The sequence below is a fragment of the Vibrio sp. LB10LO1 genome (assembly GCF_010092875.1).
GTDB classification, from domain to species: Bacteria; Pseudomonadota; Gammaproteobacteria; order Enterobacterales; family Vibrionaceae; genus Vibrio; species Vibrio campbellii.
The window spans coordinates 1-57,338 of the sequence record NZ_JAADJW010000008.1 but is presented as its reverse complement, the minus strand read 5'-3'; the positions used below and the strand labels follow the sequence as shown (position 1 = coordinate 57,338).

Annotated in this window: 54 protein-coding genes (1 of these 54 running past the window's edge); 21 read left to right on the top strand and 33 right to left on the bottom strand. The window is 46.2% G+C overall.

Annotation, left to right across the window (positions count from 1 at the left end):
- The 7 genes from GXP65_RS07810 to GXP65_RS07780 all read right to left on the bottom strand — a co-directional run.
- On the bottom strand, positions 1 to 2,091 hold the 5' portion of the coding sequence (locus GXP65_RS07810) for a GH92 family glycosyl hydrolase (protein ID WP_162092468.1). It extends 366 nt beyond the left edge of the window; only the first 2,091 of its 2,457 coding nucleotides appear in the window; the start codon lies at positions 2,089 to 2,091; the stop codon falls past the left edge of the window.
- 72 nt (positions 2,092 to 2,163) lie between these two features.
- Entirely contained in the window at positions 2,164 to 4,869 is a 2,706-nt protein-coding gene (locus tag GXP65_RS07805) for a GH92 family glycosyl hydrolase (RefSeq protein WP_162092467.1), read from the bottom strand.
- Between the two features lie 47 nt (positions 4,870 to 4,916).
- Positions 4,917 to 7,337, bottom strand: coding sequence for a GH92 family glycosyl hydrolase (locus GXP65_RS07800; protein WP_162092466.1), 2,421 nt, complete (start codon positions 7,335 to 7,337; stop codon positions 4,917 to 4,919).
- Between the two features lie 134 nt (positions 7,338 to 7,471).
- Positions 7,472 to 10,303: a GH92 family glycosyl hydrolase gene (locus GXP65_RS07795; RefSeq protein WP_162092465.1), complete on the bottom strand. Its 2,832-nt coding sequence runs from the start codon at positions 10,301 to 10,303 to the stop codon at positions 7,472 to 7,474.
- A 121-nt stretch (positions 10,304 to 10,424) separates the two neighbouring features.
- Positions 10,425 to 11,825 carry a fructose-specific PTS transporter subunit EIIC gene (locus tag GXP65_RS07790; RefSeq protein ID WP_005453038.1) on the bottom strand — a complete coding sequence of 467 codons (1,401 nt, stop codon included), beginning with the start codon at positions 11,823 to 11,825 and terminating at the stop codon, positions 10,425 to 10,427.
- 11 nt (positions 11,826 to 11,836) lie between these two features.
- A complete protein-coding gene (locus GXP65_RS07785) occupies positions 11,837 to 12,277 on the bottom strand; it encodes a PTS sugar transporter subunit IIA (RefSeq protein WP_021018112.1) in 441 nt (146 codons plus the stop codon).
- Between the two features lie 579 nt (positions 12,278 to 12,856).
- Positions 12,857 to 13,336 carry a peptide-methionine (S)-S-oxide reductase gene (locus GXP65_RS07780; protein ID WP_162092535.1) on the bottom strand — a complete coding sequence of 160 codons (480 nt, stop codon included), beginning with the start codon at positions 13,334 to 13,336 and terminating at the stop codon, positions 12,857 to 12,859.
- 159 nt (positions 13,337 to 13,495) lie between these two features.
- On the opposite strand from GXP65_RS07780, the gene GXP65_RS07775 reads away from it, so the two are divergent.
- A complete protein-coding gene (locus tag GXP65_RS07775; RefSeq protein ID WP_162092464.1) occupies positions 13,496 to 13,885 on the top strand; it encodes a VOC family protein in 390 nt (129 codons plus the stop codon).
- Between the two features lie 91 nt (positions 13,886 to 13,976).
- Entirely contained in the window at positions 13,977 to 14,717 is a 741-nt protein-coding gene (locus GXP65_RS07770) for a DNA-binding transcriptional regulator YciT (RefSeq protein ID WP_162092463.1), read from the top strand.
- 5 nt (positions 14,718 to 14,722) lie between these two features.
- Here the strand turns inward: GXP65_RS07770 and GXP65_RS07765 are convergent, their stop codons facing one another.
- The gene (locus tag GXP65_RS07765; protein WP_162092462.1) at positions 14,723 to 15,610 is read right to left on the bottom strand and encodes a DMT family transporter; all 888 of its coding nucleotides are present in this window, start codon (positions 15,608 to 15,610) and stop codon (positions 14,723 to 14,725) included.
- 117 nt (positions 15,611 to 15,727) lie between these two features.
- Entirely contained in the window at positions 15,728 to 16,084 is a 357-nt protein-coding gene (locus tag GXP65_RS07760; RefSeq protein WP_162092534.1) for a VOC family protein, read from the bottom strand.
- A gap of 259 nt (positions 16,085 to 16,343) precedes the next feature.
- Here GXP65_RS07760 and GXP65_RS07755 point away from each other — a divergent pair, with 259 nt between their 5' ends.
- The 3 genes from GXP65_RS07755 (at position 16,344) to sodC (ending at position 19,034) form a co-directional block, all read left to right on the top strand.
- Positions 16,344 to 17,858: a catalase gene (locus GXP65_RS07755; protein ID WP_162092461.1), complete on the top strand. Its 1,515-nt coding sequence runs from the start codon at positions 16,344 to 16,346 to the stop codon at positions 17,856 to 17,858.
- A 95-nt stretch (positions 17,859 to 17,953) separates the two neighbouring features.
- Positions 17,954 to 18,418, top strand: a complete 465-nt coding sequence (locus tag GXP65_RS07750; protein ID WP_005429471.1) for an ankyrin repeat domain-containing protein — start codon at positions 17,954 to 17,956, stop codon at positions 18,416 to 18,418.
- A 103-nt stretch (positions 18,419 to 18,521) separates the two neighbouring features.
- Entirely contained in the window at positions 18,522 to 19,034 is a 513-nt protein-coding gene (sodC, locus tag GXP65_RS07745; protein ID WP_045374380.1) for a superoxide dismutase family protein, read from the top strand.
- Positions 19,035 to 19,112: 78 nt separating this feature from the next.
- Here the strand turns inward: sodC and GXP65_RS07740 are convergent, their stop codons facing one another.
- The gene (locus tag GXP65_RS07740) at positions 19,113 to 19,766 is read right to left on the bottom strand and encodes a nicotinamidase (RefSeq protein WP_162092460.1); all 654 of its coding nucleotides are present in this window, start codon (positions 19,764 to 19,766) and stop codon (positions 19,113 to 19,115) included.
- 31 nt (positions 19,767 to 19,797) lie between these two features.
- Positions 19,798 to 20,523, bottom strand: a complete 726-nt coding sequence (locus tag GXP65_RS07735) for an NUDIX domain-containing protein (RefSeq protein ID WP_162092459.1) — start codon at positions 20,521 to 20,523, stop codon at positions 19,798 to 19,800.
- A gap of 390 nt (positions 20,524 to 20,913) precedes the next feature.
- On the opposite strand from GXP65_RS07735, the gene pncB reads away from it, so the two are divergent.
- Positions 20,914 to 22,224, top strand: coding sequence for a nicotinate phosphoribosyltransferase (pncB, locus tag GXP65_RS07730; RefSeq protein WP_162092458.1), 1,311 nt, complete (start codon positions 20,914 to 20,916; stop codon positions 22,222 to 22,224).
- 42 nt (positions 22,225 to 22,266) lie between these two features.
- Here the strand turns inward: pncB and GXP65_RS25480 are convergent, their stop codons facing one another.
- On the bottom strand, positions 22,267 to 22,449 hold the full coding sequence (locus tag GXP65_RS25480) for a hypothetical protein (protein WP_005429476.1): 183 nt from the start codon (positions 22,447 to 22,449) through the stop codon (positions 22,267 to 22,269).
- A 227-nt stretch (positions 22,450 to 22,676) separates the two neighbouring features.
- On the opposite strand from GXP65_RS25480, the gene GXP65_RS07725 reads away from it, so the two are divergent.
- The 3 genes from GXP65_RS07725 (at position 22,677) to GXP65_RS07715 (ending at position 24,141) form a co-directional block, all read left to right on the top strand.
- Positions 22,677 to 23,036 carry an acyl-CoA synthetase gene (locus GXP65_RS07725; protein ID WP_162092457.1) on the top strand — a complete coding sequence of 120 codons (360 nt, stop codon included), beginning with the start codon at positions 22,677 to 22,679 and terminating at the stop codon, positions 23,034 to 23,036.
- Between the two features lie 18 nt (positions 23,037 to 23,054).
- Positions 23,055 to 23,402: a GlpM family protein gene (locus GXP65_RS07720; RefSeq protein ID WP_162092456.1), complete on the top strand. Its 348-nt coding sequence runs from the start codon at positions 23,055 to 23,057 to the stop codon at positions 23,400 to 23,402.
- Positions 23,403 to 23,622: 220 nt separating this feature from the next.
- The gene (locus GXP65_RS07715; RefSeq protein WP_005529633.1) at positions 23,623 to 24,141 is read left to right on the top strand and encodes a glycine zipper 2TM domain-containing protein; all 519 of its coding nucleotides are present in this window, start codon (positions 23,623 to 23,625) and stop codon (positions 24,139 to 24,141) included.
- A gap of 69 nt (positions 24,142 to 24,210) precedes the next feature.
- Here the strand turns inward: GXP65_RS07715 and GXP65_RS07710 are convergent, their stop codons facing one another.
- Positions 24,211 to 25,302, bottom strand: a complete 1,092-nt coding sequence (locus GXP65_RS07710; RefSeq protein WP_162092455.1) for a transporter substrate-binding domain-containing protein — start codon at positions 25,300 to 25,302, stop codon at positions 24,211 to 24,213.
- 196 nt (positions 25,303 to 25,498) lie between these two features.
- Entirely contained in the window at positions 25,499 to 26,407 is a 909-nt protein-coding gene (locus GXP65_RS07705; RefSeq protein WP_162092454.1) for a DMT family transporter, read from the bottom strand.
- Positions 26,408 to 26,501: 94 nt separating this feature from the next.
- Between GXP65_RS07705 and GXP65_RS07700 the strand changes: the two genes are divergently transcribed.
- Both GXP65_RS07700 and GXP65_RS07695 read left to right on the top strand, forming a co-directional pair.
- Positions 26,502 to 27,386, top strand: coding sequence for a LysR substrate-binding domain-containing protein (locus GXP65_RS07700; protein ID WP_162092453.1), 885 nt, complete (start codon positions 26,502 to 26,504; stop codon positions 27,384 to 27,386).
- Positions 27,387 to 27,462: 76 nt separating this feature from the next.
- Positions 27,463 to 27,849 (top strand): universal stress protein, encoded by a 387-nt coding sequence (locus GXP65_RS07695; RefSeq protein WP_162092452.1) that lies wholly within the window; start codon positions 27,463 to 27,465, stop codon positions 27,847 to 27,849.
- Between the two features lie 69 nt (positions 27,850 to 27,918).
- On the opposite strand, the gene GXP65_RS07690 is transcribed toward GXP65_RS07695, so the two are convergent.
- Together GXP65_RS07690 and GXP65_RS07685 are read right to left on the bottom strand one after the other, a co-directional pair.
- Positions 27,919 to 28,731, bottom strand: coding sequence for a 5'-methylthioadenosine/S-adenosylhomocysteine nucleosidase (locus GXP65_RS07690; RefSeq protein WP_162092451.1), 813 nt, complete (start codon positions 28,729 to 28,731; stop codon positions 27,919 to 27,921).
- Between the two features lie 193 nt (positions 28,732 to 28,924).
- Positions 28,925 to 29,434, bottom strand: a complete 510-nt coding sequence (locus GXP65_RS07685) for a copper resistance protein NlpE (RefSeq protein WP_012129984.1) — start codon at positions 29,432 to 29,434, stop codon at positions 28,925 to 28,927.
- A gap of 200 nt (positions 29,435 to 29,634) precedes the next feature.
- Between GXP65_RS07685 and GXP65_RS07680 the strand changes: the two genes are divergently transcribed.
- The gene (locus GXP65_RS07680) at positions 29,635 to 29,865 is read left to right on the top strand and encodes a hypothetical protein (protein WP_162092450.1); all 231 of its coding nucleotides are present in this window, start codon (positions 29,635 to 29,637) and stop codon (positions 29,863 to 29,865) included.
- 76 nt (positions 29,866 to 29,941) lie between these two features.
- Here the strand turns inward: GXP65_RS07680 and GXP65_RS07675 are convergent, their stop codons facing one another.
- The 3 genes from GXP65_RS07675 to GXP65_RS07665 form a co-directional block, all read right to left on the bottom strand.
- Positions 29,942 to 31,183, bottom strand: a complete 1,242-nt coding sequence (locus GXP65_RS07675) for a glycine betaine/L-proline ABC transporter ATP-binding protein (RefSeq protein ID WP_005529645.1) — start codon at positions 31,181 to 31,183, stop codon at positions 29,942 to 29,944.
- Positions 31,176 to 32,075, bottom strand: coding sequence for a proline/glycine betaine ABC transporter permease (locus GXP65_RS07670; RefSeq protein WP_005429511.1), 900 nt, complete (start codon positions 32,073 to 32,075; stop codon positions 31,176 to 31,178). Before GXP65_RS07670 ends, GXP65_RS07675 begins: the two co-directional genes overlap by 8 nt.
- Before the next feature lie 88 nt (positions 32,076 to 32,163).
- Positions 32,164 to 33,156 carry an ABC transporter substrate-binding protein gene (locus GXP65_RS07665; protein WP_005429514.1) on the bottom strand — a complete coding sequence of 331 codons (993 nt, stop codon included), beginning with the start codon at positions 33,154 to 33,156 and terminating at the stop codon, positions 32,164 to 32,166.
- 341 nt (positions 33,157 to 33,497) lie between these two features.
- Here GXP65_RS07665 and GXP65_RS07660 point away from each other — a divergent pair, with 341 nt between their 5' ends.
- From GXP65_RS07660 to GXP65_RS07645, 4 genes are all read left to right on the top strand, one after another.
- A complete protein-coding gene (locus tag GXP65_RS07660; protein ID WP_005452940.1) occupies positions 33,498 to 33,788 on the top strand; it encodes a DUF134 domain-containing protein in 291 nt (96 codons plus the stop codon).
- A complete protein-coding gene (locus GXP65_RS07655) occupies positions 33,785 to 34,273 on the top strand; it encodes a NifB/NifX family molybdenum-iron cluster-binding protein (protein ID WP_162092449.1) in 489 nt (162 codons plus the stop codon). Before GXP65_RS07660 ends, GXP65_RS07655 begins: the two co-directional genes overlap by 4 nt.
- On the top strand, positions 34,273 to 34,479 hold the full coding sequence (gene nqrM / locus GXP65_RS07650) for a (Na+)-NQR maturation NqrM (RefSeq protein WP_038891744.1): 207 nt from the start codon (positions 34,273 to 34,275) through the stop codon (positions 34,477 to 34,479). The genes GXP65_RS07655 and nqrM overlap by 1 nt, the downstream gene beginning before the upstream one ends.
- 101 nt (positions 34,480 to 34,580) lie before the next feature.
- On the top strand, positions 34,581 to 34,775 hold the full coding sequence (locus GXP65_RS07645; RefSeq protein ID WP_005429524.1) for a hypothetical protein: 195 nt from the start codon (positions 34,581 to 34,583) through the stop codon (positions 34,773 to 34,775).
- Positions 34,776 to 34,854: 79 nt separating this feature from the next.
- Here GXP65_RS07645 and fusA read toward each other — a convergent pair whose 3' ends face one another.
- From fusA to GXP65_RS07625, 4 genes are all read right to left on the bottom strand, one after another.
- Entirely contained in the window at positions 34,855 to 36,873 is a 2,019-nt protein-coding gene (fusA, locus tag GXP65_RS07640; protein WP_162092448.1) for an elongation factor G, read from the bottom strand.
- Between the two features lie 309 nt (positions 36,874 to 37,182).
- Complete coding sequence (gene dgcA / locus GXP65_RS07635) at positions 37,183 to 38,169, bottom strand: N-acetyl-D-Glu racemase DgcA (protein WP_162092447.1); 987 nt, start codon at positions 38,167 to 38,169, stop codon at positions 37,183 to 37,185.
- A gap of 26 nt (positions 38,170 to 38,195) precedes the next feature.
- Positions 38,196 to 39,200, bottom strand: a complete 1,005-nt coding sequence (gene dgcN, locus GXP65_RS07630) for an N-acetyltransferase DgcN (RefSeq protein ID WP_162092446.1) — start codon at positions 39,198 to 39,200, stop codon at positions 38,196 to 38,198.
- A gap of 119 nt (positions 39,201 to 39,319) precedes the next feature.
- Positions 39,320 to 40,204 (bottom strand): LysR family transcriptional regulator, encoded by an 885-nt coding sequence (locus GXP65_RS07625; protein WP_162092445.1) that lies wholly within the window; start codon positions 40,202 to 40,204, stop codon positions 39,320 to 39,322.
- Positions 40,205 to 40,406: 202 nt separating this feature from the next.
- Here GXP65_RS07625 and soxR point away from each other — a divergent pair, with 202 nt between their 5' ends.
- A complete protein-coding gene (soxR, locus tag GXP65_RS07620; RefSeq protein WP_038891738.1) occupies positions 40,407 to 40,844 on the top strand; it encodes a redox-sensitive transcriptional activator SoxR in 438 nt (145 codons plus the stop codon).
- A 41-nt stretch (positions 40,845 to 40,885) separates the two neighbouring features.
- On the opposite strand, the gene GXP65_RS07615 is transcribed toward soxR, so the two are convergent.
- Positions 40,886 to 41,734: a hypothetical protein gene (locus tag GXP65_RS07615; RefSeq protein WP_045383913.1), complete on the bottom strand. Its 849-nt coding sequence runs from the start codon at positions 41,732 to 41,734 to the stop codon at positions 40,886 to 40,888.
- A gap of 180 nt (positions 41,735 to 41,914) precedes the next feature.
- Here GXP65_RS07615 and GXP65_RS07610 point away from each other — a divergent pair, with 180 nt between their 5' ends.
- Positions 41,915 to 42,388, top strand: a complete 474-nt coding sequence (locus GXP65_RS07610; RefSeq protein WP_162092533.1) for an ASCH domain-containing protein — start codon at positions 41,915 to 41,917, stop codon at positions 42,386 to 42,388.
- 53 nt (positions 42,389 to 42,441) lie between these two features.
- Here the strand turns inward: GXP65_RS07610 and GXP65_RS07605 are convergent, their stop codons facing one another.
- The 3 genes from GXP65_RS07605 to GXP65_RS07595 all read right to left on the bottom strand — a co-directional run bounded on the left by GXP65_RS07605 (position 42,442) and on the right by GXP65_RS07595 (position 45,234).
- Entirely contained in the window at positions 42,442 to 43,005 is a 564-nt protein-coding gene (locus GXP65_RS07605; protein ID WP_045454363.1) for a GNAT family protein, read from the bottom strand.
- A 35-nt stretch (positions 43,006 to 43,040) separates the two neighbouring features.
- Positions 43,041 to 43,628, bottom strand: coding sequence for a class I SAM-dependent methyltransferase (locus GXP65_RS07600; RefSeq protein WP_162092444.1), 588 nt, complete (start codon positions 43,626 to 43,628; stop codon positions 43,041 to 43,043).
- Positions 43,629 to 43,716: 88 nt separating this feature from the next.
- Positions 43,717 to 45,234, bottom strand: coding sequence for a phospholipase D family protein (locus GXP65_RS07595; protein WP_162092443.1), 1,518 nt, complete (start codon positions 45,232 to 45,234; stop codon positions 43,717 to 43,719).
- A 588-nt stretch (positions 45,235 to 45,822) separates the two neighbouring features.
- On the opposite strand from GXP65_RS07595, the gene GXP65_RS07590 reads away from it, so the two are divergent.
- The 3 genes from GXP65_RS07590 (at position 45,823) to GXP65_RS07580 (ending at position 50,698) form a co-directional block, all read left to right on the top strand.
- Positions 45,823 to 46,980: an efflux RND transporter periplasmic adaptor subunit gene (locus tag GXP65_RS07590; RefSeq protein ID WP_005429549.1), complete on the top strand. Its 1,158-nt coding sequence runs from the start codon at positions 45,823 to 45,825 to the stop codon at positions 46,978 to 46,980.
- Between the two features lie 13 nt (positions 46,981 to 46,993).
- Positions 46,994 to 50,152, top strand: coding sequence for an efflux RND transporter permease subunit (locus GXP65_RS07585; RefSeq protein WP_162092442.1), 3,159 nt, complete (start codon positions 46,994 to 46,996; stop codon positions 50,150 to 50,152).
- A 279-nt stretch (positions 50,153 to 50,431) separates the two neighbouring features.
- Positions 50,432 to 50,698, top strand: a complete 267-nt coding sequence (locus GXP65_RS07580; RefSeq protein ID WP_038893062.1) for a hypothetical protein — start codon at positions 50,432 to 50,434, stop codon at positions 50,696 to 50,698.
- Positions 50,699 to 51,384: 686 nt separating this feature from the next.
- On the opposite strand, the gene GXP65_RS07575 is transcribed toward GXP65_RS07580, so the two are convergent.
- From GXP65_RS07575 to GXP65_RS07550, 6 genes are all read right to left on the bottom strand, one after another.
- On the bottom strand, positions 51,385 to 54,486 hold the full coding sequence (locus tag GXP65_RS07575; protein ID WP_162092441.1) for an efflux RND transporter permease subunit: 3,102 nt from the start codon (positions 54,484 to 54,486) through the stop codon (positions 51,385 to 51,387).
- Complete coding sequence (locus GXP65_RS07570; protein ID WP_162092440.1) at positions 54,483 to 55,811, bottom strand: HlyD family secretion protein; 1,329 nt, start codon at positions 55,809 to 55,811, stop codon at positions 54,483 to 54,485. Before GXP65_RS07570 ends, GXP65_RS07575 begins: the two co-directional genes overlap by 4 nt.
- A complete protein-coding gene (locus GXP65_RS07565; RefSeq protein WP_162092439.1) occupies positions 55,798 to 56,454 on the bottom strand; it encodes a TetR/AcrR family transcriptional regulator in 657 nt (218 codons plus the stop codon). Before GXP65_RS07565 ends, GXP65_RS07570 begins: the two co-directional genes overlap by 14 nt.
- 202 nt (positions 56,455 to 56,656) lie before the next feature.
- Positions 56,657 to 56,851, bottom strand: coding sequence for a Flp family type IVb pilin (locus GXP65_RS07560; RefSeq protein WP_045374439.1), 195 nt, complete (start codon positions 56,849 to 56,851; stop codon positions 56,657 to 56,659).
- Between the two features lie 35 nt (positions 56,852 to 56,886).
- On the bottom strand, positions 56,887 to 57,081 hold the full coding sequence (locus GXP65_RS07555) for a Flp family type IVb pilin (protein WP_045374441.1): 195 nt from the start codon (positions 57,079 to 57,081) through the stop codon (positions 56,887 to 56,889).
- Positions 57,082 to 57,115: 34 nt separating this feature from the next.
- A partial coding sequence (locus GXP65_RS07550; protein ID WP_240334979.1) for a Flp family type IVb pilin occupies positions 57,116 to 57,338 on the bottom strand: 223 nt, incomplete at its 5' end.

Here is a 57,338-nt window from a genome sequence, read left to right as displayed (position 1 = left end):
GTACTCTTGCGCTTTCCATGGCTCATCCGTTAGCGCGTATAGATAAGGAATGTGGTGTGATGGCTCGTTACCGTGCATGTACTGACCGATGTAACCCGTTAGGTCTGGCAGCTCTTCGCCTGTGTTTGAAGAACGCGCGTTGAATAGCTCGTCCAAGTCTTCACGGAACGCTTTCTCTGGCGTGGTGTCTTTGCCTTGCGCCAAGTCTGCTTGGTAGATTTCTTGTTTCAGACGATTGAAATCGTGCATTGGTTGGAACTTCCATTGCCACGCGTTCCCTTCGGTGTAGGCAAACTCGTCCACGTAGTAAGGGTCAAATGGTAGCAGTGGGCATTTCTCTTTCATCACGCCTGAGCCTTCAGGCCATTCAACCATTTCACACTCATCCAAACGCTCTTCATCAATTGGTTGGTTGAACTCCAAAGGCGGTTTGTTTGGTGATGAGCTTAGCGGGTGGTTTTTCGGACGTAAGAAGCCCGTCTCTGCATCCCAATGGTTAAGCCAGTTGTCCGCACGAGTCATAAACTCTTCTTGCAGTTTTACATCGCCAGCCATGCGTGCGATTTCTGCCATTGCCCAGTCACCGTAAGCAAACTCAAGCGTGTAAGACGCACTGTTCCAGTAGCCGTGATGAACAAAGCCGTTTTCTTCGTACACCTTCACTTGCACAACGTTTGCTGCGCCGATGTTGTTGTCTTCCGTCCAATCTGGGAATTCAGACGCCTCGTGGTAACGCACCGTAAACTCAGCCGCTTCTTTGGCAAGTTGTGGGTCGATGTCTAAGCCTTTTGCCATCGCGTCAGCAATGATAGAAACCGCAGGGAAGCCGATCATAGTGCCCGTGTAGTGGCTGTGCAGTTCCCATTTCGGCAAGATGCCACCGTCTTCGTATTTACGAATCAGGTCGTTGGCAAACTCTTCGGCACGTTCTGGGTCGATGATGGTTTTCAGTGGGTGCGCTGCACGGAAAGTATCCCACATGGAGTACACAGAGTAGTTTGGTGTGTCGCCCGCGTCTTTTTGAATGCGAGTACGCATCGCAGGGTATTGGCCGTCGACATCTTGGAAAATCATTGGCGCGATAGAAGCATGGTAAAGCGCAGTGTAGAAGATCTCTTTCTGATCTTCCGTGCCGCCAGATACCATCATACGGCTAAGCTCTTGGTGCCATGCATCGTTGGCTTGAGCGCGCGCAGTATCAAATGACACGTCTTTTGCTTCTGCTTCTAGGTTTTTCTCCGCACCTTCTGTGCCTGTTGGTGACAAGCCTACTTGGATTTCTAGCGGTGTTGATGATGGTGCGAATTCTAGGTAAGCGATGGTTTTCACTGCGTCGATGTTGTCGTTGTTTACATCGATTTCCGTTTCTGCGCCGTCAACCAAAGCAATGGCTTTGACGATAGGTTGGTTGAAGGTGGCGTAGAAGTAGACGTGCTGGTTGTTCGCCCAGCCATTCGAGCTACGTAAACCGCGAATGGTGTAAGCGTCGATGAACTCTAAATCACCCTTCATGGTGCGGTTGTTGAAGTGACCTTTGTTGAGGGTGTGGTCTAAATCGAACTTGATGTGTGGCGTAGTGCCTTCTTTGAAGGTATAGCGGTGGAAGCCAACACGTTGCGTGGTAGTTAACTCAGCTTTGATTTCGCCTTTGTTCAGTTCAACTGCGTAGTAGCCCGCTTCTGCGGTTTCGTTGTCTTTGTCGAAGGTGTTGAAAACGGCGTTTTCTTTCTTGGTGAAAGGCAGTACTAAGATGTCACCAAGGTCAGTGATGCCTGTGCCAGAAAGGTGAGTGTGGGAGAAGCCATACACTGGGATTTCAGTCAGCTTGCCGTGGTCGAAGTAACCGGCAGCAGAGCCCCAGCCTTCCATTTCGGTATCAGGAGAAAGTTGCACTAAACCGTAAGGCACAACCGCCCCTGGGAAGGTGTGACCGTCTGCACCTGTACCAATCAATGGATTGACGTATTGAGTTAGTGTGGTATCGAGGGAGGGGGTTCCAGATTTGCTGTTGTCGTCATCACTGTTACAACCAGCAAGACCAAACATGGCAGCGAGTATAGCGGTAGAGATAAGGGTTCTTTTTAGTTTCATTTTTATGGTTCCACTGAAGTGAAGTTTTTTAGGGGGCTGGATGCCCCCTTTCGTTATTTGGATAGGTATCGGTTACTGCGCTTTCATCGCTTCAGATTTGTCTGAAGTCATGACGAAATGCAGCTCACCACCGTCTTTCAAATCGCTGTGCGCGAAGCTGAAGTTGTCACTCAATTGTTTGCCGTTGATGGTCACCGACTTCACGTAGATGCTCTCTTGGCTGTTGTTTTCTGAGGTGATGGTGAATTTACCGTCCGCGACTGGAATCACGGCTTTGTCGAACAGAGGACGACCGATGGTGTAACTTGCTTCGCCCGGTGTGACTTGGTAGAAGCCCAATGCAGACATCACATACCACGCCGACATCTGACCTACGTCTTCGTTACCAATCAGACCTTCATGCGTTGGGTGGTAGAACTCGTTCATCGCTTGATCGACGATTTCTTGTGTCTTCCAAGGTTCTGCCGTCCAGTTGTAGAGGTAAGGCACGTGATGATCTGGCTCGTTACCCATCACGAACTGACCGATGTAGCCAGACATGTCGTGTGATTGGCTCGTATCAGCGTTGGAGTCTGCATTAAACAGCGCATTCAAGTTAGCGAGGAATGCCGCTTTGCCTTGTTCGGTGATGTCTTCAGGAAGAGAGAAGTCAGTGCGGTCGATGTGCTCGCCACCCATCACGTTAGCTAGACCGTTCAAGTTGTGCGGTGCAAACCATGTCCATTGCCATGTGTTGCCTTCGGTAAAATCTTCACCACGGTGCTCGGCGCGGTAAGGCCAGAACACGTCACTTTCGTTGAGTGCTTTGCGGTCTTTACAAGCGTTGTAGTCCATACCGTCTGGGATAGACAGCGCCATGTTGTCGTCCAAACATTCTGCTTTCAGGTTATTTGCCCAAACTTTGCTGCCGCTGTTCATGTAAGCCGGACGCATAAAGCCCGTCGCACCCAATGCGTTGCCTTTGGTGTCTTGCAGTTTGCCGTATTGCTCTGGGTTGTAATCGAAGTAGTTCTTGAACGATTCTGAGCGCGCCATGTAGCGGTCATACTGCTGGTCGTTGCCCGCAAGTTTAGCGATCTGAGCGATACACCAGTCGTAGTATGCGTTCTCAAGACCGTAAGACACCGACTCGTTCACGAGCTCGTCGTACTTATCGACTTTCAAGCCTTCCACGTAACCCGGTTTGTCACCAGAATCCGGTGCCCATTTGGTGTTAGCTGGAATAAAGCCGACGTCTTCTTGGTAGTCGTTATGACGCGTCATGACCGTGAAGCGTTTGTCACCGTTCCAAGCGTCTTGGTAAGGCACCCAGCTTTCGGTTTTATCAAGGTTGAAGTTGACTGTTTCGTCAGCGGCTTTCAGTGCCAAATCAAACTCAGCAGAGGTAAAGGCTTCTGGGTGTTTGACCATGATATCGGCAATAACCGAGACCGCTGGATGACCGACCATTTCACCGGTGTAATCCGAGTGCAGTTCCCATTTTGGTAATACGCCGCCCGTTTGGTATTTGTTCAATAGATCGCGTGCGTGTTCAATTGCGCGGTCTTTATCGATGATGGTTTTCAGTGGGTGTGCGGCGCGGAAGGTATCCCACATTGAGTATACCGAGTAGTTCACTAAGCCATCTTCTGCTTGGTGCACTTTGCCATCCATGCCACGGTATTTGCCATCCACATCTTGGTATAGGAATGGAGCAACAAACGTACGGTAGAGCGAGGTGTAGAACATGGTTTTGTCGGCTTTGTTGCCGCCTTCCAGTTCAAACTCGCCAAGGATGTTTTCCCAAGCCAAGCGGTTTTGTTGTACGACGTTGTCGAAGTCCCAGCCGTTGGTGTCTGCTTCTAGGTTTTTCAGTGCGCCGTCAACGCCAGTACCAGAAATCGCTACTTTGACCACCAATGGCTCATCGCTCTTACCAAAGTTCAAATGCGTCAGGACATCGTTTGCGCGTTTTGCCAAACGTTCTGGGTCAGGTTCTGGCTCGCCCGGCATTGGTTTGTGCTCTGCGTAGCCACGGTAATCTTCCAAGCCGACTTCGGTAGCGTCAGTTGGAGTCAGTTTGCTTTCAGAAGCCAGCTTGGTGTACAGGTTCTCTTCAATGATTGGATCAGAGAATTCTGCTGCGAAGAACACGGTTTGCCATTGACCCCATTCGTTTGAGGTACGTGCGCCTACGACGGTAGTGTCGTTAACGCGTTTGTAGTAGATGCTGCGAGAGTGATTGCCGTATTGCTCCAACAGTTCGTGTTGCAGGTCGATACGTACTTTGCGGTCTTCACCCGGCTTGAAGGTGTAACGTTGGAACGCCACGCGGTCGGTTGCTGACAGCTCAGCTTTTACGCCGGTTTCTACAAGATCAACCGAGTAGTAACCAACCTCTGCCACTTCCGAGCTTTTATCCATGGTTACGGCATCGGTATTGAAGCCTGTGTATGGCAAGAAAGCGAAGTCGTTTAGGTCGCCTTTACCTGCGCCGGAAATGTGGGTCATTGAGAAGCCAGAAAGCAAGCTGTGTACTGGGTCGTATTCGACAGGCGAGCCTTTGCCATTCCAACCGTTTGGGTCGAAGTTATCTGGTGATGGCTGAATCATACCTTCTGGCATAACTGGAGACGGGTTAACGTTGCCAAGACCTTTAGTGCCGATCAAGGTATCAACGAATTCCAAAGTAGGGGTAGAGATAACTGGAGTTTCCGGATCAGAGTCGCTGCCACAACCAGCAAGACCAAGCATGGCGGTTAACACTGCGGTAGAGAGTAGGGTTCTTTTTAGTTTCATTGTTTTTATTCCACGAGAAAAGGGGACACGAGGTCCCCTCAAAATCATTATTCGCCAAGGTTGGCTTGCATTGCTTCAGGCTTGTCAGCCGTCATCACGAAGTGCAGTTCGCCGCCTGCTTTGAATTCGCTGTGCTGGAAGGTGTTGTACACATCCAGAGGCTTACCGTTGATGGTTACTTCTTTGATATACATGTTGTCTGGACCGTTGTTCTCAGCCGTTACCGTGAAGGTGCCAGAGCCAATGTCTACCGTCGCTTTGTCGAAGATTGGGCGGCCGATGCTGTAGGTTGGATCGGTTGGCGAGATTTGGTAGAAGCCCAGTGCTGACATCAAGTACCACGCCGACATTTGACCTACGTCTTCGTTACCGATGATGCCGTCTGGCGTCGGTTTGTAGAACTGGTCGTAAACTTGGTCTAGATATTCCTGCGCCTTGTAAGACTCTTCAGTGCGGTTGTACAAGTAGATGACGTGGTGCGAAGGCTCGTTACCGTGAATGTACTGACCGATGTAGCCTGTCATGTCTTGGTGCGCTTCACCGCCATTTGGATCGGCAGTAAATAGGTTGTTCAGCTTGTCGTTCAGACCTTGCGTGCCGCCCATGATTTCAGTCAGTTTGTCCAAGTCTTGCATGAACGCCCATTGCCACTGCCACGCGTTACCTTCTGTGTAGTAGAACGCGTCAGACTTGTATGGGTCGAAATCAGTTGAAGCGTATTTCAGCGCACATGGGTCGCCTTCTTTCAGTTCTGTTGGTACGAAGAAGCCCGTGCCGTCTGCGTTACCTGCTTCTGCATCCCAGTGTTTCAAAGAGTTGTAAGAACGAGCTTTGAACTCTTCATACGTGTCCATATCGCCAGCGGCTTTTGCCATTTCTGCGATCGTCCAATCGTAGAATGAGAATTCCAACGAGTACGACACTGAGTTCCAGTTCGGGTAGCGAACACACTGTTCTTTCTCGTGGTAGTTCAACTGGCCAGCCATGAGTGAGCTTAGGATGTCGTCATGAATCTGTGGGTATTCATGCGGTGTGTAACGCGCTGATTTCACTGAAGCCGTGTAAGCTTGCTCTGCATCAATCAAGCCTTTGGTTACCGCGTCGCCCAAGATCGCTGCTGATGGGTAGCCGATCATGGTGCCGGTTTCTGAGCCGTGACCTTCCCATTTCGGCAGTAAACCAAACTCGTCGTTGGATTTACGAATCAAGTCTTTCACGTATAGCGTTGCTTGAGCTGGGTCGATGATAGTCCACATTGGGTGAACGGCGCGGAACGTATCCCACGTTGAGTAAATCGAGTAGTTTGGTGTGTCGCCATCTTTCAGTGTGCGCACTGTGCCAAGCATATCCACGTATTGACCATCCACATCGTAGAACTCGATTGGCGCGATCATCATGTGGTACATGCCAGTGTAGAAGTTGGTTTTCTCTGCGTCTGTGCCGCCTTCAACTTTGATTTTTGCTAGTTTCTCAGCCCACGCGTATTCTGCGTCTTCTTTTACTTTTGCTAGATCGAAACTTGGTGCTTCCGCTTCTAAATTTTTCTGTGCGCCTTGCCAGTTAACTGGAGAGATACCAACACGGATTTCAATTGGCTCTTCGCCTGTGCCGAAGTTTAGGTAAGCGGTCAGATCATCGCCTGAGTAAACCGCGCCATTGCGCATTTCGCGCGTTGGTTCAAGGTCTTGTTCGCCCAATAGTGCTTTGGCGATTGGTTGGTTGAATTTCGCGTAGAAGAAGATGTCTTGACCTTGGTGATCTTGCCCTTGGAACCAGCCTGTTGAGGTTTTACGACCGCGAATGGTGTATTCGTCCACCACTTCAACTTTGTTCTTCAAAGACTTGCCGTTGTTGTTCATTAGGGTATGACCCAAATCGAACTTCACGTTGCGGTCCGCGCCATCAGCAAAGGTGTATTTGTGCAAGCCAACGCGTTTGGTTGCGCTCAGTTCTACTTCGATTTGACCTTGGTTTAGCTTGGTTTTGTAGTAGCCTGCGCTTGCTTCTTCATTGGCTTTGTCGAAAGAGTTCAGCTGAGTGTTTGCCATGTCTGCATATGGCAGAACCAAGATGTCGCCTAAGTCCGTTGCGCCTGTACCTGAAAGGTGAGTATGGGAGAAGCCGTACAGCGGAACGTCAGTGTTAACCACTTCGCCAGTTTCGTAGTTGGATGAATCCCAGTAGCCAGAAGCTGAGTGCCATGGGTTAAGTCCTGATTCATGGTCTGTGTTAGAACCGATGAAAGTATCTGGAGACAGCTGAACCATACCTGCCGGTACCGTCGCGCCCGGGAATGTATGACCAGAAGCTGCTGTGCCGATCATTGGATCGACGTATTTCAACACCGCGAGATCAATAATTGGATCGCCCGGCAGTGAAGAGGAAGAATCGTTGTCGCTGTTACAGCCAGCCAAGCCACCCGTCAGACCAACCAGGATAGCCAAAGAGATAAGATTACGTTTAAACATGTGCATACCGTTTTGTCGTTATTTGTATATAAAAAAGTGTTTATAAGAGACTGTTTATAAAGGACTGCTTATAAAATTTTCTTGTAGGGATAGCCGGGAGATGCGCTCTCCCGGCTGAGTTGTCACTATTGGGATTAACGAGAACCTGCTGGCATCTCGTCTTCATGCAAGAACTCACCGATGCCTTGCGCTGGTGGAAGATCTTGCTCTAAAGAGCCCCAACGTTGATTTGGTTTGTCGCCCATCACGAACTCCAACTCACCGCCGTACATGATTTCGTCATGAGTCAGGTAAGTACGGTTGAAGTCTTTGCCGTTGTAGCGAGCCGATTGAATGAAGATGTTTTCGCGGCTAACGTTCTTCGCGGTCACCGTGAACTTCTGGTTGTTGCCGACATCGATAGACGCGCTTTCGAACAGCGGAGTACCGATTTCGTAGATGCCAGAAGAAGCGTTCACTGGGTAGAAGCCAAGTGCACGGAACACGAACCACGCAGAGAGCGTACCGAAGTCGTCGTTACCACAAATGCCGTCAGCGGTATTCTTGTAGCAAATGTTGGTTGCTGCTGCGATGGCTGCCTGACCTTTCCAAGGTTGACCGACGTAGTTGTACAAGTACGGCACGTGGATATCTGGTTCGTTACCTTGAACGTGCTGACCAACGTTACCTGTGTTGAACACAGGGAATTGGTTGTCGCCAGCGTTGCGGTCTGGGTAGGTTGACCAGTACTCATCCAAGCGAGCTGCAAACAAGTCACCGCGTTCTGCTTCAGGGTTTTGTGTCTTGTCGAAGCGTGTCATCAGGTCAATCAAGCCATGAATGTCGTGCTGAACACTGAACGAGTATTGCCAGCCATTCGACTCAGAGAATGCCCAGTTGAACATGTCTGGACGCCAGTCTTTACCCACCGCACGACCGGTGATTGGGTCTACCCAACCTGCATCGATAAACTCGCCATCGTAGTCACGGGCTTTGAACCAACCTTGGTATTGCTTACCACCGAAGTCGAATTGCGCTTGCCAGTTTTTAGAACGGTTAGCGAACTCGGTGTAGCGTGGATCTTCTTCACCAAAGACTTCTTTGATCGATTGCGCGATTGCCCAGTCGTTCATTGAGTATTCAAGCGAGTAAGATGCTGTCCAAGAGTCTTTAAATGGTGAGTGACCGCCGTAAGAATCTGGTGGAGTGTCGTGCAATTGCGCTGGCACGTAACCTTGTTCTTCGTACTCTTTGATCCATGCTACGCCTTGACTCGTTGCTGCGCGTGCGTCAGTGATCATCGCTTCAACTAAGCGCTCTTTTACGTCTTTGCGCTCTGCCTCTGTAAAACCAAGGTCGATCATGCGTTTTTCTAGTGAACCTTTCGACAACACATCATGAATCACAGGCGTTGAGTGCATGCCCATCATCATGCCGGTTTCGTTGCCTTTGAATGTCCACTCAGGCAGACGACCTTTGCGCACGTTGCCTTTGTCATCCACCCATTCTTCTTCGGCGTAAGACAACATAGACAGAACCACGTCTGCTAGGCGGTCTGGCTCAAGAATCGAAGACAGCGGTTGAACTGCGCGGTAGGTATCCCATAACGAGAAAGTGTCGTAGCGCGTGAAGTCTGCTTTGCCATCTTTGTTAGCATCGGCAGTGCGGATTGACTCTTTCAGCGTATCAATCTTATCGCCCCAAGGTGTGTTGCCATCTGGGTAAGCGTTGCGACCTTGGTGAACTTGGCGGTAGCGACCATCTAAGTCAGAGTGAATGGTTTGACCTAGGTACGAGTGGTACATCGCGGTGTAGAACGTCTGTTTGTAATCTTCGTCGCCAGAGACTTGGATCTTGCCGAGTTCGTCTTCCCATTTCTTCGTTGCCGCTTCGCGTACTTGGTCGAAGTTCATGCCAGCAACTTCTGTCATGTTAAGAGAAGCACCTGATTTACCATTCTCGCCAATCTCAACGTTTGATAGCGCCAATTTCGCTTCAACCGTTAAGCCGTCTTTTGATGTGTCGAATTCGACGTAAGCACGCGCGTATTGGTACTTGCCGCGTGTTTCGTTACCAATTTCCGTAATGCCTTCTGGCACGTCCATGTAACGACCTTGCTCTTTATCGTAGTAAGCAAAGCGAACGTTTTTGATTGGTTGGTCGAATTCCATCACGAAGAATTCTTTGTGGCTTGGTGCCCAACCATCTGAGAAACGGTGACCTTCTAGACGGTTATTGTCTTTGTCCCATTTCAAGTAAGAATCTGAGGTGTAGTCCCAGTTAATTTTGAAGCCAGTGTTCACGATGATTTCTGACTTCTCATCACGAGGGAAGGTGTAACGGTGTACACCAACGCGATCAGACGCCGTCAACTCGGCTTTGATGTCGTAATCCAATAGATCGACTTTGTAGTAGCCTGCCGTAGCTTGCTCGTCACGATGTTGGAAGCGAGACGCTTCTAGGTTTAGCGTTGCCGAACCTTCATCAATCATGTAATCCGAACGCGAGTTGATTGGCATGACGAGAATGTCGTTCAAGTCGCCAGCACCTGCTCCGGAAAGGTGGGTATGAGAGAAACCGGAAGTACGTGCGTCGTGGTAGTAGTAGCCTGAAATGTATTCCCAGCCGTTAGAACCGTTGTTTGGAGAAAGCTGCACCATGCCGTGTGGTGTGGTTGCACCAGGGTAGGTGTTGCCTAGGTTACCTGTGCCGATGAATGGGTTGACGTAGCGTGTTACGTCCATATCGGCGAAATCTACCGGGATGTGAACGCCCATGTCGATTTCAGGTGTTTCTGGGTTTGGCTTGTCATCACAGTCGCCATCGCCAACTGGAGGACATACTGGCTTGCCGCCGTCAGGAATATCCGGCAGTGCAGGGTTGGTGTCACCGCCTTCATAAATGTTGGTTGTGTCGTCGTTACAGCCAGTCAGACCGACTAGACCACTGAGAACTGCGCAAGCGAGTAGGGAAGGTTTGAATTTCATTTTTAAAGCCTTGTAAATTGTAGGGTTATATAATTAAAAAAATCAGGGGTATTACTAAAACTTAAAAACTTGAAATAGAGCCCTTTGGGGGAAAGGGCTCTTAGGGGGAGGAGCTTAAGGTTTAAGCTTTCACAAGAGTCGCTGCGTTACGCATCGCTTCTTTCGTTGAACACTCAACAACGTTTGCTTTTGCAAAGCGGTGAGCGTCTTTTACTTGGATATCGTGAGCTAGAATAACCAGCTTCGCGTTTGCTACATCTAGGTCAGTGATGCGGTTCTGGATACCGTTTTGACCTTGAGTTTCTACTTTGATTTTCAGACCCGCTGCTGCACCTGCTTTCTCTAGTGCTTTCGCTGCCATGAATGTGTGTGCTACGCCAGATGGGCAACATGTTACTGCTACGATGTCGTACTCGCCTTCGCCTGCTGCTGGAGCCGCTTGAGCTTGTGCAGGTGCTGCTTCAACGATTTCGTCTTCTGCTTCTTCTTCAGCAACTGGTTTCCAGAAGCCAACGATAACTGCTGTTGTTAGTGAGCCTAGTGCGATACCCACAACGTACATTGGGATGTTGCTTGATACAGGAGCTGTGATTAGACCGCCCCATGGTGCGTGTAGTAGTACGTCTGTTAGGAAGCCGAACACACAGCCAACGATACCACCAGCAACGATTGAAGGAAGAACGCGTACAGGGTCGTTTGCTGCGAATGGGATAGCACCTTCAGAGATACCGATAGAACCCATGATTGCTGCTGCTTTACCTGCTTCTTGTTCTTGCTTAGTGAACTTCTTCTTGAATAGGAATGTTGCTAGTGCCATACCTAGAGGAGGCGTACAGATTGCGATACCAACACCACCCATTAGCCATGGTTGAGTATCAACTTGAGTTTGAGCAAATAGCGTTGCTACTTTGTTGATTGGACCACCCATATCGAATGCAGTCATACCACCAAGAATCGTACCTAGAACCACTTTAGAAGCGCCAGCCATAGAAGCTAGGAATTCGTTCATAGAAGCCATGAAGATCTTGATTGGCTCACCGATACCCCATAGAACGATACCTGCAGAGATAAGCGTACCTAGTAGAGGGTAGATGAAGTAAGCGCCCAACGCAGTCATGTTAGCAGAAAGAGGGATCTTCTTAAGTTGGAATACCACACCACCAGCGATGAAGCCCGCTACGATACAACCAAGGAAGCCGCCGCCCATATCAGCCATGATGCCAGAAGAGATCATCGCTGGCGCTAGAGCTGGTTTGTCGGCAATTGAGTAGCCAATGAAGCCGCCAAGAATAATTGGGAACAGCACCAGACCTTTAATACCGATATTAGAAATATCAGCCAATAAACCGTCCGCAGGAACCGCACCTTTACCTGATGCCATTACCGCTAGCGCTAGTAGTACACCACCCGCAACGATAAATGGAAGCATGTGAGAAGTACCGAATAAAAGGTGACCTTTCATGGTACTTAGGATTTTTTTGAAATCGCTATTATTACTAGCTTGAGCTGTGATTGTACTCATAATTTCACGCCTTATGAATTAATTAAAATATTTAGTATTTGGTTTTCGTCTTTTGCGTTATGAATATCTTCAATAAACTCTTCGCTAAATTTGCCGAATAATTCTTGAAGAACATAAATATGGTGGTCGGCACCGTTATCTGGTGAAGCAATCATGAAGAATACAGTCGGTTTGACTCCTTCTTCGTCGCCATACTCGATGCCTTCGCGCTTTACGCCAACAGCGATTGCAGGCTCTGTAACCGCTTTGCTTTTTGCGTGTGGGTAAGCGATGCCGTCCATTGAAGTCACGCTCAATGCTTCACGTGCTTCGATGTCGGTTAAAAAAGCCTCTTTGCTGCTGACTCGATTATTTTCGAATAGCATTTGCGCTAGCTCTTCAAAGACTTCTTTTTTATTATTTGCTTGAAGGTTGCCTTTAATTAAATTGACGTTTGTTAGTTCTGTAATCATTTTTTGACTCATTGGTACTGAAGTAATGAGGCAAATTTAATTAATGTTACGGTTTTCTGAAATAGTAAAAAAAATCCAATAACTATATTTTTGTATCACTGAGAGCTAAGTGTGATAGAAGTCATTAATATCAATGAGCTAGAAGAGAATTAGTATTGTGACTTATATTCCATTTATTTTGAAATTAATAATGAAGCTTGAAAATAAACGAGAAGGGAGTCAAATATGGTTCAATTTTGCTATAAAAAAGAGGCTTTGTGCTAAAGCTCCTCCAATAGTCCTTTTATTAACGTAATTTTCTGTATCTTTGAGAAAAGACATAGAGCGGGCAGCACTCTTTTTTTGAAAGCTTTTCAGGCTCAATTGTGTTGATTGCTCGCGGACAGTAGATTCCGTATTGCGCTCCTTCGTCGCTGTACGGAATGACGGCTTTCGTTGGGGTAATAGCTGACGGCCTGCACAAGCTGACGGGTGATCTCGGACAGTTCCTCCCCTTGATATACATTGGCTAATTTAAGCTCCGAATCTGAAGCCAAGGGGAGATTAGGAGGGGTTGGTACGCTGAATTTGGCTAATCCATTAAGACGGATTTTTGTACTTATGCAGCAAATCTAACGGGATATGGCAGTAGTCGTTTGGAAAGCGCGTGAGTCTGTCTTGGTGCTCATCATCACTTGGTACATAGTTTGTGAGTGGCAGTACTTCTACGGCGATCTTCTCGGCATCTGGTCTTGCTGCGATAAATGCTTTTGCAATCGCTAGGTGTTGTTCGCTTTGGCTATAAACACCGGTACGGTACTTTTCACCTACGTCTTCACCTTGTTTGTTAACGCTATGCGGGTCGATTATCTCAAACAGATACCCCATTAAAGTTTCAACCGAAACTTGCTCAGGATCGAACTGGGTTTTCACGCATTCTGCGTAGCCATCGTATTCGGATTGAGTGTTGTCCGTCTTGCCATTTGCTCGTCCTGCTTGGGTGCTGATTACGCCCGGAAGGTGGCGCATAAATTCTTGAACGCCCCAAAGGCAGCCGCCTGCGAAGTAAATTTCTTCCATCATTCTGTCCTGAAAAATCTTTGCGCCATTATGGGCATCACTTTCACTCAAACACAACTCCAACCATAAAACAGGAACAACTCAGAAGTGATTTGCTCTCTTTTTTGTACTGCTTTTCCTCGTTAGATTGAACGCAGTTAAGAGCTAGGGGGAATCCTAATGAAAATTGAACATATCGCGATTTGGACTGAACGTTTGGAAGAGCTAAAATCCTTCTATGAGAAATACTTTAACGCGGTGTCTAACGACAAATACCACAACCCAACTAAACAGTTTTCATCTTACTTTCTTTCGTTTGAAAGTGGTGCACGACTGGAGTTAATGTCGATGGAAGGTGTGACCGCCTGTGAAAAATCTCATGCGATGCAGGTAACAGGGTTGGCACACTTTGCCCTTTCTCTAGGATCAGAGCAGGCAGTGGATCAATTGACCAAAACCTTAGTGAATGATGGCTACCAATGGATCGACGGTCCGAGACAAACAGGTGATGGTTACTACGAAAGCTGCATCTTAGATCCGGATGGCAACCGTCTTGAGCTTACGGTGTAACGCAGCTTAGCTTATTTCTATCGTTCACAGGTTGCTTTCATATGAAAGTGTTCGGGCGTATACTGCAAGCTCATCTATAAGGAGCGAGCCTGTGAACTCAAGACAAAACGAAATCCTGCAATTGGTTAATGACCGCAAACGCGTTCAAGTGACGGAGCTTTCTGACATCATTGGCGTGTCGGGCGTGACCATCAGGCAGGATTTGAACTTCCTTGAGCAACAAGGCTACTTAAAGCGTGTACACGGCGCTGCGACCGCGCTACAAAGTGACGATATTGATACGCGACTTGAAGTGCGCTTCGACATCAAACAGGCGTTAGCCAACAAAGCGGCAGACTTGGTATCACCAAACGAAACCGTATTGATCGAAGGCGGAAGTGCTAATGCGCTCTTGGCTCGCACGCTGGCTGAACGCGGTGACGTCACCATCATTACCCCATCGGCGTACATTGCCCACCTCATCCGTAACACCTCAGCTAACATCATCTTGCTTGGTGGTGTGTATCAGCATCAAGGCGAGAGCTTGGTTGGACCGCTGACTAAGCTGTGTATTGAGAAAATTCACTTCAGCACGGCTTTCTTGGGTATTGACGGCTTCCATCAAGATACTGGCTTTACTAGCCGAGACATGATGCGCGCAGAAATCGCTGAAACCATCATTGCGAAAAAGCGCCGTAACATCGTACTGACGGACTCAAGCAAGTTTGGGCAAATCTACCCATCTTCGATTGGTAAAACGAGTGAAATCTCGGTGCTGTTAACCGACGAAGCCGCTCCGAAAAGCGACCTCGAACAGTTGAGAAAGCAAGGTGTAGAAGTGGTATTGGGCTAACTAATCTACTTTGCCCTTCTTCTAGCAAGCACGGCGGCAGGGGAGAAGCCTGTCACCAACATCGTTCCACTCAGCACCAGAATGGTACCTATGATGGTATTGAAGCCGATCGGCTCGCCCAGAATTAAATAGCCCCATAGGATACCAAAAACAGGGACAAGGAACGTGACCGTGAGGGCTGAAGTTGGGCCAATTTCAGAGACTAAGTGGAAGTAAAGTAAGTAGGCTAAGCCGGTACATAGCACACCGAGTGTAATCACAGAGCCCCATTCAAAGGTGCTCGGTTCTGCTCGCATTGGCAAGAATGGCAGCAAAGGCAGTACCCAAATCACGGCTGCCCACATGCTGCCGTGAGCATTATCAAAGGCAGGGACTTGTCGCGCATTCTTGGTGTAGTTGGTTGCAATACCGTAGCTGAATGAAGCCATTAAACTCGCCCCGATAGGGAATATTGCCTCGCCGCCAATTGTCGAAGAATCCAAGCCAACAAGAACGGCGACACCGCCAATACCTATCATCATGCCAAGAATCGCTTTTGCGCTTAACGGGCTGCGATACCAAACAAAGCCAATTAAAGCCCCCCATATCGGTGCCGTTGAGTTGAGAATAGCTAACGTTGATGCATTCAGTGTTTGTGCTGCATACGCGAAAAGCAGAAAGGGTACGGCACTATTAAACAAGCCAATAATGAAAAAGTGTTTAATGTGTTTGAAGAAGACCACTCTCTTTCTGAGGTAGAGGGCAATCAACAATAATGCCGCTGCTGCGAAGGCTACTCGAAACTCAATTAAGTAAGCGGGTCCAAATGTATTGGCGGCGACTCGCATAAATAGAAACGAACCTCCCCAAATAGCAGCGAGACAAAGTAAGCGAAAAAAACTGGCTGCACTCATGTTACATCCTTGGTCGAGGTCTAGCGCCTCATTGATTAATTGTTGCGCTAACAGTGACTTAAACCAAAGTTGAGATCAACCCGTAATCCAATGTCAGTTCCGATTCTGGCTTATAAATTAATGACTCTCAGACCAGACCGCGAACTCATTGCCACTCGGTTCGGTGAAATGGAAACGACAACCTCCGGGGAATTCAAAGATCGGGCGTATGACTTGCCCTCCGAACTGCTCAACTTTGGCTAACGTGGCGCGAATATCTGAGCTGTAGAACACCAAAAGCGCAGCCCCATTTGTTGTTTGGCTGACTTGCTCCGCTACATAAAAGCCACCGTCTAAACCTTGACCTGTAAATGCGCTGTACTCGGGGCCGTAATCAACGAAGCTCCACTCAAAGGCTTGCTCGAAAAACCGCTTTGTTGCGCGGATGTCTGGTGTGCCAAACTCAACGTAATTTAACTTTTCATGTTGGGACATCATGGTGTCCTTTTCATCGATGTGTTTTTCTGTCAGTGTACTGGTTCACTCCTCGAGAAACTTATCACTTCCTCGAATTTTATTGCTAAACCTGATGTTCTGAGAAAAATTTCATAGATTATCCCTATTAAATCTATCGTTATTTCCCATTAAACAAATGTAATCATTGAAGATATATTCTCGGTGGGCAGAAAAGAGCTTTTGAATACCCATTTGCCATATGAATGGCTAAATGGTTAGCACGCATTGGAGAGCAACCATGCAGATGTCAAAAAGCTTTTTATTAATTACAGTTGGCTTAGCCAGCACATCTCTACAGGCGCAAACCCTGACAAGAGACAATGGTGCACCAGTTGGTGATAACCAAAACTCTATAACGGCAGGTGAAAACGGCAGTGTATTACTGCAAGACGTCCATCTGATCCAAAAATTGCAGCGTTTTGCTCGTGAGCGTATTCCTGAGCGTGTGGTGCATGCTCGTGGTACGGGGGCTCATGGTGAATTCGTTGCATCTGGTGATTTTAGTGATCTAACGGTTTCCGCTCCTTTTACTAACAAAGGAAAGGTAACTCCTGTTTTCGTTCGATTTTCGACCGTTATTCACTCTAAAGGCTCACCAGAGACACTTCGTGATCCACGAGGTTTTGCAACCAAATTTTATACTGAGCAAGGAAACTGGGACTTAGTAGGTAACAACCTACCGGTGTTCTTTATCCGTGATTCGATTAAGTTTCCAGATATGGTGCATTCTCTAAAACCGTCACCGGTAACGAATGTACAAGACCCAAATCGTTTTTTTGATTTTTTCAGTCATGAGCCGAGTGCGACCAACATGTTGACTTGGGTTTACAGCAACCTAGGGACGCCTGCGAGCTACCGTACAATGGATGGATTTGGCGTTCATGCATACAAGTGGATCAATAAGCAAGGCGATGTGAACTATGTGAAGTTCCAATGGAAGAGCCAACAGGGTATTGAAAGTCTTCGTCCTGATGAGGTCACCGCTAGGCAGGGTAAGGACTTTAACCATTTGACCAATGATCTGTACGAGGAAATTGGGCGTGGTAATTACCCTAAATGGGATCTTTACGTGAAGGTGTTATCACCAGAAGCGTTGAGCAAGCTCGACTACAACGGCTTGGATGCGACCAAAGTGTGGTTGAACGTACCAGATAAAAAAGTCGGTACTATGACGTTGAATCGACTGCCTGAAAGTTTCTTTTTAGACACCGAACAGTCGGCATTTGCGCCTTCAAACCTGATTCCTGGTATCGAGCCTTCTGAAGATCGCTTGCTGCAAGGTCGCTTGTTTGCGTACGCGGATACACAGTTATATCGCTTGGGGGCGAATTTATTCCAACTGCCAGTGAACCGTCCGTTAGCTCCGGTAAATAACCACAATCAAAATGGTGTGAGCAACAATGCTCAGGCAGCAAATGGGGACGTAAACTACGAGCCAAGCCGTCAGCTTGAACTGGCAGAAGACACGCAGTTTAAAGCGGTTGAAACCAAGTTGGCTGGTACTGTTCAACAAAAAGCGATCAGCAACCCACGTAATTTCTACCAAGCGGGTGTGTTGTACCGCAGCATGAACGAGCAAGACAAGAAAGACTTGATTGCTAACCTTGCTGGTGATCTGAACAAGGTAATGGATAAAGACGTCAAGGCAACGATGGTGAGCTATTTCTATCGTGCAGACAAAGAGTACGGTACGCGCCTAGCAAAAGCGACCGACACAAATATCTCGCAAGTTAAAAACAAAGCGATGATGTAGGCGTAAAGTTTTGGCCTACGGGAGATAAATCTGCTCTTTTCTGCCCGGAAAACAGGGCTCCTGTAGGCCATTCTTGATTTGATGAGGGTGAGTCGATGAAAACACTATTTTTGCTCAGTTCTATTTTGTTTTCTCTGAGCTTGTCTTTCAGTTTGTATGCTTCTGAAGAAAAGCTAGAAACGGAATATCAATCTTTAGTAACGCTGTTCTTTGATGCTGCCCGAATTGGCAATAATGAAGTGGTTGAAGCCTTTGTTTCACAGGGCTTTCCAATTGATCAACGCAATAACCAAAGTTATACGGCATTGATGGTTGCAGCATACCAAGGAAATAGAGAAACCGTCCGTTACCTACTGGACGCTGGTGCTAATGCTTGCTTGCAAGACAAGCGTGGTAACACCGCATTAATGGGGGCGCTCATTAAGCGTGAAGTCGGTATTGCTAAGGACCTCTATCAAGCTGACTGCTCTCCAGAGCTACGCAATAAATCGGGTCTAAATCTAAAAGAATTTGCCGAAGTTTTTGGTCAGAGTGATGTTCTGAAATCTTTGGCAAAATAACATCACGCTTAGTTCTCCTAAGGGAAATTCGCGATGAAATAAGTAAAGAGCCAAGCATATGCTTGAGTTCAAAAAACAATACTAACAATAAGGATCTTATTTTATGAAACTAAGTGCTTTAATGGCGGCTTGCGTTTTGCTATCAGGTTCGGCTCTTGCCGATGGGTTAACGGTGGAAATGACCGATCTTGCAACAGGTAAGTCTGTTGGCGAAGTTGCGATCACGACTAGCGATTATGGTACGGTTTTCACTCCAAACTTAAGCGGTCTTCCATCTGGTGCTCATGGTTTCCATGTTCACGCTAATGGCTCTTGTGATAGCAGCATTAAAGACGGAAAAACAGTGTTAGGTGGTGCTGCTGGTGGTCACTATGACCCTAAAGGTACTGGTCAGCATGGATTTCCTTGGACTGATGGCAACCACTTAGGTGATCTACCTGCAATGTACGTAGATGCAAACGGCATGGCGAATCAACCTGTGCTTGCACCACGAGTTAAGCTAGCGGATGTAAAAGGTCGAGCGCTTATGGTTCACTTTGGCGGTGACAACCACTCAGATCATCCAGCGAAACTTGGCGGTGGTGGTGCGCGCATGGTTTGTGGCGTAATTAAGTAATCCCCCAAGCTTAGTACACGCAAAAACAAAAAAACGGTCCAGTTTTGCTGGACCGTTTTTTGTTATTCAGAGGGGGGACTAAGCGAAGTTTTCTACGATGATGTCATCTGCATTGTTAACAAACACCGCGCCTTTCTCTTCCAATTCAGCAATGACCGCATCGATAGTATCTGGCAATACCGCGCGGCTAGATGCTAGGTTCACAATCACTTTGAAACCTAACTCTAGAGCTTGAGTGACGGACTTTTTCACACAAAAATCGAGTGCCAAGCCACCAACAACCACGGTGTCGATGTGGCTGAATTGTAAGAACTCATTCGCACCGGTGGTTTTGGTATCCGCCATGTCATGGAAAAAGATGCCGTAAGGGTGGGCGTCTGGATCCATACCTTTGTTCACTTGGAAATCGTATTCCAGAACAGGTGGCAGACCGTCTAGCAGTTCTACCCCACTAGTACCAAGCACACAATGGCGGTTCCACTTAATATCCACATTGGGCAGGCCAACTGGCTCAAGCATATTTGCTGGCGTTTCTGCATCCCAAGCCGCTTTTGGTGGGTGCAAGTCACGGCTGACTAATTTCAAACGACCTTTCGTGTGGTTCTTAAGCAGCTCTGGAACGATTTCTAATGCGCCAGTAACTGGCAGTTCGTCAGGGCAAAGTTCGGTGAAACCTTTCTCTGGATCGACATCGATCACAGCAGTGGTTTGATAATTAACTCGAACGGTCATGGCAGACTCCTTGTCTGTCTCTATGCTTGCGTTAGCCACGCAAGCAGTTTTGGAAAAAGGTGACTTCGTCGTTTGCTAGGGTGTACACCATAGCTGGCTTACCGCCTTTGCCTTTGTTGGTAGAAGCGACTTTGTTGGTTGGCTTAAGTACGCCGGAATCAATCAAACGGCGTTTGATCGTCATTCGGCTGATGTCGATGCCGAACTCTTGATAGGCGGAAATGATGTCGGCAACCAAAAACTCTTTATCAAGTGCGAACAGCAGGACAGAGGTGTATTCGATAGAGGCGCGCAGCTTTTGCCATGCTTTTTCAATCATCTTTTGGTGATCAAAAGCGAGGGTTTCTTCACCATCAAGGATTGCTTGGAGCGGAAACCACTTCAGATGACATTCTGGTACGCCAGCGTTATCGATTTGCTCTTTGTTGTTACGGTCAACCAAGGCGTAGTGAGTGATGTTCAGGCTCCAATCCTCAGGATCGCGCTTTGGGTCACCATCGACAAAGGCTTCACTAAAGTGACGCGGATAGGTGTGGATTTTTTCACGGCAAATACGACGTCGTGCCGCTTCGAAGTTCTCGTCTGCTGGTCGTCCACCTTCGTCGGTCATGTCTTTATCAAACACGAACCCGCCGGGAAGAGCCCATACACCGTGGTACGGACGTTCCGGATTCGAACGTTTGATCAGCAACACTTCCAACCCTTTATCGGCGCAGCCAGATAGTCTGAATGGAATGATGTCGACGGTTACGATCATGATTTGGTCCTGAGAATAATTTGTAAGTAATCTAGCGCATAACAAGTAGTCAATCAATGGGTAAGTAACCGATTGTTAGAAACATGCTCATTGCTGCCTAGCGTTTCTCTTTAAGCAAGGGTGTGCTTATCTACTTAGGTTATCCACAATAACTGTCGGATTTTTGTACGTAAAAACCTTATAGAAATGAGTGGTTAGTAACAAAAGTTGACAAACTCTAAGTGGGTGTTTATTGTTTACGCAATTAAGTTAGTAACAACAAGTTATATACCCAAGTTTGCCTTGTTGAGAACTTTCCACCAACTTGGTTGGGAAAACAATAAGATGCGGTTTGTACCGTGCTGAGGGAATTTGGGTATAAACGAAAAAGGGCGTGTAGAAGGGCTCCGAATGACCACCAATTTATTTTCGTCTCGCATCATCCAAAGTGCGTTAGATTTTGACGTATACAAAGTGAATATGATGAGTGCTGTTGCAGCGCTATATCCGGATGCGATGGTGTCTTATAAATTCATCGTACGCAGCGAAGAAGACCTGTCTGAATTACTGCCAGAGGTGAAAGCTGAAGTACTTAAACTGCAAGACATCACTTTCTCCACTGAAGAAATCGAGTACATCAAAGGTGTTGCACCTTATCTAAACCCTGAGTTTTTTGATGCGCTGCACGCGTTTCGTTTTAATCCTCAACGTGACGTTTCTTTTAACATTAAAACCATGGCAGATGGTACCAGCCAATTGCGCATTACCATCAATGGTCTTTGGAAAGAAACCATTCTCTACGAAACCATCATCATGAGTATTGTGTCCGAAGTGCGTAGTCGTGCACGTTGGGCGGAGATTCCAGTCGAGCAATTCCAATCTGTTTTAGAAGAGAAGGTTCGTCACCTTAAAACAGAACTGAAACGTCGCAATATCACCAACTTTAAGTTTGCCGATATGTCGACTCGTCGTCGCTTCTCTTTCCAAGCGCAACGCTCAATGCTGAAGTATCTGAGCAAAGAGTTGCCTGACTGCCTTACAGGAACCAGCAACTACCACTTGGCGAAAGAGCTAGGCCTCACACCGATTGGTACTGTGGCACATGAATGGTTTATGGGTCATCAAGCATTGGTGAATGTTCGTGATTCACAAAAGGTGGCTTTGCAACGTTGGCAAAAGATGTTTAACGGCGCGTTAGGTATTGCGTTAACGGACACTATTGGCATTGATGCGTTCTTAAAAGACTTTGATGAAGAACTCAGTAACGCGTATGTGGGAGTGCGCCATGATAGTGGCTGCCCTTACACATGGGGCGAGAAGATGATCGAGCATTACCAATCGCTTGGCATCGACCCAATGACGAAAACCTTAGTGTTTACCGATGGTTTGAACTTCGATCAAGCACTGGATATTTGTGAGCACTTCCAAGATCGTGTTCAAGTGAGTTTTGGTATTGGTACGTCACTAGCGAACGACATGGGTGATTACGCAAACGCGCAAGGTATCTCATACAAGCCGCTGTCTATTGTGATTAAGATGGTGTCATGCAATGGCTCACCAGTTGCTAAAATCAGTGATGAGCCAGAGAAAGCGATGTGCGAAGACATCTTCTTTTTAATGAATTTGAAGCGTCGTTTTGAGCAGCCACTTGACCTTGACGAGTGCCGTGTACTGATCGACCGTCTAGAGGATGAAGGAGATAATTACCTCATCGACGCCTGATAAGAGAATTGAATGATTGATAAAAAGAGTGGTGCAAAGGCATCACTCTTTTTGTGCCTCACAAACTTCGTTATATTTGATCTCGCACAGTGCCCCACACTTTGTGCGATAAGGGAGACGTTTACTGCCTGTATTGGCACGAACCCTCTTTACAATAAGCCCCTCTAGGTCGGCACTCTTTAGGTGTTTTTCTCGAACCTTCTTCCAATAATCATCAAAAGCCATACGTCACCGTGTTGTCATTTTTATTTTTATAAATTTGTTATTATTCTATGCAACACATTCCAGTTTCTAATGTCAGAAAAATCCTAAAAATCGTTAAGTAAAAGGCGATTTGTTGTAATGCTCTCGTTTCTTGATTTTTAACTTCTATGGTTTCGACAAATTTATATCGGCAAACCTAGAAGGCGATTTGGTTATAGTACAAACAAAGATCAGGTCGGGAACTTACGATGAATTTGGTTGTGCATCTACAGAAGAAAGTGATTAACAAACACGGTTATGAGTGGGCGACGCGCCAAGCGTGGAAGTGTGGCATCAAAGCGAACCTTGTTAAGCGTGTGATTGGCATTTACAAGGGGCAAATCGTGTGTGTTGTTGAAGGTTGCCGCGCTGAACTGACGACACCAGTTAACAACCCTCTGCATGACGATGAAAAACAAGGCCGTTACGTATTTGTTGGCGGAATTTTCTGGGAGCCAAACAATATCATTGCTCCGGGTTTTCCTGACTTTATGTTTATGCACTTACGTAGCCTTAGCCATCGCCATAAGTATCTCACGGATGATGAATTGTTTTTAAGTTTGGCTTAAGCATTCTGGAAAAATCGGATGACGAGTCTCTTTCTTAAATCTTTACTCGGTGCAGTCGCAGTGTTGATCATTGCTATGCTGTCGAAGTCGAAAAGCTTCTACATCGCGGGTTTGGTGCCACTGTTTCCAACTTTTGCGTTGATCGCTCATTTTATTGTGGGCAGTGAACGAGATATGGAAGCCTTGCGGCAAACGGCACAGTTCGGTATCTATTCTCTTATTCCTTATGCCGCGTATCTGATTTCAGTCTTCTATTTTAGCTATCGCTTGAGCTTGGTTGGCACGTTAACAGCGGCGACACTTGTTTGGGTTATGTTTGCTTCGATGTTGCTTGCATTTTGGACGCGATGGATGGTGCCTGCGTAATTATTACCCATCCTTACAATGTAGTTAGCCGAATACTCATAGCTCACCCTGATGTGATCTAGCTCTGATTTACCGTGGCTTGCCTTTTTGCTGACGTTATCTTAATAAAACAATGTTTTTTAACCTGCTAATGACAGAAGGCTTAATTTGGCCTGATGTGAATTTCAGCCCGCGATTTACTATACCGCCAAGCAAAGATAACTGTACTGGGAAGTAATCCATGAATATGAAATCTATCGCAATCGCTGCAGCCGTTGTTGCTGTGCTAGCAGGCTGTAAAGATAAGACGCCACCGGCACCAACAGAAGCGAACATTACGCTTGTTGAAGCGGTAACTGAAACAGTGAAGAACCCACACCAAGTGTGTAAAGACGTGGTTGTGACTCACCAAGTTGCACCAAAAGATAACAACAAGATCCTTGGCACGGTTGGTGGTGCAGCAGCAGGTGCTGCGTTAGGTAACCAAATTGGTGGCGGTTCAGGTAAAGTGATTGCAACGGCGGCAGGTACTATCGCGGGTGCAATGGCGGGTCGCGAAATCCAAGACAATGTTCAGAAGGGTGATGTTGTGACATCAACTGAGAAGCAATGTCATACCGAGTACACGACTTCTGAAAAAGTAGTCGGTTACGATGTCACTTACGAAGTTGCTGGTGCGCCAACCACGGTTCGTATGAAGAGCAAGCCTGCAGGCAAGACATTCCCAATTCAAGATGGCAAAGTGGTTCTACCGCAATAATCGCCAACAAACTTGAATATAAAAGCCCTTTGCTTAAACGAGCAAAGGGCTTTTTTGATCATGCAGTAATTACTTCTCGACAAAATAGTCGACTAAGGTTTTGCGCCACTCTCTCGACTCTCTAATCTGCAATAATGCGCGATTGATCTCTTCCTCATATTGGTTGTTTTCGGTCATGATGAAACCGTAGTTTTGCTTTTCCAATTGGTAAGGTAACACTTCAAGGTTTTCAAATTGTCCGTTCTGTCTGCCGTTACCAATCATGTACTTTAGGACGACATCATCGGCGACAATTGCTTCAACTTCCCTATTTTCCAATGCTTCCAGCAAGGTTATCATGTCGTCGTAGCTTTTGTGTCGAATACCAAAACTGGTGAGCATGAGTGAAGAGGTTGTTGCTCCTTTGGCTCCAACTTGAATTTTGGCAAGGTCATTGACGCCTTTGATTTGAGAATATCCTTGGCTGAGCGTGAGCTTACTGGCTAACACAGCGGTAATACTTGCAATGAAGAGCATGCTAAGTACACCGATTAGGACAGTGACGATACGCCCTGTCAGGCTCTTAAACTCAAAATAATTGAACGGGCCGCGAGTGATGAACAGCAAGCCAAGTATAAAGCTCTCAACCCAGCGACCGATTCGACTGTTCATTGAATACAGCTTTTCATTCTTTCCTTTCTCTATGATGTAGAAAAAAGCGCCGACTAAGCCTGCTATCAATACAATTGCCCCAATGATCAGCCATAACGCAGGGTTCAAGAATATCGATTTTAAGGTATGTAGGTAGCCTTGACGCTTAACCGCGATGGCGAGGTGTGTTTCATAAAAGGAGTGAGAAAAATCGGCAAATAACTCTCGTTCTGGTGTGATCGATATACAGGAGACACCAATATCGACTTGGCCAGTTTCAATCGCACCGAGGAGATCGTCGAGAGGATGATTTTCAAACTGAAACTCTACTCCCATGTTTTTGGCAATTCGCTCCCATAGCTCAACGCTCAGGCCACTAAGTTCTTCACCAGTCGAATGAATAACAAAGGGAGGACAGGGATAAGTGCCGACTTTGAGAGGGGTAGCGAAGGAGGCTGAGCTAAATAAGACAATAACGAAAAGTGCGGAAGTGACAAAGTGTTGAAGTGTCGATTTGAATACGTTTTGCATGCACAAGACCTCAAATAAGAGGCAGCTGTGAATTGTATCGAGAGCGAGAGTCACCCTAAAAAAATAAGAATGTTCAGAAACAGAGGGGGGTGATGACGAATTCAGTACTGCCCTAGTTTTATTATTTACGTTTTTAACTATAGCAGTTGTTACCAAACAACAAGGGACAGTGAATTGCCCCTTGTTTCGGTGTCGTCTACGCCACAGGAGCTTGGTGGTGCTGTTGCTCTTCTGCGAGTTTGGCAGCTTGCGCTTGTTTTTGTTTGCGGCGTTCTCGTTTGGATAGCCAAATCAGTGGTACGACAATCATTACAGTACCAATTGCCATAAAGATATCCGGCACTTCACCAAACCAAATCAAACCAACGATTACTGCACCAATCAAGCCGCTGTATTCTGCGCTGGCAATTTTATTGCTATCGATAGAGCGATAAGCTAACACACAGGTTGCTGCATAAATCATGATGAACAAGCTCGAACCTGCCGCAATAGGGAAGGAACTCCAATCCCATGCTTCACCTTCAATAAACACTAACAACAATGATACCGGGATGCCGGCTAGGTTAGTCATCAAAAGTGTGTGTGGCACAGATTGGTTCTTTGGCAGTTTGCGGATCAGCAGGTTGTTGATCGCCAATGTGACTGCGACAACTAATGCCGATAGTGCCGCCCAATCAATCTGATCAGGACGAATAATCACAAGCACGCCTGCAAAGCCCATCACTGCTGCTGCAATAGATTGTGCAGAAAGTTTCTCTCCAAAGAAGATCGCTGCCAGTGGCAACATGATCAAAGGAGCTGCATAAAAGATCGCATTTGCCGTAGCGAGTGGCATCGACGAGATGGCAAACACCATGAAAATCGCGCCAGTTAACCAAACGTGCGCACGAACTGCATGCCACTTGAAGCCTTCCATTAATGGGGCTTGTTTAGTGAGCAAATACACGGGTAGTAACATCATCACAGCTGACAATTGTCGGTAAAACACAAACTGAAAAACCGGCACTTCATTACTGACACTTTTGATCAAAGCGTCTGAGAGCACCGCAACTAGGTTACCAACGATTAATAGCAGCATTGCTGCACCGACAGATGTGACTTTCACGTTATTCCTCTCCTCATTCTTTGCCAAAGAGTAGGTGATGTCATAGGATGAAGTGAAATGATATTTATTAGTTTAAGTATGAGATTTTTAGATAATGAAACTACCACCTCTTAGAGCGGTCCACTGTTTCGAATCTGTTGCGCGCAATTTGAGCTTTTCCCTTGCAGCAGAAGAGCTCAACGTGACCCAAAGTGCGGTGAGCCATCAGATCCGTATATTAGAAGACTACCTTGGTGAAGCCTTGTTTATCCGTCAGGGGCGTAAGTTATCGCTCTCGGATACTGGCTTTCGTTATCTTGAAGATATCAGCCCTGCCATTAGTGCGATTGCGATGGCGAGTCAAAAGGTGCGCGAAGGAGAAAAGGGCAGTCTTCGGTTAGCGATTTACAGCTCGCTGGCGGTGAAATGGCTGATCCCAAGATTGGCGGACTTTAAGCGTCAGTACCCAGAAATCGATCTCTCACTCAATATGGTCGCCGGAGATCCCGAACAAACCGACAGTGTTGGTGATTGCTTTATCACAGTGCAAAAGCCGAAGCGTAATTATAGGGCAGTACGCTTGTATGATGAGATTTTGTATCCAGTATGCAGCCTCAATATCTGGAAAGAAATTCAAGACCAACCTATGCCGAATGCGTTCTGGCACTATCCGATCCTTTCTACTGATTCTATCTATCGCGAACGAGGTAAAGATTGGGCAGAGTGGTGCAAAGCCGGTGGGTTTGAGCTGCCAAAAGACATTGATATGCAGCACTTCAGTCACATGTTGCTTGCTATCGAAGCCGCTCGTTACGACCAAGGCATTACGTTCGCTAATGACTTCATGTTGAATGAACGAGATAAAGCTCAGGATTTGGTCTATATCCCTTCGCATGGACTGGAAACGGGAGACAGCTTCTACTTCGTACACAAGAAGAATCGTGCTCGTCAGCCTGAAATCATCAAGTTGACTAACTGGCTTAAGCAACAGTGCTTGTAGTGTAATTGGAGTGATTGCTTCGCTGCTCTCCTTGTGGTGCTAGACTTAACTTAGGCAGGTCAGTTGGGAGAATATCATGAGCTACGCACACATTTTGGTGGCAGTAGATTTATCAGATTCGAGCCGAGCGGTAATCGAAAAAGCGATTGCGATGGCAAGAGATGCAAACAGTAAGGTGTCCTTTGTTTTCGTCGATCACGATAGAGTCGCGCTGGAATCAAAAGACGAGCAGAAGCTAATGCAAGAACTGCAAGTGCTAGCGGATCAGAGTGATTATCCAATTAGCGAAACCATGGTGGTGGTCGGGGATTTGCATATTAAGCTGGCTGGTGTTGCAAAGGAAAACGACATCGATTTGGTGGTTTGTGGACACCATCATAAGTTTATGAGTCGTCTGTTCTCTTCCATTCCTAAGTTCGCGAATGCTATTGAGGCAGACTTGCTCGTCGTATATTTGGACTGAGCCCTCACTCAAGATCACAAACGACAAAGGAGGCTCTGTGAAGCCTCCCTTTGCGATCATAAAAAGCGATTATTGCTTTTTGATCAGCGCTTTAATCACATCAATCGTGTATAGCTGGCAATCGACAGCGGTTTGCGGATCGAAGTCTTGCTTATGTTGATCGGTGTTCGACAGGATACGGATGCCAACGAAAGGTACTTGGTAAGCTTGAGCAACCAATGCCGCAGAGGATGTCTCCATTTCTTCAACAGACGTACCGTAGGTTTCATGGAACCAGTTGATGCGGTCTACTTCGCGGTTCCATTCGTCCGCTGAACCAATCAAGCCTTTCACAACTTTGCCTTTTTTGTATTCTTCAGACAAAGAAAGAGCAGTTTCAACCAATGCTGGATTCGCCTTGAATTGTTTGTGTTCAACAAACTCACCGTTTTCACGTAGACGCATGGTTACGTCGAAGTTCTGCCACTTCGTTGGATCAATGCCTTTGCCTTTTTCTGTAAATTCAGACTTGTAAGCGCCCATGTTAAAACTTGCTTCGCCAATAACAATGTCACCACGGTATAGCTTAGGATCGTGGCCGCCAGATGTACCCTGGTTAATGATGTATTTGGGTTTGAAGTGTTCAATCGCAATCGTGGTAGAAGCGGCAGCGTTCGCTAAGCCAACTTCAGTTCGAGAAACCACGACTGGGTAGCCTGCGATTTTACCTTGCCAGAAAGTCCAAGAACCAACGGTGGTTTCTTTCGCATCATCCAATTCTTCAACCAATGTACTGGTTTCAATATCCATTGCACCTTGAACAAGGATAGGTTGAGTTTGAGCGAAAACAGAGAAGGAAAGTACTGCAGGAACAAGTGCAGCGAAACGTTTAAAGATTTGCATACGACATACTTACAAATGAAAAAGATGGCGCAATCTACCAATAGCAAACGTTTGCGTCAATTGATGCCGTTGTTATTTTTCTCAATAAATGAAAATTCTTGATTGTCGTTCTAATTAACGAGAATGAAAAAATCCGAGCGGGGGAGGCTCGGATTGGGTCTTTATCAGGATGAGATGAAGTCGCTATTCAGCATTAAGGCATTTTGCTTAGGTTGTAGAATGACGCTAGCTCGCCTGTTGCTTTTTCGCCGTTCATATCCAGCTTCATTAGCATGTTTTCACCAACGAAGTACTGGTTTGGACCGGATTCATCAACTAATGTGATGGTGTTGCCTGATTCGTTCCAAGTGAACTTACCTTCCGATTTGATTGGGTCGCCTTCTTTACCCTCGTACAGTTCTACCAATGAGTAAGTGCCGTCTTCGTTCAGGGTTAGCGTGGTATCGATACCCGCGCAATCAGCACAAGGAAGTTTGCCTTTGTAAATGCCGTTCCAATCCAGCGCATTTTGCGCGTTGTGACCAGAATCAACAAAAGTATCTGTGGTGATCACTTGCTCTTCTTCAATCGGTGTTGCATCAACGGTGGTTTCAACTTCTGTTGCTTGAGGAACCTCAACCGCAGTTGTCTCCGCGGGTTTCTCATCCTGACAGCCTGCTAAGATAACGACTGCACCAGTTAGTGCTAATAGTGTCTTTTTCATAATATTCCTCTCTAAATCAACGAGTTGATATACCAAAATAATCTCGTTGCTTGTATGCTAAGGTCACTTGGGTATACCGTGATAATAATAGACCTGTTTCCTAAACCTGCGTCAGAACAAAGCAAACCATTGAACAGCCTTTGTAAGAAAAACTCTTTAACGTCAGTGGTTTGAAAATAAAATGGAATAGGAAAAGAAAAATGGAAGAATTAGTTATAGGTGCGCTTAGGATATTGGGAGCACTTATTCGTTGGTTATTAATCGAACTTTGTTTAGACAGAGTTGCTTACAGTATCGGTTACGCGGGATTGTATATTCTGACGTTAGGTAAAAAGCCGCTTCGTCCCGTCTCGACAGAAATGCAGGGACGGATTGTTCTGTTTGGTATCGTGTTGAGTCTGTTAATTTTCGCACTGCTTATATGGCTGTAGCGATAGCAATAACACCAATAGTAAAGAGACAACAAAGCAAACAAAAAGGCTCATCCGACGATGAGCCTTTACGGTATTAAGATGCCTTATCCATTACTGGAGGCGTTTTGACCTCCTTTGGCGGCGACACCTCTTCGGTATTATCAGTAAAGATTTCAGCCACGGCGCTACGTTCTAGTTCACCTTGCAGATTACCTTCGTCATCCACAACCGGCAGTGAGTAGTCACAAGACATGGTGTCTGGTAGCACTTCTTCAATTACGGAATCAGGAGAGACAACAGGCACTTCTTCGTAGATTTCTTCTGCCAGCTCTTGCGCGGCATCCGTCTTCGCGGCGTCTAGCAAGCTCTCTTTGGTAACAACACCTTGATAGCCTTCATCGGTCACGTGGTACGCGTAGTCTTGCTTCACGCGTTTCATCTCGACAAGGGCTTCTTCGATAGTCGTAGCTGCAATGCGATATGCTGGTGGCTGCATTACGGTTTCTACCGTAAGCGCTCTCGCTCGGTTTACGTCCTTAACGAAGGCTTCTACATATTCATCGGCAGGGTGCAGCAGAATCTCGTCTGGAGAACCTTGCTGTACTAACTCACCATCTTTCAAAATAGCGATACGGTCACCTAAGCGAAGCGCTTCGTCCAAATCGTGAGTGATAAAGATAATGGTCTTATGTAGCTTCTCTTGCAGTTCAATCAGCTGATCTTGCATTTCGCTTCGGATCAGTGGGTCGAGTGCCGAGAATGCTTCATCCATCAATAGGATCTCAGCGTCAGTCGCCAGCGCGCGAGCTAAACCAACGCGTTGTTGTTGGCCGCCAGAAAGCTGAGCAGGGTATTGGTTCTCGTAACCTTTGAGGCCGACTGTCTCCAACCATTCGTTGGCTTTCGCAATGCGTGCTTCTTTCTTGATGCCTTGGATTTCCAAGCCGTAAGCGACGTTGTCAACCACAGTGCGATGAGGCAAAAGGCCAAAGCGTTGAAATACCATCGACATTTTATGGCGACGAAACTCTTCCAACTCTTTTGAAGACAGCTGCATCACGTCGACGCCTTCAACCAAAATTTGCCCCATGGTTGGGTCAATCAAACGGTTGAAGTGACGAATCATGGTCGACTTACCAGAGCCAGATAGACCCATGATAACGAAGATTTCGCCTTTGTTAATTTGCAGGTTGATGTCTTTTAAACCGACGGTATGACCCGTATCAGCAAGAATTTGGTCTTTACTCTGACCTTGTTTTACTCGCTCGATGACTGTTTTTGGCTTTGGTCCGAAGATCTTGTACAGCCCGCTGATTTCAATAAGTGGCTTAGTCATGTTTGAGATCTCCTAAGTGTGCTTGGGTTCGCTTCGCGTAAGCCTGCGACGCACGGTCAAACAGAATCGCCAGTGCCACAATCGCTAGGCCATTAAGCAGACCAAGAGTGAAGTACTGGTTGGTGATTGATTTCAATACTGGCTGACCTAAGCCTTTAACGCCAATCATAGAAGCGATAACAACCATAGACAGCGCCATCATGATGGTTTGGTTGATACCAGCCATAATGGTTGGCATTGCTAAAGGTAATTGTACGCCGACTAAGCGTTGCTTGTTACTTGCACCAAAGGCTGTGGCGGCTTCAAGAACTTCTTTATCTACGAGTCGGATGCCTAAGTTAGTCAAACGAATTACTGGTGGGATTGCGTAGATAACAACCGCAATCAAGCCAGGGATCTTACCGATACCAAGGAGCATCACGACAGGAATCAGATAGACGAACGCGGGCATGGTTTGCATCACATCGAGCAGTGGTGTTACGACAGATTGCACACGATTTGAGCGCGCCATGGCAATACCAATTGGAATGCCGAGCGCAATGGCGAGCATGGTACAAACCGTGATGATGCTGAGCGTCCGCATCGTGTCTTCCCACATGCCAAAGTACCCAATCAGGATCAATGACACGAAACACGCGACAGCCAGTTTCCATGAGCGACTAGCGGCATAAACTAACGCAGTACACACACCAAGAATGATCATCCATGGTGTAGAAATGAGGAGTTTTTCGAACCAAACGAGAAATGAGAGAAGAGGGTCGAAGAATGATTCAATAAGGTCGCCGTATTCGCGAGAGAAATCGCGGTAGGCTCCATCTAAGGTTTTGCGGATGGCTCTGAGATCTGAGCGATCCATTTCTGGGAATTCGCTAAGCCAATTCGAGTCAGACATGTTTACTTCCTTTTCTTGCCGAGACTCAAGCGAGCCTCGGCATACAACAATTTTGGTATTCCTATACCATTTACGAAACGTCTAAGTCTTACAGTGCACCTTGCACTTTTTTAGCTACGTCTTGTGGAACCCATGCGTTCCAGATCTGCGGGTAATTTTCTAGGAAATGGAACATGGTTTCTTCACCGTCTGCTTGGTTGTCTTCCATCCAAGCTAACAGCTGGTTCATGTCCGCATTGGTGAAGCCACGCTTAGTGAAGTAGTCGTAAGCGGCTGGAGAGCGTGAAGCAAACTCCTCAGTCGTAATGGTATGAACTGGTGAAGGTGGGTACATGGTTGCTTTTGGATTTTCACAGTCTGTTTGTGTTGTACAGCTGACGAACTCTTTCTCATCAACGCCGCTACCAAAATCCACTTTTACCATGTCGTATTTACCAAGAACCGCAGTAGGTGCCCAGTAGTAGCCGAACCACGCTTCTTCACGCTCGTAGGCTTTTGCAATTGAGCCAGACAGACCGGCACTTGAACCTGGGTCGATGATGTCGAAGCCTGAGTCAGCAAGATTCATCGCTTTGAAAAGATTGCCGGCGCTAATTTGACAGTTCCAACCAGCAGGACAGCTGTAAAATGCCGATTTTGCTTTGTCTTCAGGATGAGAGAATAACTTCGCGTGCTTTTTCACACCTTCGATGGTTTTCATTTCAGGGTATTGCTTAACAAGATAGGCTGGGATCCAGAATCCTTCTTCACCACCATCGACGAGCGCTTTACCTGCATAGCGTAGGCGTTTTTCTTCGACACCTTTGTCTAGCGCGTCTTTAAGGCTGTTACTCCACAGTTCAGGCGCCACATCAGGCTGTCCTTTTTCAATCATTGATGTGCCTGTCGGCATGGTGTCGCCCGGGATGAGTTCGGCATCACAGCCGTAGCCGTGCTCAAGAATAAAACGGTCCACATTGGCAATCAGTGTTGCAGAGTTCCAGTTCATATCTGCAATGGTAACCGTTCCACACTCACTTGCGTTTGCGTTGGTTGCTGCTAGCGCACCAATCGCTAGTAGTAAGGGAGTTTTGTACGTCATATTGAGTTTCCTTTCTCTAAATAGCTCACTTAGGGTAACGAATTAATCATTAGTGTTCAAACTAATGTGTTGGGTGAATTATAGCTTTATTTGTTAACAATCGTGAAAACGAAGGTGAATGTTTGATGAAAATAGCCTCATGAATGAGAGGTTTTTTATCGACTCATGTCAATGAATCGTATGGTGGTTTGTATGTGTTATTGCATTATTGTTAGATGTCTAACGAATATTTCGCTGTTGATGAGATTTTTGCAAACTAAGATATTGGCATATGCTAAAAACTTTAATTGGCATATGCCATTAACGGGCGTAAGGTGAAGGTGTTTTGTAGAGAGGATGTGATGGCGAGACCAAAAATAGAAAGACGTATATGTGGACGTGCAGCGCACCATTGCTTTAAGCCCAATGGTGTACCGTTTTACGAGCTAGAAAAAGTCAACATATTGCCAGAAGAATTAGAAGCATTGCGATTGGCCGATCTGGAAGGATTGAGCCAGCAGCAAGCTGCCGACCAAATGGGAGTCTCTCGCCAGACCTTTGGTAATACGGTTAAAAGCGCGCGTTTTAAAGTCGCGAAAAGCCTAGTTGAGGGTCATGCACTTGTTTTTCCTGACCAGGAGTCAAACTCATGATTTACGCTATTCCGAATGACGGCGAACGCGTCGCCAATCATTTTGTTAAAGCCCCATACATTGCGATTTATTCCGATACGGAAGGGCTGTTGAAAAACCTAGCTAATATTGCTTCTATGCCACAAGCTGGCTGTAAAGCAAAATCTCAACTTATTCAATCTTTGCAAGAATATCAGGTGGATGCCGTGCTGGTTCGTAACATTGGTGAACGTGCGCTTGGTAAGCTTTTGAGCAGTGGTAAACAAGTCTTTAAGCTATCGACTCGCAGCTCACTGGATGATGTAATGGGTGTGCCTCGATCGCCATTAACGGTTGCGACGCAAGGTCGCCCTTCGACCAAACACGTCAAAAAAGGTGGTTGCGGTAGCAAAAAAGCGCTGTCGCTATTGATCAATCCTCAATCTCAATCAAAAAACACACTCATGACGTTGCGCCCGACTAAACTTAAAGCATTGGTTTCTTCTTACGTGAAAGAGGTGAAGTAATGGTTTGGTTGTTCACTTTTCTGGGGTTCTTAGCCATCATTTTGTTGATGTCACTGGGCGTGATCTTTCACAATAAACGTATTCAAGGCAGTTGCGGTGGCTTGAATAACGTTGGCGTTGACAAAGTGTGTAACTGCGAGACCACTTGTACAGAGAACGAACGCCGCCTTTATCAGATCCAAGAGCCAAGTTCGAAAGGTCAATAGATCCTAATATTGTCTAGAAGATCAAATTTTTAATGATGAGTTTTTGCGCATTTTTTGTTCAGTTCTACGCTTAAGATTCGTCTTAATAAAGGAGAACCAAAATGGCATTTATGAAGCAGGATATCCCAAACCGTGTAACGGTGTACCATGACAATGTCGATCAGGAACAAGAACTCAAGAATGCGATGTTGCCAGAGAAGCCACGCTATTTTAACGGTTCTCCTACCTATAAAGCCGACAGTGTAGAGCAGTTCCAAACCAAACTGGACCAGATTGGTATGTCGTTAGACAAATAGACCTCAACTGAATACAACAACGCCCTCAAGTTTCGAGGGCGTTTTTTGTTGGTGAAGTTAATTGTGTTAAGTCTTAGCTTTACTGTGTCGCTTCGTTGCAGACCTGTTTTTGTACTGCTGGTGGCGCTGGTTCGTAATGGCTGAGCGTCATGTTAAAACTGCCTTCACCGCCAGTAATTGAGCGCAGACGACGAGCATAATCTTGCAACTCGTTGACCGGAGACTTGGCTCTTAACATAGTGAAGTTCGCGTCGATAGGCTCAGTACCTTCAATCAGCCCGCGATTACCGGATAAGTCGCCGGATACATCACCCACATTCGCGGTTGGAATATGAAGCTCCATTTGCACAATCGGTTCGAGCACAATCGGGTCTGCGTTGTTGATCGCATCTAAAAACGCTTTCTTACCTGCGATGACAAACGCGATTTCCTTTGAGTCAACTGAGTGGTATTTACCATCGTAAACGGTCACTTCGACATCTTTGATTGGGTTGCCAGAAATTGCTCCTTCTTCTAGTGCTTGAACAATGCCTTTTTCCACCGCTGGGATCAGCGCGGTAGGAATCGCGCCGCCTACCACTTTATTGATGAACTTGAAGCCTGCACCGCGTTCGAGTGGGCGTACTTTTAATTGCACTTCACCAAATTGACCGGCACCGCCACTCTGTTTCTTATGACGATAATGACCCTCTGCTGGCTTGGTTATGGTCTCAAAGTATTCGACGCTTGGTTGGCTGGTCTCCACTTCCAATTTGTAAACAGAAGACATTTTCTCTAGCGCTACTTTGAGGTGGAATTCACCCTGACCACTGATGATGGTTTCATTAGTGCGTGCACGATGTTCGATTCGAAGAGAAGGATCTTCACTGGCGATTTTATTCAGCACATCTCCAAGCTTTTGCTCGTCGCCACGTTTAACGGGTTTGAGGCACAGTGAGTACATTGAATCTGGGAAGTTGAGGGTTTTGAGTTGTACGCCATCTTCTTCATGAGAGTCATGAACAATGGAATCAAATTCTAGCTCATCCACTTTGGCGAGCACGCAGAAATCGCCAGCAAGTGCCCTTGGGATCTCCGTTCTGTCTTTGCCTTGCAATTGGTAGAGGTGACCGACTTTAAATGCTTTGTTGCTTTCGCCGATGTAGAGTTGACTGCCTGCGTTGATTTCACCTTGGTAAACACGTAAGTAGGCGAGTTTGCCCATGTAAGGATCGACGCTGATCTTGTACACATGCGCCACGCTGTGCTCAAGTGCTTCACAGTTTACTTTGACCTTCTTGCCGTTTTTCTCCAACAGTGGTGGGTTGCCTTCATTTGGCATCGGCATGATTTCCGCTAGGGTTCTCAGCAGCAGTTCTACCCCTGCGCCTGTTTCGGACGACACAAAGCAGATTGGAATCACGTGTCCGGTTCTCAATGCTTCTTCAAACGGATCATGCAGCTGTTCTGCTGTCAGTTCGGAGCCTTGTTCGAGATACAGTTCCATCAACTCTTCATCAACTTCAATCACTTGGTCTATCAAGGTTTCATGGGCTTCTTCGACTTTGGCGAGCAAAGTGTCGCGTTCGATCTCTGGTTCGAAATAGCAATCTACGACCGATTGAGCATCGGCTGAAGGTAAGTTGATTGGTAAGCAATTATCACCAAAGTGTTCGATGATGTTTTCCATCACGGCTTCAAGTTGGTTACCGTGATTATCGAGCTTGTTGATGATGATCATCTGGCACTTTTGCTGCTCTTTAGCAAAGGCGAACAAGCGGTCAGAAGTTTGGTTGATGGGCATTTGTGGGTCGATGATCAACGCGGAAGTTTCAACGGCAGGGAACACGCTGAGTGTGCGTCCGAGTAATTCACTTTGTCCGGGAGTGTCGATGATATTGAGGCGGTGTTTGTTCCAACTTAGGGTGACTGGGGTGGCTTCGATACTGTGTTGATATTGGATGGATTGTTGGTCGAAATCGGTCACCGTATCGCCTTTTTCCACACAACCTAAATGGTTGGTAGCTTGGCAGGTGTAGAGCAGTTTTTCTATCAGTGTGGTTTTGCCGGTACCCGTTTGACCGACAAAGGTGACGTTGCGGATCTTATTGATAGGCATAGAGCCTCCTTGCAAATGACGTGCGAAACCGAGTGAGCCTTTAGCGGCCAATCAACGGTTCCAAAGCAAACCTGATATCAGGCACGAACTGCATTGGAGTAGGGCGGGTTTACCGCCTTTTCGTCTTCCATGTCATTTTTCGGATGACTCTGTACATACAACCACCACCTTGCTGAAAAAGCGCATTAGAGGTTACAACGGTATTAGCATGCCGTAATAACCCCGTAATTTATGTGACTTATTTCATGCTGACGGTGATTGTTTTTTAATCTAGGTCATGAAATGGGTGATGGCGTGATCACTGATCCTTTACAGGACGATTTCACCTTCTCGATATACCAAAGCAGGCTCAACATCCTGACCCAGTAAAACCGGACCATCTAAGTCGACCACTTTCGATTGGACAGCGATAGGTAGCGCTGCACGCATCGCCAGTGAAGTGCCTAACATGCAACCAGACATCAAGGTAAAGCCAAGGCGTTTCGCTTCTTCTGCAAGCAGTAGGGCTTCGGTAAGACCACCCGTCTTGTCGAGCTTGATGTTGACCATCTCGTATTTGCCTACCAATTCATGCAATTGCTGGCGCGTATGGCAACTTTCATCGGCACAAAGTGGAATAGGGTGCGAAATGTCTTTTAGCTTGTCATCGTCATTCGAGGGTAAAGGCTGCTCAATCATCGCAATATTCAGCGGCGCTAGCGCGGCAAAGGTGGCGTCTAAATCCAGTTCTTGCCATGCTTCGTTCGCATCCAGCACGATCATCGCATCGCCTGCCGTTTCACGAACTGCGCGAACACGTTCAATCACTTGTTCGCCATCGAGCTTTACTTTAAGTAGTTTTGCGCCTTGCTCGATGTAACTACGGGTCTGGTTTGCCATTGCCTCTGGCGTGTTAATCGACACGGTCATCGCAGTGACAATCGATGCTGGTAGTTCAAATAAATCTTGAGTGTGTTGCTTGCCCGCTAGCTTAGCTTGTAAGTTCCACATCGCGCAGTCGAGTGCATTACGTGCCGCACCACCTGGGAGAAGGGTTTGCAGCTTTTCTCTAAGGGAGACTATGTTCGCATCGCCTTTGGCAAACAAACCTTGCAGTTCATGGGCGGCTTGAGAAATGGCTTTGATCACCGATTCCACCGACTCGCCGTAGCGAGGATAAGGTGTACATTCACCTTGGGCAGTGATGCCGTTCTGCACTATGGTTACTCGCACCACGTGGCATTCGGTTCTGCTGCCACGTGATATACGGAAAGGTGTCGCCATCGCAATGGTGACGGGCTCTACATGAATTTTCATCGCGTCTACAATCCTTAAATCGCAACTTAAATCGCAATAATGTGTTGAGCAATTTGCTCTACGCCAAAACGCACAGGATCGGTCACTGGTACTTGGTATTTCTCAGTCCAGTCTTGGCAAAGCTGTGCGGCATCATCTTCACTGATTGCAGAAGTATTCAAGCAGATTCCGACAAGACGTGTGTCAGAGTTTGTTAAACGTGCAGCTTGTAAATTCGCTTCGATGGTTTGTTCAATAGTTGGCAGCTTAGCATGAGGAAGGTTGCGAATGTGCGGGCGACCGATCTCGTGACACAATACCAAAGCGTCTGCTTGTGCGCCGTGAAGCAAGCCTAAACTCACGCCAGCAAAAGAGGGATTGAATAGTGAACCTTGCCCTTCAATGATGTCCCATTCGTGGTCAGTAAACTCTGGGCTAATGGCTTCCACCGCACCAGAGATAAAGTCCGCGACAACAGCATCAATCGAAATACCAATGCCTGCAACTAAGATGCCCGTTTGACCTGTGGCTTTGAACTCAGCTTTACAACCAGCTTGCTGCAAGGCTTTCTCAATCGCGAGGGCCGAGAACATTTTTCCAACCGAGCAATCGGTGCCAACCGTTAGTAAGCGTTTACCCGAGCGTGTTTTACCATTGCCCACTTTCAGTGGTTCATCGTAATGGCGTACATCGTGCAACTTGGTTAAGCCACGTTGCTGTAAGTCGTTCAAAGGCGCAAATTCAGAAAGACGTTGGTGCATACCTGAGGCAATTTCAAACCCCATTTCCGCCGCTTCCAGTAACGTCGCCTGCCATGATTCAGGAATAACACCACCAGGGTTTGCTGTACCGATGACGAGCGTTTTTGCGCCTTGCTGCTGAGCTTGTTGCAGCGTCATGTCGGTTAAACCTAATGAAACGGTTTCTGACGTAAGACGGAGCTGACCTAAACAAATCTCTGGGCGCCATTGATGGATACCGCGCGCGGTTTTTGCGGCTAATGGATCGGTGACGTCGCCAAGAAAAAGTAGGTAAGGTTGAGCAATTTTCATGATGGTTCCCTCTGTCATTCGTACGTTTTCAGACAATGTAGTCAGTTTGAAGAGGGAAGCCGAATGCCTATTTGTTGTGCGCCTATAACTTGAGGTTATAGGTGAGCATGAGTGCTAACTTACTGATTAACATGCTGCTTTAGCGACTCTATAAAAAGCTTGGTCGATATGGATTGCGGTGTGTGCTCCGCAAACATGATAGAGATAGAAAATGACAGCGCCGGAGCAAGTGAGCGCACGCTTACTGATTCATCACCTTGATATTGTTTTGCTGTCCATGGATCGACAATCGCAAAGCCTGCATGGTGTTTGACTAGCTCGGCAGCAGCAGCGTAACTGCGTACAGTGATCGCATGATGATAATGTTCATTACGTGCAGAGAGTGTTTGATGAAGCAATAAACCGAGTGGGTCTCGACTGTCCAAGCCGATGATTGGCAATTCGTGCTGAATCAAATCATCAAACGATACCGAGTCGTCAGTTGAACTGAGCGCTTTTTTTGGTGCAATCAGAACAAGTTGTTGCTTGAGTAACACCTCACTCAAAATCGCGGGTGGCGCTTCTTCACCAAAGGCAATCGCCACATCTAGTTCGTGTTTAAGTAAGCCTGAACACAGCTCATCACGGTTTGCGGTTAATAGTTCAAATGAGATGCCTTGTTGCTTCGACAGTGTAGCAACCGTTGGAGCAAGCAGTTGGGAAGCCAAGACAGGCGGCGCTCCGACTCTCAAGTGCTGAGTGCCTTGCTTCACTTTTTTGGTGAGGGAACGAAATTGCCCAAGCTGTTGGTAGACTTTCTCGGCTTCTGGCAGTATGGCTTTGGCTTCTTGGGTCGGTACTAAGCGGCCTTTGACACGCTCAAACAGGGCAAAGCTAAGTTGTTGCTCCGTATGGGCAAGTACCCGAGTGACATTAGGTTGCGATACATGCAATAGGCGCGCGGCACCAGAAACAGTTCCGGTTTGCATGATGGCGTAAAAGACTTCCAATTGTCTTAAATTCACTGCGGTTTCCTTTGCGGTTATCGAGCAAGATAAGTTTCCCTAATTTACTTCATTCCTGTCTCTAACTCTATGTTGTCGTTTTGTTGAAGTTTTCACTGCGCATTATTTTCATCGTTTTTGCGTTCCTGATTTGTTAACGTAGTGTTGCTTTTAAACCTCAAGTGAACTTGAGGTGAGACGTTTATTGAACAAGAGGATAGAGATGGAAATCAGTGTAGGCGAAGTGGCGAAGCGTTCAGGGGTCAAGGTGTCCGCATTGCACTTTTATGAGCAAAAGGGATTGATTTCGAGCTGGCGAAATCAAGGCAATCAGCGTCGTTATCATCGCAGCGTGCTTCGTCGCGTGGCGGTCATCAAAGCTGCGCAGCAAGTTGGATTGTCATTAGAAGAGATAAAACAGGCGCTGGAAGAATTGCCTAAGCACCAAGCCCCAAACAAGGAACAGTGGGAAACCATGGCTAGTCATTGGCACGAGCAGTTAGAGCAGAAAATTCAAAAACTCAAAGCATTACAAAGTGATTTGGGGGGCTGTATTGGTTGCGGCTGCTTGTCGCTAGAAACCTGTGCATTGAGAAACCCAGAAGATGTACTGGGTAAAGAGCACGCTGGCTCAAATCTAACATTAGATGAAGAAGGTTGAGTCCTTCTTCATCGACGTGTTTGAAGAGTTAGTGTGGCAGGCTATTGTTCTGCAATAGAATACATCAAGCGTTCAAATCGCTCATGGCCATGGAGTAGCTCGAGATCGGGTTCTTCCGCTAATAGATCACGAATGGATGGGCTGGTATCAATCGCACGCTCCAAGTCCTCAATCGCTTGCTCTTCAATCCCTAAACGAGAGTATGCACAAGCTCGTTGATACAAGGCTGGACCGTTGGTGTCATCTACTTCAAGTACTCGGTTACACAAGCTCAGTGCCCAGTGATACTCTTTGATCTCCATTGCTGCGTCAGCTTTGTAAGTCAATGCTTCCAAATCCCCCGGGCGAACAAGCAAAATTTCATCGTAGATATCGATACGTTGCTCAGGTGTCTGTGAACTTTGTGCGCGAAGCCATAAGTTATGGATCTCGTTGATCTTTTCTATTTCTTTGTTGTTCTCACTGATAATACGAGTCTTGCGTTTTAAGTCGCGCTCTAATGCTAAAAATTTCTTTTCGTACTCTTGGGCTATTTTTTCTAAGCGTTTGTCTGCCATTTCTTTGGTGTTGTGCTTGAACTCGCGCAGGGATTGCCAACCAACAAAAGCAATGAGCGAGGCGACACCAGCAATGATGTAGAAGAAGTAAGTGACGGTGACATTGGCATAGTTCAGTGACTTATCGGCCACCGTTAACTCACGGTCAGTGATTTCAACAATCATTCTACGCTCTAGGTCTTGTTGCTCCTGACGAAGTGATTTCAACTCATCAAGGATATAACGCTCCATTAATGGTCGGTCTAAAAGGTCGGATTCTGAATGTTTTTCTTCTGATGCTAGGGTTGGAAAAGAGAGGAGAGCAGCGAAGAAGATGCCAATGAATAAGCGCATAGAACGTCCTTTTGCGTCGTGTGTGGTGTAATCCCTGAAACCATAGCAAATAGAGGCTGGTTTTAGCAAAGAACTGAAAAAAAATGCTTGTTTTATAAAGTTTTCTAATGAGCTTGATGCTTGTCCTTTTTATGGTGAATGGATATCCTTTCTTTTTATTGGAAATGTATGGCAAGCAGTATGGATGCAAAATCACAAGCCTATCTTGAGCAATATCTTCAAACATTATCTCAGCAAGAAAAAGACGCAATTCCATCGGTGAGTGCGGATTACTACTGCGCTGATGAACATAATGCGAATACTTGCGCTGAATTGGTAAGAATTGGTCAGAAAACCGCCTCTTGCAGCATGGAGCTTTGGTATAGCGAACAGGGAGAAATGATGCCTCAAGTTGGACACTTACAAGTTGTGACCAACTGGGATGGTGAACCGGTATGCGTCATTCGAGTCACTGATGTTAGTACTTGTCGATATACAGACGTGAGTGAGGAATTTGCTCACGCAGAAGGGGAAGGTGACCGCACAATGGCTTGGTGGCGAAAAGCACACACCAGATTTTTTAAAGCGGAATGCGAAGAGCTGGGTATCGAATGGCATGAGCAGCGATTATTGCTTCTAGAGCGGTTTGAAGTGGTTTATCCGCAATTGAAATGAACCTGATAGAAAAAGGCTTGGTGAAATGCTAAGCCTTTTCCTAATAAGATTATTTACGCCAATTGTTCTTGGCTATAGAGCTGTTGGATCAGCGTTTGCCACTCTTCTCTTAATACGCCATATTTTACTGAGTCGTAGTACTCGCCTTGGTAATAACGTACTTTGCGAATGCGTGCTTCTTGCTGCATGCCAAGCTTTTCTGCACAACGCATCATTCTTGGGTTACCTGACCATGTTGTTAGGCCCACTCGTTCTATGTCTTGGGTGTCAAAGATGTGGCTTATCCAAGGCACGAGTGCGGAAAAGCCCAGCCCTCTATCCCAGTAGTTCGAATCGTAAATGACGATGCCAGCTTCCAACCAACGAGTGCTCTCACATTCCCAATACCAGCTCACTGAACCGACAGGTTTGCCCTCGAACTCAATCAAAAACATGTCTTTGCCTTTCAGTAGGCGTTGAAAGGTGTGGTTTCGAAAGCCTTCTAATGTTGGTGTTTGATAAGGGAAGTAAGGACCATTAAATTGCGCCCAGCGTTCATCCTCAGTGATGAGCTTATAGAGCGCTTTGGCTTCTTCCGGAACGGCTCTTCTTAGTGTGACGCCTTGGAAATGGTACATAACACTCCTTTTAGTAGTGGATTTATAGTAACGAGTTAACGTTTGACGGCAGTGATGCTGAACGTATGCCAATGTTTGGCGTTCCCAACAGCAGTGGTGCCGTCTTCATCCCTCTCATAAAAGTGGATGATTTCGTAATCGTCAAATAATGCTTCGACTTCTTCCTTAGTAAACGCACTGATATTTGGGTGTATGTCTGTACCAACCCAAGAATCGCGAATTCCCAGTAAATCGCCGCAGAATATACCACCCGGTTGTAATGTTTCGTTAATTCTCTGCCAAACGCTTTCGAAGCGTTCACCAGGGCAAAAGAACAAGCTTGCACTGGCAATAAATAAACTGCACGGTGGGTAATCAAAGTCACTGAAGCAAGATTGCGATATGGAAAAGTTAGGATTGCCTTCGAAACGCGTCAAGCAAGTTTCTACCGCATCTTGATGAGTGTCAAACGCGTAAACGGTAAAGCCTTGATTAAGAAGGTAGTTGGAATCTCGACCAGTACCGCATCCTGCATCAATGGCGATTTTGCTGTCGAGCATAAGCAGATTGGCGGCACGTTCTACGTTTGGTCGGTGAGGTTGGCTCGCAACCTTTTGGTAGTATTCGTTCCATGTTACTGACATTGAGATTCCTTTCTTATGTGTAAAAAACGCTAATCAGTGCTGAATAGCGTTTTGATTTAGATTTGTTGATTGTATCCTTACAGGGAAACTAGAGCTGATCCTCTATTGGCAGGATGCCCGAGAACCAAGCGCCCATTTTCCGCCATACGCTGGCTTCTGGTTCTGAATCGAATGCTTCGCCTGTCGCTTGATCAAGCCAGATGATATCACCGTCTTTGATGGCAACCTGGTAGGCACTTTCTTTGAGTTGTTCAGGCAACATGGCGAGTGACTTCTGCACGTATTCTGGTTGTTCTATGACCACACCCATCTCTGTATTGAGCTCAGCTGAACGTGGATCCCAGTTCATTGAACCGACAAATAAGGTTTTACCATCGATCATCATGGCTTTGGCGTGGAGGCTGGCTCTGCTGCTGCCCGTTAAGCTCCATTTGCTTTTGATTTTGGCGCTGGCTTTTACTTCCCAAAGCTTAATCCCTGCTTTAACCAAATCTTCACGGTATTTGGCGTACCAGCCATGAACGGCAAACACATCGTTTGATGCCAAGCTGTTAGTGACTATCGTGATATCAACTCCACGTTGGGCGGCTTCTGCTAGTGCTTTGGTTCCAGAATCCGTTGGCACGAAGTAGGGAGAGATCAAAACAAAGGACTCTTCTACATTTGCTAACAGCTCTCCCAAGTTCGCAACCAGTTGGCTTTCTTGAGTGGCAATCTTATCGGGCAAGTCGAACCAGACATCACCTTGGCCCCAATACAAATGAAGCTTGCCCTGCTGGAGCTCTTCATAAAGATCTAATTCTTTAAAGTTGTATGGGCCGGTGGAGAATTTTTCTTCTAGCTGCAGCTTTTTGACTTGAGCCTGAATCGCATCGTCTGCCACTTTTTCAGACTCGGGCACAATCCATTCCATTGGGATGGCATAAAGGCTATTCCAATAAAGATCGAATTGATCCGCAGTTTGCGTCACCGCTTCACCGTAAAGCATCAAATCGAAATCACCAAATTCGACGTTAGATTCAAAAGAGAAGTATTCATTACCAATATTTCTACCACCAACGATGGCTGAAACACTGTCAGAAATCAGGGACTTGTTATGCATACGTCGATTTAGGCGTTCAAAATCGCTTGCCAATGCAAATACACGAGCATCTCTATAATGGTGCGGATTAAAAAGTCGAATTTCGATGTTTGGGTGAGCGTTCAGTTCTGCCATTCCTACATCGTTTCGCTTTTGCATGTCATCTAGAAGCAGGCGAACGCGTACGCCACGTTGTGCTGCTTCATACAAACGCCACGTGATCAGTTGGCTAGTCTCGTCACTGCGATAAATGTAGTACTGCAAATCAAGACTTTTTTCTGCGGATTCAATTAATGCAATTCGGGCAAGGAGGGCATCGTTGCCTTGATTAAGCGGGTAGAAGCCCGTGTCTGAGTTAGGATCTTTGTCGTAGCTTTCAAAGAATTCTGCCAACGCAGAGTCACTTTGGTAGCCGAACTGAAAGCTGGTCGACTTCTCACTAGGGTCCCTTGGCTGAATTGAGGAACAGGCCGAGATAAGTACAAGCATTGAACCGAGTAAGGTTTTAGAGAGAGAACGTAGCAATGCACACTTCCTTGTTAATACATAACGTAACTCTTTGATTATATATCAAGCGTTGAAAGTAGGTAATGCGAGCGATTGTAGTCAAGTCGCAGTTTTCTTAATCAAACAATCGAATCTAAATGAGTCGGTATGGCTTTTGAGGGCATATTATTCGGGCGGACAATATCATGTTTTTTACTTATCTTTTACTCAAGAATGGTCAATATCACTAATATCTGGTGGTAATTACCAATACTACACTGATAGAAATAACCATTTTAAGTTAAATTATTGATATTTAAGGGATAAACGTTTGGCATGCCGATTGCGTATAAACAGTGAGCGTAAGAGGCCGTAACTTGCGAAGTTGGTTAAGTTTTTGTTAATTTTATTAACTTGCCATGGATAGTTCTTTTGCGATTGATAATTGCGAAACACAGCGGAAGCACGGCTCTCTTATAAAGTTGTCTATTTCAGATGCAAAAACTCACTGTTTGTCTGCGGGGAGTAGGATGCTAGGTTGCCGAATGTTCAGTTCGTTAACTCAGCTCCTAGGCGCAAGCCTGATGGGGACAAACAGGAGAATACAAAAATAAAAAAGGAATTTTGATGTTAGCAAAACCAGTATTACGTTGGCTTTTACCCTTCGTTGTGGTGGGTAGTTCTTATGCGGGCTATGCCGCAATTGCTGCTACTGCACCCGAGAAAGAGTCAACCAAAGACACCGTTACTGAACCGACGGTACAAACCTCTTCACTCTTTCCTACTGATCACAAAGTGGTTATCACCAGCCATGGTGAGATGGTTCCTTTCGAGAAAACACACTTAGCGGCGCAAGTTAGCGGCGAAGTGGTCAGTTGGCATCCCAACTTTGTGACAGGTGGAATCGTTAAGCGTGGAGAGGTGTTATTCACGATTGAGAGTGATAACTATGAAGCGGCCGTTTTACAGGCAGAAGCAGGCTTGGCAAGCGCACGTGCTGCGTTGATCGAAGAGCAAGCCAAAGCGGAAGTCGCAAAACGCCAAGCGAAAAAGTTAAGCGATAAACAAGTGACCGACCTTTACTTGCGCAAGCCACATGTGTTGAGTGCTCAGGCGCAAGTGAAGTCAGCTCAAGCTGCGCTGAAGCGAGCGAAGCGTGACCTAGAGAATTGCAAAGTAGTAGCGCCATATGACGCGCTCGTTGTTGAGCGTGAAATCGGTGTGGGTCAGTTTGTTTCTTCTGGTTCTCGTGTGGCAACACTGAACAATATCGAAGTGGCGGAAATCCACGTTCCTATCGCTGGCTTTGACAGTGCGTTTCTTCCAGAATCACTGAAAGAGCTGCGCGCAACGGTTACGCAACAAGGCATTCTATCGACGACTCGTGAAGGTAAAGTCGTTCGAGATCTCGGCATGATCGACAGCGCGACGCGCATGATCAACATGGTCATCCAAGTAAGAGATCCATATGGTCTCGACAATAATCAGCCACCAATTAAGTTTGGCTCGTATGTTGAAGTTAGCTTTACTGGCAAGGAACTCAAGCATATCTACCGTCTTCCTCAAGAGCTGGTGAGAAACCGCACTGTATGGGTTGTGAATGGTGAAAATGAGCTTCAACCAAGAACGGTAAATGTCCTTCGTGCTGAGGGGGAATTCCTACTCGTGGGGGAAGGTCTTGAACAATCAGACAAGTTGGTACTTACGTTGCCTGAGTACCCACAAAAAGGCATGGCTGTCCAAGTCGCAAAAAAGAATGACGACTCCGAAACCGTCGTACAGTAAGTAGGAGTCAATCATGGAAGAGAATCAACAAAAGGGCATCATTGCCTATTTTGCCAATAACTCTGTCGCTGCGAACCTAATGATGGTGTTCATCATCGTGATGGGTATCGTCAGCTTCATGTTCATTCAACGACAAATGTTCCCAAACGTTGAAGTTAACTACATCAACATTCGAGCGGCTTATCCTGGTGCCTCTCCGCAAGAGATTGAAGAGAGTATTCTGGTTAAAGTCGAAGAGTCGATCAAAGACGTAACTGGTATCAAAAAGACCGTAGCACGTGCTTCTCGAGGCAGTGCTTCTGTGTCGATAGAAGTGGATGTGAATGCCGACATAAAACGCGTATTGGACGATGTAAAACAGCGGGTAGATACCTTATCTAATCTGCCTGCAGGCATGGAACCCATCAACGTTTATCAGGTGGAGTGGCGACAAGAGGTGATAGAGATGGGCTTAGTGGGCGATAGACCACTAGAAGAGCTCAAACCTATTGCTAAGCAAGTTGAAGACGAATTACTGCAACTGAAAAACGTTATGCTGGTCAATATCAATGCACCAGAAGAAGAGATTGCGATTGAAGTCGATCCGCTTGTTTTGCGTAAATACGACCTGACTTTGAACGACGTGAGTAATGCGATTCGTCGTTATTCTGCGAACTATTCTGCTGGTGAAGTAAAAACCAATGCAGGCATGATCGCAGTACGTATTGAGAACCAATACTACCGTGGTGATGAGTTCCGTAATATCCCAGTTAAGCTTGGCGCAAACGGTGCAAAAGTTCTGCTACAAGACATCGCAACAATTAAAGACGGCTTTACTGAGGAAGATCGTTACTTCGAATACTCGGGTCAAAATGCGATCTACATGGCGGTTCAAGCCACGCGTGATCAAAACATCATTCCAGTCGCTGAATCCGTTCGTAACTACATTGAAGCAAAGAACAAAACCTTACCTGATGATATTCAACTGAAAGTTCTCGTCGATATGACCTATTACCTCAATGGTCGTCTCGACATGATGTTGAAGAACCTTCTTCAAGGTGCCGCTTTGGTTGCCATTATGCTCTCGGTGTTCCTTCGTTTCCGTTTGGCTATGTGGGTAATGTTGGGGCTACCTGTGTGTTTCTTAGGCGCAGTAATGATGATGCCAATGCTGGGTATCACCGTGAACATTGTGTCTTTGTTCGCCTTTATCATGGTGCTCGGTATTGTGGTCGATGACGCCATCGTGACCGGAGAAAGTGCCTACAGTGAGATCGAAGAGAAGGGTGGTGGTGTTGAGAACGTCGTGACGGGTGTTAAGCGTGTCGCGACTCCGGCGACCTTTGGTGTATTAACCACGATAGCGGTATTTGCCCCATTCCTACTCTCAAGTGGGATTGATAGTGCCTTCTTTTACGGCATTGCGGGTGTGGTGATCCTGTGTCTTATCTTTAGTTTGATTGAGTCTAAGTTGATCTTACCGGCTCACTTGGCGCACACGAACTTTACCCCAATCAAAGCAGGTGGTTGGCGGGATAATTTCAACAAGCGTTTCTTCGGCTTTGTTAATGGTCCTTACCGCAGCTTTGTTAAGGCTTGTACCCATTGGCGTTGGACCGTGTTTGCCTTCTTCTGTGGTCTTTTACTGATTAGTGCTGCTTTAGTTAGCTCGAACTATGTTCGTGTGATTCCAAACCCGAAAGTGCCAACGGATTATCCGGCGATTACGATTGAGATGAATGACACGGTGTCGAGCGAGCAAACCATCAATGCGTTAAAAACCATTGAAGGCGTGATGCAGAAAATCGAAGACCAGATCATTGATGAACACGGGCAGGGGATGATTCGAGATGTGCTTTCTTATAACCGCAGCCGTACTGAAGGTCGTATTCTTGTACCGCTTGTGGATGAAGAACTGCGCCCATTTAATACCTTTGAACTTGCACGTCGCTGGCGTGAGGCAATGCCAGTTATACCGGGCATGAAGAGCTTTAAGATCCGCGAGCAAAGTGCAGGTGGCGGTGACCGCGACGAGTTTGGTTACTTGCTGTTTGGCTCGGATATCAATGAGCTAAACGAAGCAGGTCGCTATTTGATTGGTCGCTTACAGCAAGAGGAAGGTCTGTACGATATCTCGTCGTCTATCGATTCCGGTAGTAAAGAGGTACTGCTATCTCTTGCCCCGGTTGCTTATGATTTGGGCTTGGATCTGACTATGATCGCAGAACAAGTAGGCGGCAGTTTCTACGGCGGTGAAGCACAACGCATTATTCGCGATGGCGAAGAAATCAAAGTCATGGTGCGTTACCCGCAACTGACGCGTGAAGCTTTCTCATCACTTCGTTACGCAGTGATTACCACGCCAGCAGGTAAGAAGGTCATGCTTGGTGATGTGGTGAAGATCAACGAACAACCGGGTGTGAGTAGCATTCGACGAGAAGGTGGTTACCAAACCGTTTACGTTTATGGTTCTATTGATGAAGAGCTGGTTGAACCTCAAGAAGTTGTGAAGGTAATTGACGACAACATCTTACCGGACATGAAGCAAGCTTTCCCGAGTGTGAAAACGGAATTGGGTGGTGACATTGAAGAGCAAGCTGCGCAGCGTAACGAGCAAATCATGTTCTTTATTGCAGGCATGATCATCGTATACATCTTGCTGGCCGTGCCACTTAAGAGCTATACCCAACCGCTGATCGTCATGTCGGTGATTCCGTTTAGCTTAACAGGTGCGATTTGGGGACACTTCTGGCTGGATATGGACATCAGCATGATGTCGACGTTTGGTTTGATAGCGGCAGCGGGTGTGGTTATCAATGATTCCTTGGTAATGACGGATTACGTTAACCAAGTGCGAGAAAAAGGCATGAGCATTAAGCAAGCGGTCGTTGAAGCTGGCTGTGCACGTTTTCGAGCGATCACGCTGACGTCAATTACTACCTTTGCTGGTGTACTTCCTATCATGTTTGAAACCAGCTTGCAGGCGCGTTTTGTTATCCCGATGGCAGTGGCGCTAGGTTTTGCCGTTCTATTTGCAACTGTCCTTACTTTGATTCTGGTGCCTTGCTTGTACCTGATGTTAGAGGATATTAAAAACATCTTCCGCATTGTTAAACGGTTCTTTGGTCGTTTGATAGGTAAGTTCAAATCACAGTCATCAAATACTGTCGGCAATGAAAGCATGCAAAGCTAGTTTCACTTAAAGCGAAAATCTAAAGCAGCCTTCGGGCTGCTTTTTTTGTTTTAAGCGAACTGAAAATGACTATCTATACTATAAATTGAACGAATGGTTAATTATTCATAAATACCGTTGGTTAATTTAACGCCGTGTGTGTGAAATTCGCCATTGAGCAGATGGTGGAAAAATAAACTTTTGTTTAAGTTGTTGATATTAAGGGTTTAAAAAGTTGGCATCCTATGTGCAATGTATAGAGTGCAACCCAATGAACTGCTAATCCCTAAGGAGCTTATTATGCAAAGCGTATTTCTATCTACTCTAGGTCTTATTGCTGTAATGTCATCACCAATCGCTGCTGCTAACACTCTAGACAAAGAAGAGTGGAGTGCGGATTTACGTCAAGAATTTACAACAATGAAGCATGAGGCGGTTGCGGACATCGAACAAATGAACATGGACGCTATTGATGAACGCGATGAACGTATTGTTAAACATATCAAAGAACAACAAGCTCAACTGGTAAAGATCAAATGCCAGAAGACAGAGGCAACCAAGTCATAATCTCTGACGACAAAGATTCCGTGTTAGTCACAAGGACGAGTGATTAACCAGAGTGCATCCGATACAAGCACGACGTTAGTGAGCAGTCAGCGTCAACCTTGTTGCTCTATTTGCCAATCTATTAATGGGTTGGCTTTTTTATGCCTGTTGATTGAGGAGGGGCGCCAAAACTGGGAATTGAGTAGGAGAAATACGGCAGATAGAAAAAAGCCCGCGAAGAATACCTTCACGGGCGAAAAAAGGGCACCAAATTGGGTGTCTATTCATTTTGGAGATGGTCGAACGTCCATATCATACTGACAATAGGCTTGGTGAGAGGCTTACCACCAGTGCGACCAACGAGGCTAAAGTTAACATTGTTGTAATGATTGTTAAAATGTTAATTCTTCAATCAATGATTTCATTATCGTTAGTTCAGGATGTGAATGTGTTGTTGGTGTGTGTCATAAGTGTGCCAAATGTCGTTTTTGATAATAAAACTTATCATAAATCCTACGGTGATCATTTGGGTTGGTTATATAAAACTCGACATACTGCATTCTTAATTGTTCATATTTGCACTTAATGCTACATAATAACCCTGCATTTGTTAAGTGTTTGTGTTGTTTTTAACGCTTTTCACTGAAAACAAAAAGAGCGACCTAAGCCGCTCTTGTCTATGTTGATAAGCAAACTTATCAGTCGTTTTAGATTTCTTCGTGCTTATGGACTAGGCCGAAGTCAGCTAAAATGGCATACGCAGCAGGGATCATAAACAACACCAGCAGAGTGGATGCAAAAATACCAAACACGATGGAGATAACCAGTGGTTGGATAACCTGTGCTTGCAAGCTGGTTTCAGTCAGTAACGGAAGCAAACCTGCTGCAGTGGTCATTGATGTTAGGAATACTGCTCTGAAGCGTTCTCGACTGGCTTTGACTACCGAGTCATGCACATTATCTCCTGCATCCACATGATGGCGTATGTACTGAACTAACAGAATCGAGTCATTTACCACAATCCCTGCTAATGAGACGAAGCCCATCATACTTGGCATACTTAATGAGTGACCGAGTAGGATGTGTCCCCATACCACGCCAATAAAGGCAAGCGGTATCGCGAGCATTACCACGAAAGGTTCTAAATAACTGCGGAATTGGTAACTCAGAATCGCAAACACGCCAAACAAACCAAGCAAGAAGCCTTTACCCATTGATGCGCCAGTTTCGGCGGTATCTTTGGCTTCGCCTTCAAAATCGAAGCGAAGGCCAGGATACTTTTGCATAAGCTTTGGCGCTTCATCTTGTTGGAACTGACGAATAATGGCAGTTGAGTTGGCTTTCGTATTGTCGATATCGCCGAATACGCTCACAGTGCGCAAGCCATCAATGCGCTGGATTCTTACGTAATTACGTTGAAAATCCAAAGTCGCAATGGTCGCGAGTGGAATTTGACTGCCATCGGACAAGATAATTGGGAAGTTTGCCAATTGCTGTAAGTCACCGGCTTGTGCTTTATCAAGGCGAACTTCAATAGAAATGTTTTCTACCCCAACTTGGATTTCGTCTGCGGTTTGGCCAAAGAAGGCCGCACGTAATTGATTAGCGATGAGCTGGCCGTTAATCCCATAAGCTTCCGCCCCCGGACGCAGTTTAACCAAGACTTCCTCTTTACCCATACGCATGTCATCCAACACACCATGGACACCGTCAAACTCATTCAAGTATTGCTGAATGTCGATAGAAGCTGCTTTGAGCGCATCCAGATCGTCATGTTTCGCTCGAATCTCAATAGCTCGTCCACCCGGCCCCATGGTCGGTTGTTTGAATACCAACGAGATAGGATCGGCAAGTTCACCAATGTCTTCGCGCCATGCATCGATAAATTCATCGATGAGTGTGTTACGACTCTCTGCACCAAGCAAATCCAGACGTACCGTGGCAATGTGAGGGCCAGACTCATTCGCGTCGGCATTGGCGTTGAATTGACTGGTGATGTGCAGAACCAATGGGTTGCCGTTTTCCACTTTCTCTGTCCATTCTTTATCTAGCTTTTGAGCGGAAGCGACGATCTTATCGACGACAGCTTCAGTTTGAGACAGAGAAGAACCCGGAGGAAGTATAATGCGCGCCTCTGCAATGTCGCCATCCAATTCAGGGAAGGGTTGGAACTTGAGTAAACCACCTACTAACGTGGCTGCGGAGATAAGAAGCAAGGCAACCACGCCCCCCATAAAGGCATAGCGATACTCGACCACTTTATCCACTGCGTTGACTAAGGTGGTGTTGCGGAAGTTCTCAAAAGAAGCCAGCAGCTTTTGTTTGAACTTGGGTGTCTTTCGCTCTTGCTTCTGTTTATGCAGGGAGTGAGAAAGGTGGTTAGGTAGGATCAAGAAGGCTTCCACCAAACTCAAACTCAAAACGAGGATCAGAACTTGAGGTACCGCTTTAAGTACTGCACCCATTTCACCTTGCAGGAATAACAAGCTACCGAAAATACACACCGTGGTTAGGAAGGAAGAAATCACCCCCGGTAGTACCTTTTTCACTCCTTTAATCACGGCATCATCTATCTCTTCTCCTCGGTCGAGGTGAGCGGCAATCGATTCAGCAATAACGATGGCATCATCCATCATGATACCGATGGCCATGAGTAACCCGACCAAAGACATGATGTTAATGGACAGGCCAAGTTGCGCCATCAAAAATAACCCACCTAAGAAGGCAACGGGCAAACCAGCCGCAACCCAAAAAGAGTAGCGAAAACTAAAGAACAACCACATGGTGGCGAAGACCAGAATGATACCTTGCCAACCGTTTTTGACCATCATGGTCAGGCGATCCCAAAGTACGGATGAAAGATCATTGGTCATTTGTAGCATCACACCGTCTGGGGCGATGGCTTGTTGTTCTTCGACAAATTGAGCAACACGTTCCTTGATACGTAGCGCATCGTCTTCTTTGTTTTTACTGACTTTTAGTAAGGCAGAAGGGTGGCCATCGAAGAGGACTTTTTGTTCATCCAATTCAAACCGATCGGTAATCGTCGCAATGTCTCTTAAGCGGATGATCGAGCCATTTGGTCCAGAGCCCACGACGATAGTCTCAAGCTCTTCTGGCGTCACGCGTCGTTCGTCAAAGCGGATCAGAAAGTTCTTATCTGGCGTTTCGACATTACCACTTGGTAACTTGACGTTTTGACGACCAATCTGCTCAGCAATATCACCAACACTCAAGCCAAGTTGGCGAATGGCTTGAGTGTCTAACTCTACTCTGAATTGGTGGTCTGAGAAGCCGGCCACGTCAACCAAAGATACGTCATAGTCGAGCTTTAACGTGCGCTTAAGCTGTTCAGCATACGCTTTTAACTCTGGCCATGTGGTATCTGCGGTGATCGCGACATCCACAACTGGCTCATTCCAATCTAGTTCTTGGACTACAGGAGATTCAATCTCTTGTGGGAAGTCATTAATCGAGTTGATCTGAGTCTGAACATCAACCAGCATGCGGCCGATGTCGGCTTCTTCATTCAGTTTTAAGATAAGACGCGCAGAGCCTTCAATCGCTTCACATTGCGTTTCTTCAATGTTAGCAAGACCATCAACAGCATCTTCCATTCGGACACAGATACTCTCTTCAACTTCTTGCGGGGAAGCGCCAGGGTAAACCACACCAGCTAGGATGTAGGGCGGATCAAACTCAGGAAAGGTTTCACGCTTAATCGTGGAAAGTGAAGAAATTCCCAATATTAGCAGCGTTAGCATCAGCAAGTTGGCTGCTGTTGGGTGCTTGGCGAAGAATCGGATCATGAATCAGACTCCTCAATAGTGGCTTCTGACTGTTCTGGTGACTCTTTCAATAGCATGCCGTTAATCGCAGGCAGTAAATCGTTGATGATCAGCTTCTGACCTTGCTCCAATTCGCCATCGATCACCACTTGGTTATTTCGGCGATATAATACTTCAACCGTCACCACTTGCAGACGATTGTCATCACCCATCAGGTAAATCTTATCGCCATGAAGCGCACGCTCTGGGATGACCCAACTCGGATTCTCTTGCCCCTCAATCAAGGCACGCACAAACATGCCGTTCACCAATGGCGGAGCAGAGGTTGGGTTTAATGCTCGGTAGTCTTGTTCAATTTCCAGAATCACACCAGCAGTTGCTTGGCTTGGATCGACGGTTTCACTGATACGTGCAACTTTAGCAGACCAGCTTGCAGAAAGATTACCGCTGTTGAGTTCAATGTTAGCGTGAATCGCATTCATATCAGGTTGTGGAATACCAGATTCATCACGAACAAACTCACCGATGCTCGCCGCCAAAGTTTGCATGTCATGAATGGACAACTGAGCTTCCACTTCCATGACATCAATGCCATGTCCGGTCACCATGGTCTGTTGGAGGTTCACCACTTGGTTTTGCTCAATTTCGACTTCTGCAATACGCAGATCGTAAGGTAAAGTAATGATGGTTTTATCAAGCGAACGTTTCGCTTCATCGACTTTTGATGCATTGACCTTAACTAGGGCTTCTGCGACACGCTTTTCATCTGGCATTAATCCGATTTGGTTTTCGATATCTAGCACTACCTTACGTTGAGAGAGCGCGCTTTGTTCTTGTTGGTCTACATCTGATTGGGAAGTTAGGCCTTTCTTGCGTAGGTTTTGTTTACGGTCTAGCTCTTTGTTAGCGATAACTAGGCGGTTGGCTTCTATCTTGAGTGTGCTTTTTAGATTCGCTTCTTCTTGGTTCAGCTTAGCCAGAGAGGTTTGGGCAGATTTGAGATCGGCTTGAGCTTGAACCAGTTTCAGTTCGTAATCGAGGGGGTCGATGCGTAAGATTTCCGTTCCTGCTTGCAGTACTTGTCCCTTTTCCAGTTGAGGATGACGGTAAACTACTTTACCGGTCACTTCAGCTATCGCTTTCCATTCAACTTTCGGAGCGATTTTACCAAAGCCAATAGCAACAGGTGCGATGGCTTTGAGTTCCAGAGGAATTGTTTCAACCAATCTTGCACGATCACCCGCAGGCTTTACCGGCAAATCTGGCTTAAGGCTAATCGCCAAAAATAGAATGACGACCCCAACAGCAAGGGCAGGAAAGAACAGCAGCTTTTTATTCATTTTCATATTGGTCGCCCGAATCTAAAAATCCATGTTTCATCAGTTGTATGTTGTGTTCGAATAATCGGTTCAAGAAGGCTTCTGAGAGCTCGATACCGTGAATAGCCAGAAGTGCTGGTGGTGCCATAAAAGGAAACACCATTAAGCTGATGTAAGAGACGCGACAAAGTTGAGGGTCAGCGTCTTTTCGTAAAACGCCACTGTCGACTAACTTATCAAAGATCACGCCTTGCATTGGCTTGCTGATGTCAGCGAAAACTTTTTCCAGTAATTTACGTTGAGTTTCTGAAGGAGGCATATGCATGACTTGAGCAATCAAACGCGGGAACTGTGGCACCTTAATCATCTCGCGGTAGTAGGTGCGCATTAAGTCGAGGAAGTTCTTTTCGTTACTGTCGGACATCAATGCTTGCATCTGCTTTTGCATTGGTGACAGCGTCTCGCGCAACATGGTCTCGAACAAGCCCTCTTTGTTGCCAAAGTAGTATCGAATCATCGCCACGTTCACGCCTGCTTTCTGCGCGATCAGGCGAGTAGATACCTTGTCGTAAGCCATAATGGTGAAGAGTTCGCGCGCATGGAAAATCAGCTTCTCCCGTGCGTCGATTTTATCTGTGGGTCTTCCCGCCCTTCGATGAGCTTCCGTCACAATCGTCTCTCAAAAATATTAAACATTTGATTAATTATAAGACGCTGATTTCTCATACGACATGCGAAAAATTAATCAGTATTTAATCAAGTGATTAATTTGTGATGTAGAAGGTAATCGTCAGGAAAAAGAGTACGGCGGTTGGTAGGTGGAAAGTTAAAAAGGGAGCCATATAGGCTCCCTTGCTTAGACAGGATGGTAATTAAGAGCTACCGAGGATGTTGTCAGCTTTGTTGATGTTCTTCTCCATCGTGCCCCATGCGTCTTCAAGTGATTCAAGGAACCCCCCTTCATCAAAGATGTAAAACAGTGCAGAAGACATAGCGACACCGATGATTGCGTATTCGATCGCAGTGATACCATCTTCGTTATTTAGAAAGTGTTTAAATACGTTCATTTGTTTACCTTTTGAAAGCTGCTTAATTTGATTGGTTAGCTGCTGCCTAGTACGTTTCCGGATTTCTTAATATTGCTTTCCATATCACCCCAAGCCTTCTCTAGTGATTCAAGGAAGCCCCCTTCGTCAAAAATGTAGAAAAGAGCAGAAGACATTGCGACACCAATAATTGCATATTCGATTGCTGTGATGCCGTCTTCGTTATTTAGAAAGTGTTTAAGTACGTTCATTTGTTTACCTTTTGAAAGCTGTTTAATTGATTGATTAGCTGCTGCCTAGTACTTTGCCAGAGTTCTTAATGTTCTTTTCCATGGTGCCCCATGCGTCTTCAAGTGACTCAAGGAAACCGCCTTCATCGAAGATGTAAAAGAGTGCAGAAGACATTGCTACACCGATGATCGCATACTCGATTGCTGTGATACCGTCTTCGTTATTTAGAAAGTGTTTAAGTACGTTCATTTGTTTACCTTTTGAAAGCTGTTTAATT

What these genes read in the sequence shown, in the direction of transcription:
- GXP65_RS07805 (WP_162092467.1), bottom strand. Translation starts at nt 4,869, where the DNA reads ATGAAACTAAAAAGAACCCTACTCTCTACCGCAGTGTTAACCGCCATG.
- GXP65_RS07800 (WP_162092466.1), bottom strand. Translation starts at nt 7,337, where the DNA reads ATGTTTAAACGTAATCTTATCTCTTTGGCTATCCTGGTTGGTCTGACG.
- GXP65_RS07795 (WP_162092465.1), bottom strand. Translation starts at nt 10,303, where the DNA reads ATGAAATTCAAACCTTCCCTACTCGCTTGCGCAGTTCTCAGTGGTCTA.
- GXP65_RS07790 (WP_005453038.1), bottom strand. Translation starts at nt 11,825, where the DNA reads ATGAGTACAATCACAGCTCAAGCTAGTAATAATAGCGATTTCAAAAAA.
- GXP65_RS07785 (WP_021018112.1), bottom strand. Translation starts at nt 12,277, where the DNA reads ATGATTACAGAACTAACAAACGTCAATTTAATTAAAGGCAACCTTCAA.
- GXP65_RS07780 (WP_162092535.1), bottom strand. Translation starts at nt 13,336, where the DNA reads ATGGAAGAAATTTACTTCGCAGGCGGCTGCCTTTGGGGCGTTCAAGAA.
- GXP65_RS07775 (WP_162092464.1), top strand. Translation starts at nt 13,496, where the DNA reads ATGAAAATTGAACATATCGCGATTTGGACTGAACGTTTGGAAGAGCTA.
- GXP65_RS07765 (WP_162092462.1), bottom strand. Translation starts at nt 15,610, where the DNA reads ATGAGTGCAGCCAGTTTTTTTCGCTTACTTTGTCTCGCTGCTATTTGG.
- GXP65_RS07760 (WP_162092534.1), bottom strand. Translation starts at nt 16,084, where the DNA reads ATGTCCCAACATGAAAAGTTAAATTACGTTGAGTTTGGCACACCAGAC.
- GXP65_RS07755 (WP_162092461.1), top strand. Translation starts at nt 16,344, where the DNA reads ATGCAGATGTCAAAAAGCTTTTTATTAATTACAGTTGGCTTAGCCAGC.
- GXP65_RS07750 (WP_005429471.1), top strand. Translation starts at nt 17,954, where the DNA reads ATGAAAACACTATTTTTGCTCAGTTCTATTTTGTTTTCTCTGAGCTTG.
- sodC (WP_045374380.1), top strand. Translation starts at nt 18,522, where the DNA reads ATGAAACTAAGTGCTTTAATGGCGGCTTGCGTTTTGCTATCAGGTTCG.
- GXP65_RS07740 (WP_162092460.1), bottom strand. Translation starts at nt 19,766, where the DNA reads ATGACCGTTCGAGTTAATTATCAAACCACTGCTGTGATCGATGTCGAT.
- GXP65_RS07735 (WP_162092459.1), bottom strand. Translation starts at nt 20,523, where the DNA reads ATGATCGTAACCGTCGACATCATTCCATTCAGACTATCTGGCTGCGCC.
- pncB (WP_162092458.1), top strand. Translation starts at nt 20,914, where the DNA reads ATGACCACCAATTTATTTTCGTCTCGCATCATCCAAAGTGCGTTAGAT.
- GXP65_RS25480 (WP_005429476.1), bottom strand. Translation starts at nt 22,449, where the DNA reads ATGGCTTTTGATGATTATTGGAAGAAGGTTCGAGAAAAACACCTAAAG.
- GXP65_RS07725 (WP_162092457.1), top strand. Translation starts at nt 22,677, where the DNA reads ATGAATTTGGTTGTGCATCTACAGAAGAAAGTGATTAACAAACACGGT.
- GXP65_RS07720 (WP_162092456.1), top strand. Translation starts at nt 23,055, where the DNA reads ATGACGAGTCTCTTTCTTAAATCTTTACTCGGTGCAGTCGCAGTGTTG.
- GXP65_RS07715 (WP_005529633.1), top strand. Translation starts at nt 23,623, where the DNA reads ATGAATATGAAATCTATCGCAATCGCTGCAGCCGTTGTTGCTGTGCTA.
- GXP65_RS07710 (WP_162092455.1), bottom strand. Translation starts at nt 25,302, where the DNA reads ATGCAAAACGTATTCAAATCGACACTTCAACACTTTGTCACTTCCGCA.
- GXP65_RS07700 (WP_162092453.1), top strand. Translation starts at nt 26,502, where the DNA reads ATGAAACTACCACCTCTTAGAGCGGTCCACTGTTTCGAATCTGTTGCG.
- GXP65_RS07695 (WP_162092452.1), top strand. Translation starts at nt 27,463, where the DNA reads ATGAGCTACGCACACATTTTGGTGGCAGTAGATTTATCAGATTCGAGC.
- GXP65_RS07690 (WP_162092451.1), bottom strand. Translation starts at nt 28,731, where the DNA reads ATGCAAATCTTTAAACGTTTCGCTGCACTTGTTCCTGCAGTACTTTCC.
- GXP65_RS07685 (WP_012129984.1), bottom strand. Translation starts at nt 29,434, where the DNA reads ATGAAAAAGACACTATTAGCACTAACTGGTGCAGTCGTTATCTTAGCA.
- GXP65_RS07680 (WP_162092450.1), top strand. Translation starts at nt 29,635, where the DNA reads ATGGAAGAATTAGTTATAGGTGCGCTTAGGATATTGGGAGCACTTATT.
- GXP65_RS07675 (WP_005529645.1), bottom strand. Translation starts at nt 31,183, where the DNA reads ATGACTAAGCCACTTATTGAAATCAGCGGGCTGTACAAGATCTTCGGA.
- GXP65_RS07670 (WP_005429511.1), bottom strand. Translation starts at nt 32,075, where the DNA reads ATGTCTGACTCGAATTGGCTTAGCGAATTCCCAGAAATGGATCGCTCA.
- GXP65_RS07665 (WP_005429514.1), bottom strand. Translation starts at nt 33,156, where the DNA reads ATGACGTACAAAACTCCCTTACTACTAGCGATTGGTGCGCTAGCAGCA.
- GXP65_RS07660 (WP_005452940.1), top strand. Translation starts at nt 33,498, where the DNA reads ATGGCGAGACCAAAAATAGAAAGACGTATATGTGGACGTGCAGCGCAC.
- GXP65_RS07655 (WP_162092449.1), top strand. Translation starts at nt 33,785, where the DNA reads ATGATTTACGCTATTCCGAATGACGGCGAACGCGTCGCCAATCATTTT.
- nqrM (WP_038891744.1), top strand. Translation starts at nt 34,273, where the DNA reads ATGGTTTGGTTGTTCACTTTTCTGGGGTTCTTAGCCATCATTTTGTTG.
- GXP65_RS07645 (WP_005429524.1), top strand. Translation starts at nt 34,581, where the DNA reads ATGGCATTTATGAAGCAGGATATCCCAAACCGTGTAACGGTGTACCAT.
- fusA (WP_162092448.1), bottom strand. Translation starts at nt 36,873, where the DNA reads ATGCCTATCAATAAGATCCGCAACGTCACCTTTGTCGGTCAAACGGGT.
- dgcA (WP_162092447.1), bottom strand. Translation starts at nt 38,169, where the DNA reads ATGAAAATTCATGTAGAGCCCGTCACCATTGCGATGGCGACACCTTTC.
- dgcN (WP_162092446.1), bottom strand. Translation starts at nt 39,200, where the DNA reads ATGAAAATTGCTCAACCTTACCTACTTTTTCTTGGCGACGTCACCGAT.
- soxR (WP_038891738.1), top strand. Translation starts at nt 40,407, where the DNA reads ATGGAAATCAGTGTAGGCGAAGTGGCGAAGCGTTCAGGGGTCAAGGTG.
- GXP65_RS07615 (WP_045383913.1), bottom strand. Translation starts at nt 41,734, where the DNA reads ATGCGCTTATTCATTGGCATCTTCTTCGCTGCTCTCCTCTCTTTTCCA.
- GXP65_RS07610 (WP_162092533.1), top strand. Translation starts at nt 41,915, where the DNA reads ATGGATGCAAAATCACAAGCCTATCTTGAGCAATATCTTCAAACATTA.
- GXP65_RS07605 (WP_045454363.1), bottom strand. Translation starts at nt 43,005, where the DNA reads ATGTACCATTTCCAAGGCGTCACACTAAGAAGAGCCGTTCCGGAAGAA.
- GXP65_RS07600 (WP_162092444.1), bottom strand. Translation starts at nt 43,628, where the DNA reads ATGTCAGTAACATGGAACGAATACTACCAAAAGGTTGCGAGCCAACCT.
- GXP65_RS07590 (WP_005429549.1), top strand. Translation starts at nt 45,823, where the DNA reads ATGTTAGCAAAACCAGTATTACGTTGGCTTTTACCCTTCGTTGTGGTG.
- GXP65_RS07585 (WP_162092442.1), top strand. Translation starts at nt 46,994, where the DNA reads ATGGAAGAGAATCAACAAAAGGGCATCATTGCCTATTTTGCCAATAAC.
- GXP65_RS07580 (WP_038893062.1), top strand. Translation starts at nt 50,432, where the DNA reads ATGCAAAGCGTATTTCTATCTACTCTAGGTCTTATTGCTGTAATGTCA.
- GXP65_RS07575 (WP_162092441.1), bottom strand. Translation starts at nt 54,486, where the DNA reads ATGATCCGATTCTTCGCCAAGCACCCAACAGCAGCCAACTTGCTGATG.
- GXP65_RS07570 (WP_162092440.1), bottom strand. Translation starts at nt 55,811, where the DNA reads ATGAAAATGAATAAAAAGCTGCTGTTCTTTCCTGCCCTTGCTGTTGGG.
- GXP65_RS07560 (WP_045374439.1), bottom strand. Translation starts at nt 56,851, where the DNA reads ATGAACGTATTTAAACACTTTCTAAATAACGAAGATGGTATCACTGCG.
- GXP65_RS07555 (WP_045374441.1), bottom strand. Translation starts at nt 57,081, where the DNA reads ATGAACGTACTTAAACACTTTCTAAATAACGAAGACGGCATCACAGCA.